A 56,555-nucleotide genomic window follows, 5' to 3' on the forward strand; every position below is an offset into this window, starting at 1 on the left:
GCCGTCGAGGCCGTAGCGGCGGCTGTACTCGCGCTCGGTGGGGAAGAAGGCGGCGTTCATCCGCTCGCGCTGCACCCGGAGCATCATCAGCGCGTCCGTCTTGGGGAGCACGCTGTCCAGGTCGTAGCTGACCTCGCAGGGCCACCCGGCTGCGCCGGAATCAGGATTGGGTTCGATGCCGATCGGCAGCAGCGTCGGCGGGGCGACGAAGGTGACCTCGGCGCCGAGGGTGGTGAGCAGGTGCACGTTGGAGCGGGCGACCCGGCTGTGCAGGATGTCGCCGACGATGGTCACCCGGCGGCCCGCGAGGTCGTGCCCGGCGCCGGGGTTGAGGTGGCGGCGCATGGTGAAGGCGTCGAGCAGGGCCTGGGTGGGGTGCTCGTGGGTGCCGTCACCGGCGTTGATGACGCTGCCGTGCAGCCAGTCGGACTGGGCGAGCCGGGCCGGCGCGCCGGAGGCGTGGTGCCGGATGACGACCGCGTCGGCGCCCATCGCCTGCAGGGTGAGCGCGGTGTCCTTGAGGCTCTCGCCCTTGGAGACCGAGGAGCCCTTGGCGGAGAAGTTGATGACGTCGGCGGACAGCCGCTTCTCGGCGACCTCGAAGGAGGTCTTGGTCCGGGTGGAGTCCTCGAAGAAGAGGTTGACGACGGTTCGACCACGCAGCGTGGGCAGCTTCTTGACGGCGCGTCCGGAGAGCTGGGCCAGCTCCTCGGCGGTGTCCAGGATCAGCAGCGCGTCGTCGCGGCTGAGGTCGGCGGCGGAGACGAGGTGGCGCTTCACGCGGGTTACTCCGGGAGGTGCGGTTCGGACGGCTGGGAGGCCAGGGCCTGCGAGGAGCGGCTGGCGTAGTCGCGGTCGCCGACCAGGACGGCGTCCACGCCGTCGGTGTCGGAGAGCCGGACCTGCACGGCCTCGCGCAGCGAGGTGGGGAGGTTCTTGCCCACGTAGTCGGCGCGGATGGGCAGCTCGCGGTGGCCGCGGTCGACCAGGACGGCGAGCTGCACGGCGCGCGGGCGGCCGATGTCGCTGAGCGCGTCCAGCGCGGCGCGGATGGTGCGGCCGGAGAAGAGCACGTCGTCGACGAGGATCACCAGCCGGCCGTCGATGCCGTCGGCCGGGATCTCGGTGTGCTCCAGCGCGCGGGCGGGCTTCAGCCGCAGGTCGTCCCGGTACATGGTGATGTCCAGGGTGCCGAGCGGGATCTCACGGCCGGTGATCTGGGCCAGCCTGGTGTGCAGGCGGCGGGCGAGGTGAACGCCCCTGGTGTGGATGCCGAGAAGCACGACGTCCTCCGCGCCCTTGGCGCGCTCGACGATCTCGTGCGCGATCCGGGTGATCACCCGGGCGATGTCCGTGCCGTCCAGCACTTGGTGCGGCGGCCGCGGCGTGGTTTCGTGGTGTGCGGTCATGCCGAAGCGGACCTCCTTCCCCGCCTCACGGGACGGGCCTTAAAGGATGTCTGGGACGCCCCCGCCGACGCGGCGCGGGCTCCGGCCATCCTACCAGCGCGGCCGCCGGCAAACGGACCTCCACCATTCCGCTTCGCCGGGTTAACGCCCCGGACGCGCCGCCGATGGGAGCCATTCGCACGACTGCCCCATTCGGCTTGACGCAACTACCTCACTCTACGTAACCTCACAGTGAGTTACGAGACGGACGTCGAACCCACCGGTAACGACGTCGGCAATCGCCCGTGACCCACCACTGAACGCGAAGCAATCTCGTCCGGGGAGATCAATGTCCAGCGACTACGCGAAGCAACTCGGAGGCAAGCTCCGAGCGATCCGCACTCAGCAGGGGCTCTCCCTGCACGGTGTCGAGGAGAAGTCCCAGGGGCGCTGGAAGGCAGTCGTCGTCGGCTCGTACGAGCGCGGCGACCGTGCGGTCACCGTGCAGCGACTGGCCGAGCTGGCCGAGTTCTACGGCGTCCCCGTGCAGGAGCTGCTGCCCGGCGGCACTCCCGGCGGTGCGGCCGAGCCGCCGCCGCGCCTGGTCCTCGACCTGGAGAGACTGACCCAGGTCCCGTCCGAGAAGGCCGGCCCGCTGCAGCGCTACGCGGCCACCATCCAGAGCCAGCGCGGCGACTACAACGGCAAGGTGCTCTCGATCCGCCAGGACGACCTGCGCACGCTGGCCGTGATCTACGACCAGTCGCCGTCGATCCTCACCGAGCAGCTGATCTCCTGGGGTGTGCTGAACCCCGACGCGCGCCGTGCGGTGCGCGAGGAGGAGGCGAGCTGACCGCTCGCCCACCGGCCACCACCTGCAGAAACAGGTTCACGCCAGCAGAAACGTCACGGCGCGGCACCCGACCGGGGGCCGCGCCGTCGCGCGTTCGCGCGGCCGCCGCCGTCCGGGCCGCTGGCCCCTTCCGCCGCCCCGGGCCGGGGCCTCGGGGCATATTTGGCTCGCGGCGGCGGCACCTCGTGGCCCAGCAGCCCCGGGGCCCAGCAGTCTCGTGCCCCAGCAGTCTCGGGCCTCCCCCGGCCTCAGCAGACCGTGCCCAGCGCGTAGCCGGGCTCCGCCGCCACGTCGTCCAGCCGCACCGGGCCCGCCGCGGGCGCCCAGTCCTGCCCGCCGCTGGCCCACGCCCACGCCGTCTGCCGGTACTCCCCGCAGGCCGCCGCCGAACCCTGGGCGCCGTGCAGCACCGCCAGCCCGGGCAGCTCCCGGGCCAGCCCGGCGCAGAGCACCGCGCAGACCAGTTCGAGGTCCTCGTCGTTGATCCGGACCACGCCGTCCTCCCACTGCAGCACCCGCGCCGACGCCGACAGCCGGGCGCCGGGCGCGTCCACCGCAAGCCGCAGCTCGTACACCCCGGCGCCGGCCCCGACCAGCATCCGGCGGAACACCTCGGCGCCGCGCCGGTAGGCCTCGCGGACCGCCCGGCCGCCCTCCTCGTAGAGACCGCCGTCCAGCAGCAGGTCGGCGTGGCGCAGCGTCAGCCCGTTCTCCCGGGCGCGGACCAGCCGGGGCAGGAAGTCACCGGCCAGCTCCTCGCCCTGGTAGGCGAGCAGCTGGGTCTGCAGCGGCGGGTTCACCAGGTAGCGGTCGCGGGCGGCCGGCTCGGCCGGATCGAGGGCGTGCAGCAGGCAGAACTCCTCGAAGTCCTGCGGGTGGAACATCCGGGCCCGGACGGTCTCGAAGCCGCGCCGGGCCTCGGCCAGCAGCTCGGCGGTGTCCCGCAGGTAGGCGGCGTAGTCGGGGGCGTCGGACAGGCGCCAGGCCCGGGCGCGCTCGAAGTCGGCCTCGCTGGTCAGCACACCGATCACGAAGGCCTGCTCACCACCGGCCGCGCGCCGCTCGTGCCGTTCGTAGCGCTCGTGCCGGGAGCGCGCGCGGGGCCGCTGGCCGGCGGCGGTGCAGTCGGGGGTGCGGCGGGCGCGGCCGTTGCGGCTCATGCCGCCACCTCGCTTCGCGCGGCGGGGGCATGCACCCACGCGCACCTTCCGATCGATCGTTCGCTGCGCTCACTCATCGGTGGCTCCTGAGGGGGGCGGACGGGCGGGTGACGGTCAGCGGCGGGGGGTGCCGCTGACCGTTGTCCTCCCCAGCCCCACGCATTGCACACGTACGGCGTGTCACAGGAATGTAACCGACCGTGAGGCCGCGTTTCGCGGCGTTCCGCGGGCCCGCCGCCGCTCCGCCGCGGGTGCCGTCAGGCCGGGCGCGGCACCCGGGCCAGCTGGCGGGACTGCGCCACCAGCCGGCCGGACTCGTCCCAGACCTCGGCGTCCTCCTCGAAGTAGCCGCCGGCCACGTTGCGGGTGGCGTGGGTGACGCGCAGCCAGCCGGGCACCGGCCGGGCCCGCAGGTGGACGGTCAGCTCGACGGTGGGCGCCCAGCCCGGCAGGCCGAGGTCGAAGGTGACCGGCGGGAGCGCGTCGGCGACCAGCAGGAGCAGCAGCGGGTCGGGCTCGCGGCCGTCGGCGAGCCGGAACCAGCCCTGGATCCGCCCCTCGCCGGAGGGCTGCCCGAGCGCCCAGCCGATGGTGGCGGGGTCGAGCCGCAGGTCGAACCGCTCCAGCAGGGCCGCCTGCGAGATCAGCTCCTTGGGGGCGTGCTCGACGCCGACGCACTGGTCCGGCGGCGGCAGCTGCGGCGGCTGCGCGGTGGTGCGCACGTCGCCGTCGGCGGTGGCGAGGTCGCCGTGGCTGGCGACCACCCGGAGCCGCTCGACGCCGCCCTGGCTGAGCGAGGCGGTGCCGGTGGAGAGCGAGCGGCCGGAGCGCAGCACCTCGGTGCGGACGGTGGCCGGGCCGGGGGTGGAGGCGGAGAGGTAGTAACCGCTGATGGAGACCGGGTCGGCGTGCCCGCCCTGCTGCGCGGCGCCGTGCTCCAGGGAGAGCGCGTGGCCGGCCATCGCGAGCAGCAGTCCGCCGTTGACGCCGCCGCCGATCTGCCAGCCGGCACCCAGTTCGCCGTCGTAGCGGCCGGGCTCGTCCGGGTGGCGGATCAGGGCGATGCCCTGGTCGAACTCGCTGCGGATCGCCGTGGTCATGGGGGTGGCCTGCCCTTCGCTGCGGGGTCGCCGGCGAGCGGGGTCACCGGCGCCCAGGTTACTGGCGAGTAGGGTCCCAACATACGCCACCCGGGGGAAACGCACGACGGCCGCCGGACCCCTGTGCGGGATCCGACGGCCGTACGTCGGGTGCTGCTACCGGCGGATGCTCGGCTTCAGCTCCAGGAAGCGGGCGAGCAGACCGTTCACGAAGGCCGGGGAGTCGTCCGTGGAGAACTCCTTGGCGATCTCGACGGCCTCGTCCAGGACGACCGCGTCCGGGACGCCGTCCTCCCAGATCAGCTCGTACGCCCCGAGCCGCAGGACGTTGCGGTCCACGATCGGCATCCGGTCGAGCGTCCAGCCCACCGCGTACTCCGAGATCAGGTCGTCGATCCGGCGGGCGTGCTGGACATACCCCTCGACCAGCTCCATCGTGTACTCGCCGACCTGCGGGGTGCCCTCGTCCGGCTTGGGCTCCCGGGCACGGGCCACCCAGTCCGCGAGGACGGTCAGCGGGTCGACGTTGCGGTGGTCGGCCTCGAAGAGGATCTGGAAGGCCCGGGTACGGGCCTTGCTGCGTGCGGCCGACACGGACTTACTTCACCCGGCCGAGGTAGCTGCCGTCGCGGGTGTCGACCTTGACCTTCTCGCCGGTGGTGACGAAGAGCGGCACCTGGATCTCGGCACCGGTCTCCAGCGTGGCCGGCTTGGTGCCACCGGTGGAGCGGTCGCCCTGGACGCCCGGCTCGGTGTGCTCGATGGTCAGCTCGACCGCGGCCGGGAGCTCGACGTACAGGACGGAGCCCTCGTTCTGCGCGACCAGGGCCTCGAAGCCCTCCAGCAGGTACTTGGCGGCGTCGCCGACGGCGGACGGCTCGACGGTCAGCTGGTCGTAGGTGTCCATGTCCATGAACACGAAGTTCTCGCCGTCCTTGTACGAGAACTGCATGGTGCGCTTGTCGACGTTGGCGGTCTCCACCTTCACGCCGGCGTTGAAGGTCTTGTCGACGACCTTGCCGGTGAGGACCTCCTTCAGCTTGGTGCGCACGAAGGCCGGGCCCTTGCCGGGCTTGACGTGCTGGAACTCGACGACGGACCAGAGCTTGCCGCCCTCCAGCTTGAGGACCATGCCGTTCTTGAGATCGTTCGTGGAAGCCACGGGCGCACTTACTCCTGGATATAGCTGTCAAGGAACCAAGGGGTGCGTCCTGCCGCCCGCGACAGCCTCCCGGCCGGCCGCGGGTCTACAGGGCGAGGAGCTCCTTGGTGGTGATGGTGAGCAGCTCGGGCCCGCCCTCTTCGAGGGGGCGTACGACGAGCGTGTCCTCGATCCGGACGCCGCCCCTGCCCGGGAGGTGAACCCCCGGACCGACGGTGACCGGTACGCGGCTGTCCAGTTTACCCATGTCCGACGGACCGAGGCGCGGCGCCTCCCGGATCTCCAGCCCGACTCCGTGCCCGAGCGGGTGCGGGGAGCTCTCGGTGTGCCCGGCCGCCTGGAGGATCTCCCGGGCGGCCTGGTCGGGTACGTACTGCTCGACCCCGGGCCCGAGCGCCTCCCGCCCGGCCCGCTGGGCCCGGAAGACCAGCCGGTGCAGCTCCACCTGCCAGGGCGCGGGGGCGGCGCCGATCACGAAGGTCCGCGCGGTGGACACGCCGTAGCCCCGGTACTGCGCGCCGAGCACCACGGTCAGGAAGTCGCCCTCCTCCACCCGCCGGTCGGTGGGCTGGTGGGCCCGCTGTCCTGAGTGGCTGCCGGTGCCGACCGACACCGGGAACGCCGCCCGGTCCGCGCCGTGGTCGATCATCCGGCGCTCCAGCTCCATCGCCAGGTGCCGCTCGGTCCGGCCCACCAGGATCGACTCCAGCAGCTCGCCGAGCGCCTGGTCGGCGATCTCGGCCGCGATCCGCAGGTCCGCGATCTCGTGCTCGTCCTTCACCACCCGCAGCCGCTCGACCGCCCGCGCCAGGTCCGCCAGCCGGACCCCCTCGGCCAGCCCCGCCACCGCCCGGTGTCGGGCCACGGTCAGGTCGTGCTCCTCCACCGCGAGGTCCGACACCCGCAGCCGCACCGCCGCCGCGGCGGCCGCCAGCGCGGTGTCCGCCCCCGACGCCACCGGCACCTGGGTCACGTCCTCCGCGATCAGGTGCTCCCCGGTGTCGTCCGGCGGCAGGTCGTCGGGCAGCGCCAGCAGCACCCGCTCCCGGGTCAGCAGCAACGTCGCCCCGCACGGCGGGCACCCGGTCAGGTACCGCACGTTCGCCGCCCGGGTGATCAGCGCCGCATCGGCCCCGGACGCACTGCAGTGCTCCCGCAACCGCTCCCGCCGGCCCGCGTACGCATCAGACATGCGTCGAGCCTACGAACCCCCACCCCGATCCGCCCGCCGAGCACCCCCACCCGAGCACCGCGCCGCCCCCTCCGCAGGACGGCGGGCGGGTCGTCCTCCCGTGCGGCGGTGCGGGGCGGGCCGGGTGGGGGATTACTTGGCCGGCTCGGGGGTGGCGGGGTCGGGGGTGGGGGCCGGGGTGGGCTGGAGCGGTTGCGGGGTCCAGCGCTGTTCGACGCCGGCCAGCTTCCAGTAGGCGATGGCCGCCGCCCAGACCACCACGAACAGCCCGACGAGGGCGTAGCCGACGTTGTCCAGCGAGATGTCCGCGATCCAGCCGCTGACCGGGTCGGTCAGGTCCAGCTTCTCGTGCAGCACGCCGACCAGCTCGATGGTGCCGATGATGAACGCCACGGCGATCGACAGCCCGGTGATGGTCAGGTTGTAGTACACCTTGCGGACCGGGTTGGAGAAGGCCCACTGGTACGCGAAGTTCATGAACGTCCCGTCCAGCGTGTCGAACAGGCTCATCCCGGCCGCGAACAGCAGCGGCAGGCAGGCGATCGCGTACCAGGGCAGCCCGGAGGCCGCGCCGGAGCCGGCCATCACCATCAGGGTCACCTCGGTCGCGGTGTCGAAGCCGAGGCCGAGCACCATGCCGACCGGGAACATCTGGCCGGGCCGGGTGATCGAGCGGGTCGCCCGGTTCAGCACGCGGGCGAGGAAGCCGCGCGAGTTGAGGTGCTCCTCCAGCGCCGCCTCGTCGTACTGGCCGGCCCGCATCGAGCGGAACACCTTGAGGATGCCGACCAGCGCGGCCAGGTTGAGCGCGCCGATCAGGTAGAGGAAGGCGCCGGAGGTGGAGGTGCCGATCATGCCGAGCCACTGGTGGGTGGTGGACTCGTCGTCCATCAGCGTGTTGGCCAGCTGCGCGCCCCCCGCCACCAGCGCGGCCATGATGACCACCATCGAGGAGTGCCCGAGGGCGAACCAGAAGCCCACCGAGACCGGGCGCTTGCCGTCCGCCATCAGCTTGCGGGTGGTGTTGTCGATCACCGCGATGTGGTCGGCGTCGAAGGCGTGCCGCATGCCGAGGGTGTACGCGGTGATGCCCAGGCCCACCCCGAAGACCTGGGTGCCCACCTCGTACTTCTCGGGGGCGACCAGGAAGACGAGCGTCCCGAACGCCACCACGTGCATGGCCAGGATCACCCCCATCAACCCGGCCGTGCGGACGGTGTCCTCGCGCCGCCAACGGAAGGTCGGCAGGACGGACGGCGCCGCCGGAGCAGCGGCTGTTTCGGGCAGGGTCATCCTCGGATCACGCTCCAGCACCTCGTGGAAAGTCGTACGTGAGATGCCGTGGCCGGTCTCCTGGCTTACGGGGCTTCCGCACCCGCCTTCCCAGGCGCACGAGGCGCCCAGTGGCGTCATGGGTACGGACGACTCCCCCGATCACAGTGGCGAGGGCCGCTCCGGACTCCGGACCTTGATGGTCCGTCACCGGTCTTCCCGAGCACCACGGCGGGCAACACCGTAGGTGCCCGCACACCACCCTTGCAAGGCTGCGCACCTGCGCAGGTGTTCAGGATCACAGGCCGTGTCCTGCGAGAATGTCCGCATGCATCTCGTACCGGCCGACCGCACGGGCCACCGCACCATCGACGGCCACCGGGTCTGCGAGGCCATCGCCGCGATCGGCGACACCGGGCACGTCCGGTCCTGGGCCGAGCGTTTCTCGCTGCTCGCCGACCCGGGGCGGCTCTCCCTGCTACTCGCCCTGCACCGCGCCGGGCCGCTCGCCGTCACCGACCTGGCGGTCGCCACGGGCATGCGCGACCCCGCCGTCTCGCAGGCACTGCGGCTGCTCCGCACGGCCGGCGTGGTCACCGGCGACAAGGACGGACGCGTGGTGCGCTACCGGCTCGTGGACGAGGCCCTGCGCCCCCTGCTGGACGAATGCGCCGCCGCCGAACACCACGAACCGCTCGGGGCCGAGCCTGACGAACCACTCGGCGCGGACCACCACGAGCCCACCGCCGCGGTCGGCTGACCGACCGTCCGAACCGGTGAGCGGCGGGCCCCGGCCCCGGTACCGGGGCCGGATCCCGAGCCGGCGCCATCCCTCCGGCCCCGGACCCCCGGCCCCGGACCTCGCGTGCCGTCGCCACCGCGCCGCCGCCCGCGTCGGCCCTCCCCGTCAGCCCTCCCGCACCAGCCGCTCGAAGCGCTCCAACGAGCGCCGGGCGAGCGGGTCGGTGGCGGGCCGCAGGGCGCGGGCGAGCAGGCCGGCGGCCGGGAGGCGGAAGGCGCCGAGGAAGGCGAAGCGGGTGCCGTCCGGCTCCGGGGTGGCGGCCATGCCGCCGAGCAGGAACCGGCTGCGCATCAGGCACCAGCCGGGCGCCAGCTCGACGTCGAAGCGGGCCCGCAGCCGGGTGCGGCCGACCACCAGGGCCTCGGCCCGCCCGTCCTCCCCGCCCGCGGCGACGCGGACCGACCGGATGTCCGGCAGCCAGCGCGGCAGCCCGCCCTCCAGGTCCGCCGCGGCCGCCCAGACCCGGTCGAACGGCAGGTCGAGCACCGTCTCGCGGACGCTGGCGCCGGGGGTGACGGCGGCGATCACGCGCAGGCGGCGCACCGGGTCGAAGGCCGCCACCGGCCAGGGGGTCTGCGCACTCACTGCTGCCACGCCCTTCGGAAGCTGAGTCGGGCCCGGGACAGCCGGGACTTCACGGTGCCGGCCGCCACGCCCAGCAGGTCGGCGGTGGAGCGCTCGTCCAGGCCCTCCAGGTCACGCAGCACCAGGACGGCGCGGTGCTCGGGCGTCAGCCGGGCGAGGACGTCCTCGATGTCGGTGGCCAGCTGCGGGTCGCCGGGGCGGGGCAGCTCGGAGAGGTCGGCGGGGACGCAGCGGGCGACCCGCCGGACGTGCCGGACGGCCTCCCGGACGGCGATCGAGCGGACCCAGCCGAACAGCGCGGCCGGTTCCTGGAGCTGGCCCAGCTTGCGGAAGACGGCGATCAGCGCCTCCTGCGTCGCGTCCGGGCCGTCGTCCAGCGCGATCGGGCCGCAGAGCCGGCGCACGTAGGGCGCGACCAGCTCCAGCAGCTCGCTGACGGCCAGTTGGTCGCCGCGCTGGGCGGCGCGGACCAGGCCGGCGAGCTCCTCGGCGGTTCGGGTTTCGGGACCATCCACGTCCGCCTCAGAGGCGCCGGACGGGCCGGACGTTCCCCCGCCGCCGCGGATTTCCGCTGTGACGCTCGTCACGGGAACGTCCGGCCGGGCCTGCGGCTCCTGCGGGCTGACGAACCGTCGACTCCCCTGGAGGACCACCGTGAACCGTCGCCGCACCGCCGCCCTCGCCGTCGCCACCGTGCTCGCCGCCGACGGCCTGCTGCACGTGTACTGGGCCACCGGCAGCACCTGGCCGGCGGCCGACGCCTCGTCACTCTCCTGGGCGGTGCTCAACGCCGAGGTGCCGTTCACCCCGCCGGTGGTGCTCCCGCTGGCGGCGGTGCTGTTCTCGGGCGCGGCCCTCGTGCTGGCCCGCGGCGGCCTGCTCGACGGCGTGGCCCGCAGGCTGCCCGGCGTGGCGCTGCGCTGGGGTCCGCGCGCGGTGGCCGGCGGGCTGCTCGCCCGCGGGCTGGCCGGGCTGGTCTGGGCCGCCGGCATCGGCGTCGACACCGGCTCGGCCTTCTACCCGCTCAACCTGGCCCTCTACACCCCGCTCTGCCTGGCCGGCGCGGCCGCCGCCCGGACGGTCGCCCGCGCCGGCCGTCCGGGCCCCGGGCCGGCCGGTAGCTGATCAGGCCTGCTGGCAGCCCGGGCACCAGAAGAGGTTGCGGGAGGCGTGCTCCTCCGTTCGCACCTCGGTGCCGCAGACCAGGCAGGGCATGGCGGCCCGGCGGTAGACGTAGACCTCGCCGCCGTGGTCGTCCACCCGCGGGGGCCGGCCCATCGCCTCGGGGGTGTGCTCGGGGCGGACGGTGTCGATCCGGCCCGCGCCGACGCCCTCGTGCATCAGGGCGACCAGGTCGGCCCAGATGGCGTCCCACTCGGCGCGGGTGAGGTCGCGCCCGGCCCGGTGCGGGTTGATGCCGTGCCGGAACAGCACCTCCGCGCGGTAGACGTTGCCCACGCCGGCCAGCACCTTCTGGTCCATCAGCAGCGCCGCGACCGTCGTCCGGCTGCCGGATATCCGCCGCCAGGCCGGCTCCGGGTCGGCGTCGGCGCGCAGCGGATCCGGCCCGAGGCGCGCGGCGACGGCGGCCTTCTCCGCGTCGGTGATCAGCGCGCAGGTGTTGGGACCGCGCAGGTCGGCGAAGGCGTCGTCGTTCTCCAGGCGCAGCCGGACCAGGCCGACCGGCTCGGGCGCGGGGCCCGCGCCGAACGTGAAGCCGCCGTAGAGGCCGAGGTGCACGTGCACCCAGGAGCCGCCCTCGAAGCCGAGGAAGAGGTGCTTGCCGGTGGCCTCCGCCCCGGTGAGCACCCGGCCGTCGATCAGCCTCGCGCTGTCGGCGAACCGGCCCTGCGGGCTGCTCGCCCGGACCGGGCGGCCGCCGAAGGTCCTGGCGTTCTCGGCGGCGAGGCGGTGGATGATGTGGCCTTCCGGCACGGGCGTCAGCTCCCCCGGGTGGTTCGACAGGACCCGTCCATCATCGCAGCCGGCACCGACACTCCCGGGCGAGCGGATCGGCGCCCCGGCCGGGCGCGGGCCCGGGGCCGCGAGCCCGGGGCACCGGCCGCACGGGAGCGCGGCTCAGCGGACGGGGATGCCCATCAGCCGGGCCAGGATCACCCGGTCCAGCTCGGCCGCGGTGGCGGCGACGTCCAGGTGCGAGTTGTCGATGATCGGCAGCCCGGAGTTGTACCACCCGGCCATCCGCCCGTGGATCCGGGCGACCTCCTCGTCGCTGAGCCGCCGGTTGCCGCTGCGCCGGGCGTTGCGGCTGAGCACCGAGTCCAGGCTGGGCAGCAGCACGACGGGGATCATGCCGGGCCCGATGTGGCGCTTCCAGCCGCCGAGGCCGATCGCCGGGCGGTCCGGGAAGACGGCGTCGTCGATGATGCAGGAGATGCCGTTGGCCAGGTAGTTGCGGCAGGCGAAGCCGCAGGTGCGGCGGGCCAGCCGGTACTGCGCCTCGGAGGCGTTGTTCCAGCCGGACTGCGGGTTGGCGAAGCCGGACTGCACCCACTCGCGGACGTCGTCCAGGCTGATGTGCGCGGTCGGCGTGGGCCGGCGCTCGGCCCAGTGCCGGGCGACGGTGGTCTTGCCGGCGCCGGCCGGGCCGATCAGCAGCACGGCGAGCGGCCCGGCCGGCTGGTGCTGCTGCGGGTGGGCGGGGAGCTGGACGGGGGCGCCGGAGGGCAGCAGGAAGTGCCCGGTGGCCCCGGCGGGCTCGGGGGCGGGCGCCGGCGCGGCGGCCCGGGCGGGCGCCGCGGGTGCGGGTGCGGGCGCCGCGGGGGCGGGCGCCACGGGTGCGGGCGCGGGTGCCGAAGGCGCGGCGGGCGCGGGCGGCGCGGAAGCGGGCGGTACGGACGCGGGCCCGGCCGGGGAGCCGTACGGCGGCCGTCCGGTCACCTGCGGCACGGGCTGCGTCGCCGCGTGCGGGGTCGGCTGCGGGGCCGGCGGGGGCGCCGCGTGCGCGGCCGGCGGCGGGGGCACCGGGTGCGGTCCCGGCGGCGGCCCGGCCGGGTGCGGGGCCTGCGGCGCCGTGCCCGCGGTCGCGGTGCCGGGGTACGGCGGGGCCGGCGGAGCGACGGGACGTGGGGGGACCTGTCCACCCCCGGCGTACTGCGTCACGGTCACCTCCCGACTTCGTTCAGCGGGGACACTACACGTCGGCCCGGCGGCGGGCACAGTCCGCCGCCGGGCCTCCGTCGAGGTCAGCCCGCCCCTCAGCGGGTGGTGAGCTGCTCGGCGAGTGCGCGCAGGGCCAGCTCGTACGAGCCGAGTCCGAACCCGGCGATCGTGCCGGAGGCGACCGCGGCGATCACCGAGGTGTGCCGGAAGGTCTCCCGGGCGTACGGGTTGGAGATGTGCACCTCGATCAGCGGCGCGGTCCGCTGGGCGGCGGCGTCGCGCATCGCGTACGAGTAGTGGGTGAAGGCGCCCGGGTTGATCACCACGGGCACCCGGCCGTCGGCCGCCTCGTGCAGCCACTCCACCATCCGCTGCTCGGAGTTGGTCTCGTGCACCTCCACCTCGAAGCCGAACTCCTTGCCGAGCGCGGTGCAGCGCTCGACCAGCCCGGCGTACGAGGTGGCGCCGTAGACGTCCGGCTCGCGGCTGCCGAGCCGGCCCAGGTTGGGGCCGTTGAGCACCATCACCCTGGTCACGAGGAGACCTCCGCGTAGGCGGCGACCAGCAGCGACGGGTCAGGGCCCTCCAGCACCGAGGTCTTGGCCAGGCCGTCCAGGACGATGAAGCGGATCAGGTCGCCGCGCGACTTCTTGTCGATCTTCATGGCGTCCAGCAGCTTCGGCCAGGCGTCCGCGCGGTAGGTCAGCGGCAGGCCGACCGAGGCCAGCACGCTGCGGTGCCGGTCGGCCGTCTCGTCGTCCAGCCGGCCGGCCAGCCGGCCGAGTTCGGCGGCGAACACCATGCCGATGGAGATCGCGGCGCCGTGCCGCCACTTGTAGCGCTCGTTGCGCTCGATGGCGTGGCCGAGCGTGTGACCGTAGTTGAGGATCTCGCGGCGGCCGGACTCCTTGAGGTCCCCGGAGACCACGTCGGCCTTGACCTGGATGGCCCGCCGGATCAGCTCGACGGTGTGCGGCCCGGCGGGCGTCTTGGCGCCCTCCGGGTCGGCCTCGATCAGGTCGAGGATGACCGGGTCGGCGATGAAGCCGCACTTGATCACCTCGGCGAGGCCGGAGACGTAGTCGTGCTTCGGGACGGTCTCCAGCGTGCCGAGGTCGGCCAGGACGCCCACCGGCGGGTGGAAGGCGCCGACCATGTTCTTGCCCTCGGCGATGTTGATGCCGGTCTTGCCGCCGACCGCCGCGTCGACCATGCCGAGCAGCGTGGTGGGCATCGAGATCCAGCGGACCCCGCGCAGCCAGGTGGCGGCGACGAAGCCGGCCAGGTCGGTGGTGGCGCCGCCGCCGAGGCCGACGACGACGTCGCTGCGGGTGAAGCCGGTCTGGCCGAGCACCGACCAGCAGTAGGCGGCGACCTCGGCGCTCTTCGCGTCCTCGGCGTTGGGCACCTGGAGGACGATCGCCTCGTAGCCCTCGCCGAGCAGGTCCTCGCGGATCGCGTCGGCGGTGGCGGCCAGCGCCTCGGGGTGGATGAGCGCGACCCGCTTGGCCCGGGTGCCGATCAGCGGCGCCAGCTCGCCGAGCAGCTGGTGCCCGACCAGCACGTCGTACGGGTCGTGGCCGGCGCTGCCGCCGACGTGAATCCTGACGATGTCAGTCATGGGGGGTTTTCAGCTCCAGTGCTTCCAGTACGGCGTCCGCGACCTGCTCGGGCGTGCGGCCGGCGGTGTCGACGACGGCGGTCGCCACCTCCAGGTAGAGGGGGCGGCGGGCCTCCATCAGCTCGCGCCAGCGGGCCCGCGGGTTGACGGCCAGCAGCGGGCGGGGGGCGTCCAGGCCGACCCGCTTGACCGCGTCGGCGAGCGGGACCTCCAGGAACACCACCGGCAGCTCGTGCAGCAGCGCCCGGGTGGCCCCGGCCATCACCGCGCCGCCGCCGAGCGCGAGCACGCCGCCGTGGGTCCCGGCGGCGGTACGGACGGCGGCCGTCTCCAGCTCGCGGAAGTGCGGCTCGCCCTCGTCGATGAAGATCTCCGGGATCGGCTTGCCGGCCAGCCGCTCGATGTCCGCGTCGGTGTCCCGGAACCCGACGCCCAGGCGCTCGGCGAGCACCCGCCCGACGGTGGACTTGCCACTGCCGGGCGGCCCGACCAGCACCACCAGGGGGCTGGTCATCGGACGATCAGGTTGTCCAGGTAGCCCTGGACGTTGCGGCGGGTCTCGGAGACGTGGTCGCCACCGAACTTCTCGTTCACCGCGTCGGCCAGCACCAGGGCGACCATCGCCTCGGCGACGATGCCCGCGGCCGGCACGGCGCAGACGTCCGAGCGCTGGTGGTGGGCCTTGGCCGGCTCACCGGTGCGCACGTCCAGGGTCTGCAGGGCGCGCGGGACGGTCGCGATCGGCTTCATGGCGGCGCGCACGCGCAGCAGCTCACCGGTGGAGAGGCCGCCCTCGGTGCCGCCGGAGCGGCCGGAGGTGCGCTTGACGCCCTCGGGGGTCGGCACGATCTCGTCGTGCGCCTTGGAGCCGGGGACGCGGGCCAGCTCGAAGCCGTCGCCGACCTCGACGCCCTTGATCGCCTGGATGCCCATCAGCGCGGCGGCCAGCCGGGCGTCCAGCCGGCGGTCCCAGTGCACGTGCGAGCCGAGGCCCACCGGCACGTGGTAGGCGAGCACCTCGACCACACCGCCGAGCGTGTCGCCGTCCTTGTGGGCCTGGTCGATCTCGGCGACCATCGCCTTCGACGCGTCGGCGTCCAGGCAGCGCACCGGGTCGGCGTCCAGCCGGGCCTCGTCGGAGGGCAGCGGCAGCACGCCGGCCGGGGCCTTGGCCGCGGCCAGCTCGACCACGTGGCTGACGATCTCGATCCCGCAGGTCTCCTTGAGGTACGCGCGGGCGACGGCGCCGAGCGCGACCCGGGCGGCCGTCTCGCGGGCGCTGGCGCGCTCCAGGATCGGGCGGGCCTCCTCGATCGAGTACTTCTGCATGCCGGCCAGGTCGGCGTGGCCGGGGCGAGGGCGGGTCAGCGCCTCGTTGCGGGCCAGACCGGCCAGCACCTCCGGATCGACCGGGTCGGCCGACATGACCTGCTCCCACTTCGGCCACTCGGTGTTGCCGACCATGATCGCCACGGGGCTGCCCATGGTCTCGCCGTGCCGGACACCGCCGAGGAAGGTGACCTCGTCCTGCTCGAACTTCATCCGTGCGCCGCGACCGTAACCGAGCCGGCGGCGCGCCAGCGCGTCGGCCACCACGGCGGTGGTGACCGGTACACCGGCGGGCAGGCCCTCCAGCGTCGCGACGAGTGCGGGGCCGTGCGACTCCCCCGCCGTCAGCCAGCGCAACGTACCCAACGGAGCTCCTTCATCAGCGGACCGGCCAGTGCAGCCACGACCGGCCCGGACGTGCCTTGTCCCTGAATCCTTTCATGACCAGGGCGCACCCGGGGGCACCGTCCGGGTGACGGACGGCAACCGGCCGACGGGCGGACGCGGAGCCCGCCCGCCCCTGCCGCCGGGGCTCAGTGCCCGGCCAGCGCCTTCTCGCCCGCCTCGCGCATCGCGGCCAGCGGCCCGGGGGACCGCCCGGTGAACGCCTCGCTCTGCAGCACCGCCTGGTGGACCAGCAGGTCCAGCCCGCCCAGCACGGTCGCGCCGCGCTCCGCGCAGGCGGCGGCCAGCGCGGTCGGCCACGGGTGGTACAGCACGTCGAACAGCGCGCCGGGCGCGGCCGGCAGCCCCGCCGCGAAGGCGTCGGTCGCCCCGACCGGGGTGGTGGAGACGGTCAGCGGCTGCGCGAGCGCCTCGGCGCCGCGCTCCCAGTCGGCGGTCCGCACGGCGACGCCCAGCCGCTCGCCCAGTTCGGCCATCTCGCGCGCCCGCTCGGGGCCGCGGACGTACACCGTCACCTCGCCGGTGCAGATCTGGGCCAGCGCCGCCAGCGCCGAGGAGGCGGTGGCCCCCGCGCCGAGCACCGCCGCGCCCGGCACCTCGCCGATGCCGCGCTCGCGCAGCGCGTTGACCAGGCCGGGGACGTCGGTGTTGTCCCCGGTGCGCCGCCCGTCGGCGGTGAACACCACCGTGTTCACCGCCTCGACCGAGCGCGCGGTCGGGCTCACCTCGTCGAGCAGCGGGATGACCGCCCGCTTCAGCGGCATGGTCAGCGACAGGCCCGCCCACTCCGCCTCGTCCAGCCCGGCGAGGAAGCCCGGCAGCGCGGCCTCGTCCACCTCGAACCGGTCGTAGCGCCAGCCGTCCAGCCCCAGCGCCGCGAAGGCGGCCCGGTGCAGGTCCGGCGAGAGCGAGTGGGCGATCGGCGAGCCGAGGACGGCGGCCCGGTGCTTGCTGGTCACGTTGGTTCTCCCGTACGGCCGGCTACTTCGTCGTGCAGTGGCCGCGCGCCTTGTCGTACGCCTGGCCGGCCGCCTTGCAGTACTCCTCGACGTTGGCCGCGTGCTCCTTGTCCGTCTCCGCGAAGCGGGTCTCGGTCGGGGACATCGCGATGAAGTACAGCCACTTGCCGTCCGCGGGGTGGAGCACCGCCTTGAGCGCGTCGTCGCCCGGGTTGGAGATCGGCCCCGGCGGCAGGCCCGGGTTGATGTAGGTGTTGTACTTGTTCGACCCGTCGTCGATGTCCTTCTTGTCCAGCTGCTTGCGGCCGAGCGAGTACTGCAGCGTGGTGTCCATGCCGAGCCGGTGCTTGACGATGCCGTCGTCGGCGAGCCGGTTCTGGATGGTCTTGGCCATCTTGGCGAAGTCCGCCGGGTTGTTGCCCTCGGCCTGCAGGATGCTCGCCTCGATGACCACCTCGTAGCCGTTCTTGAGGCCGATCTTCGACGCCTCCGCGTCCAGCCCCGCGTAGCGCTCGGTGGCGTTCTTGACCATGTCCTTGAGCAGGTCCTCCGGCTTCATGCCGTCGGCGATCGAGTAACGGGTCGGCCAGAGGAAGCCCTCGATGTTGCCGTTGGCGTACGCCGGCAGGCCGAGGTTGGCGATCTGCGCCTTGGCGACGCCCGCCGTGGTGCCCTTGGGCAGCTGCAGCTTCTCGTCGATCTTGGCGTAGGTCGCGGCGGAGGTCAGGCCCTCCTGCAGGATCAGCTTGTTGCCGCCGTTCGCGTCCACCAGGTTCTGCACCGCGGCCTCGGCGGACATCTCCTTGGGCATGCTGTACGTGCCCCACTGGATCGTGGTGGACTTCGGGTTCTTGTCGAACGCCTTGGTGAAGGCCTCGACGCTCTTCACCACGCCGGCCTCCTTCAGCGCCAGGCCCATCTGGCCGCCGCTGGAGCCCTGCTTGATCTGCACCTGGACGCTGCCGGTGCCCGCGCCGACGTAGTCCGGCGGCGGGCCGAAGTGGTCCTGGTAGAAGCCGTAGCCCCACCAGCCGGCGCCGGCCACCCCGCTCATCAGGACCAGCGCGACCAGCAGGCAGGCACCGCCGTTGCGGCGGCCGGCCTTCTTGCCCTTCTCCTTGCGCTTCTTCTTGCCCTCGCGGGAGTTGTCCTCCTCGCCGAGGAAGCCGCCCTGCTCGTCCTCGCCGTCCGCGGCGTAGTCGTCCTGGTGGTCGTCCCACTCGTCCTCGGCCGGCACCGGCTCCGCCTCGGCCGGGTTCCCGCCGGCCTCCAGCGCGGCGGCCTCCGCCTCCCAGTCGATGCCGTCCGGGCCCGGCCCGGCCGCGTCCGCTGCCTGCTGCTGCCGCCGCGCGGCCCGACCGCCCGGCTGCTGCGGGGCCGACTGCTGCGCGCCCCCGCCCTGCGGACCCACGCCCTGCTGCTGAGGCATCCCCTGCTGGGGCATGCCCTGCTGAGGCATCCCCTGCTGAGGCATCCCCTGCTGAGGCATCCCCTGCTGCGGCTGCTGCTGGAAGCCCTGCTGCTGGCCCTGGAATCCCTGGCCGCCCTGCTGCTGGAAACCCTGCTGACCGCCGAAGGTCTGGCCGCCCTGCTGCTGGTAGCCCTGCTGGCCGCCGAAGGTCTGGCCACCCTGCTGCGGGTACCCCTGCTGCTGGTAGCCCTGCTGGCCACCGCCGAACTGCTGCTGACCCTGCTGGAACTGCTGACCGCCGTACTGCTGCGGCTGCTGCACCTGCTGATCCTGGGGGAACCCGCCGGGGTAGCCCTGCTGCTGGTAGCCCTGCTGGCCGCCGAAGGTCTGGCCACCCTGCTGCGGGTAGCCCTGCTGGCCACCGCCGAACTGCTGCTGACCCTGCTGGAACTGCTGCGGCTGCTGCTGCCACTGGCCGTCCTGCTGGCCGGGGACCGGCTGCTGGCCGCCGTACCCGGGGTCACCGGGATGCCACGGCTCGGAGCCCTGGGGGCCGTAGCCCCGACCCAGATCGGTCATTGATCCCCTTACACCGACGGAGACGGCCGGAGGATCGGACCGACCGTCCCGGGACGGCGTCCCGGTTTTTTCTCGAACCGGCGTGCTACCGCATCGCCTGGAGGGAGACGTTACCGTACCGCAGACCGGCCTCCCGAAGGGCCGAGCCCCGGTCAGTGCCCGGACGGCCCGGTCTCCGCCCCCGCCGGAGCATCCGCCGGACTCCCCGCCGGAGCACCCGCCGGAGCACCCGCGGGAGCACCCGCGGGAGCCTCGGCCGACGCGCTCCCGGAGGCGCTTCCCGAGGCGCTGCCGGAGGCGCTGGCGGACGCGCTGCCCGGGGAACCGGCCGACCCGCTCGGCTGGGCCGCCCGGCCGGCGTTGAACTCCGCGACGTTGCGTTGGTGCACGTCGAAGCTGTCGGTGAACCGGGTGTCCCCCGGCTTCACGGTGACGAAGTAGAGCCAGTCCCCCTGCGCCGGGTCGACGGCCGCCATGATCGCCTGCCGCCCCGGATTGCCGATCGGAGACGGCGGCAGACCCGGGTGCAGATAGGTGTTGTACGGCGAGTCCAGTTTGGTGTCCGTCACCGTCGTGTTCAGGGTCGAGCGCCCGAGCGCGTAGTTGATCGTGGAGTCCAGCTGCAGCGGCATGCCCTTGGCCAGCCGGTTGTAGATCACCCGGGCCACCTTGGCCATGTCCTCGGTGGTGTCCGCCTCCCCCTGGACCATGCTGGCGATGGTGATCAGCCCGTACAGGCTCTGCCCGAGGGTCTGCGCGACGCCCTCCGCGTCGTCCCGGGCGAACTCCTTCCCCGCCCGCTCGACCATCTGCTTCAGCAGGTCCACCGCCGTGGTGCCGTCGGTCACGCTGTACGTCGCGGGGAAGAGGTACCCCTCCGGGCTCCCCTTGGCGAACTCCGGCAGGCCGAGCTCGCCCGCCTGCTCCTGGGCGGCCTTCTGGGTGGTGCCCTCGGGCAGGTTCAGCTTCTTGTCGATCGCCGCGTAGATCTGGTTGCCGCGCCACCCCTCGGGGATGGTCAGGCCGTTGGCGTTGGCCGGGTCGATCAGGATCGCCAGCGCGGCCGCCGCCGACATCTTCTGCCTCAGCGTGTAGGTGCCCGGCTGGATCCGCCCGGCGGCGGCCGCGCTCCCCTTGGCCGCCCGGGTGAAGGCCAGCGAGCTGGCCACCACGCCGTTGCGGACCAGCGCGGAGGCGATCTGGGTGAGCCCGGCGCCCTCGGGCACCGAGACCTGCACCGAGCCGCTGCCCGCGCCCGCGTAGTCGGCGGCGGCGGGCGGCTTCCGCTGGCCCTGCAGCCAGCTGTAGCCGGTGACGCCGATCCCGCCGAAGACGGCGATCAGGGCGAGCGCGGTCAGCCCGCAGGCCAGACCGGTGCGCCGGCGGTGCGGATCGGGCGCATCGGGGCGCGGCCGGGGCGCGCCCGGCGGGCGGCCCTCCGGCTCCATGACCGGCGCACCGAGGTGGCCGGGCGTGAGCCCCGGGGTGGAGTCCAGGTCGGTCATGGCGCCCCCTCGGCGGTCCCGGAAACGGAGCGAGGGGCCCGTGCGGCCGCGTCCGCACGGGCCCCTCACCGGGACGTTAGACCAGACCGATCAGCTGACCGGCTCGACGCTCTCGCCGGGCGGCCGTCCGCTCACCCGTTCGGACTCAAGGGCGGTCTGCAGGATCACCACCGCGGCGGCCTGGTCGACCACCGAGCGGCCCTTCTTCGCCTTGACCCCGGAGGCCCGCAGGCCGTGGGTCGCGGTGACGGTGGACATCCGCTCGTCCACCAGCCGGACCGGCACCGGGTAGAGCCGGTTGGCCAGCCGGGCGGCGTACGCGCGGACCTTCTCGGCGGCCGGGCCCTCCTTGCCGCTGAGCGAGCGCGGGAGGCCGACGATCACCTCGATCGCGGCGTACTCGTCCACGATCGCGGCGATCCTGGCCTGTGACTTCACCCCGGCGGGGACGGTCTCCACCGGCGTGGCGAGCACCCCGTCGGGGTCGCAGGACGCGACCCCGATCCGGGCGTCGCCGACGTCGACGGCGATCCGCCGCCCCCGCCGGAAAGGCCGTTCCACGGCCTGCGGCTCGTCCATCAGCTGGCGCGCTCCGCGACCAGGCCGCGCACCGCGGCGATGGCCTCGCCGACCGCGGCCGGGTTGGAGCCGCCGCCCTGGGCGACGTCGTCCTTGCCACCGCCGCCGCCGCCGAGGGTCTTGGCGGCGACCCGGACCAGCTCGCCGGCCTTGATGCCACGCCCACGGGCGTCCTCGTTGGTGGCGATCACGGTCAGCGGGCGGTCGTTGGCCACGGTGAAGGCCGCGACCACGGCCGGGCGCGAGCCCAGGCGGCCGCGCACGTCCAGGACCAGCTTGCGCAGCTCGTCGGCGCCGGTGCCGTCGGCGACCCGGGCGGCGACCACGGCGATGCCGTGCACGTCCTCGGCCGAGTCCGCCAGGCCCGCGGCGGCGGCCAGCACCTTCTCGGCGCGGAAGCGCTCGATCTCCTTCTCGGCGTCCTTGAGCTTGGCGAGCATGCCCGAGATCTTCTCCGGCAGCTCCTCCGGGCGGCCCTTGACCAGCTCGGTGAGCTGGGAGACCACGGTGTGCTCGCGGGCCAGGAACTTGTACGCGTCCACGCCGACCAGGGCCTCGACGCGGCGCACGCCGGAGCCGATCGAGGACTCGCCGAGCAGCTTCACCAGGCCGAGCTGGGCGGTGTTGCCGACGTGCGTGCCACCGCAGAGCTCCTTGGAGAAGTCGCCGATGGTGACGACCCGGACCTCGTCGCCGTACTTCTCGCCGAACATGGCGATGGCGCCGGCCTTGCGGGCCTGGTCCATCGTCATGACCTCGGCGGTGACGTCCAGCTCGCGGGTCAGCACGTCGTTGATCTTCTGCTCGACGTCGACCAGCACGCTGCCGGGCACGGCGGACGGCGAGCCGAAGTCGAAGCGGAAGCGGCCGGGGGCGTTCTCGGAGCCGGCCTGGGCGGCCGTCGGGCCGAGCGCGTCCCGCAGCGCCTGGTGGGTCAGGTGGGTGGCCGAGTGGGCGCGGGCGATCGCCCGGCGGCGGTCCACGTCGATGGTGGCGTACGCCGCGGAGCCGAGCACGACCTCGCCGAACAGCACCCCGCCGGAGTGCACGACGACGCCGGGGACGGGCTGCTGCACGTCGCGGATCTCGACGACCGCGCCGGAGTCCAGCCGGATCCGGCCGTGGTCGGCGAGCTGGCCGCCGCCCTCGGCGTAGAACGGGGTGCGGTCGAGGATGATCTCGACCTCGTCGCCCTCGGTGGCGGCCGGCGCCGGGACGCCGTCCACCAGCAGGCCGACGACGGTGGCCTCGCCCTCGGTGAGGGTGTAGCCGGTGAAGACGCTGGCACCGGACTTGTCGGCGACCTCGCGGTAGGCGGCGACGTCGGCGTGGCCCATCTTCTTGGCCTTGGCGTCCGCCTTCGCGCGGTCCCGCTGCTCCTGCATCAGGCGGCGGAAGCCGGCCTCGTCCACCTGGAGGCCCTGCTCCTCGGCCATCTCCAGGGTGAGGTCGATCGGGAAGCCGTAGGTGTCGTGCAGCTTGAACGCCTGCTCGCCGGAGAGCACCGCGCTGCCGGCCTGCTTGGTCTCGGTGACCGCGGTGTCCAGCAGGTTGGTGCCGGCCTTCAGGGTCTGCAGGAAGGCCGCCTCCTCGGCGGTGACGACCGTCTCGATGCGCTTGCGCTCGGTCTCCAGCTCCGGGTACTGCGGGGCCATCGCCTTGATGGTGATGTCCGTGAGCTCCTTGGCCACCGGCTCGGTGGCGCCCAGCAGCCGCATGTTGCGGATGGCACGGCGCAGGATGCGGCGCAGCACGTAGCCGCGGCCCTCGTTGCCGGGGGTGACGCCGTCGCCGACCAGCATGATCGCGGTGCGGATGTGGTCGGTGACCACGCGCAGCGAGACGTCCGACTTGTGGTCGGCGCCGTAGGTGTGGCCGGTCAGCTCGGCGGCGCGGTCGAGGATCAGCCGGCTGGTGTCGATCTCGAAGAGGTTGTCGACGCCCTGCAGGATGGCGGCGAGGCGCTCCAGGCCGAGGCCGGTGTCGATGTTCTTGCTCGGCAGGTCGCCGAGGATCTCGAAACCGTCCTTGCCGTCACCGTGGCCGCGCTCGTACTGCATGAAGACCAGGTTCCAGATCTCCAGGTAGCGCTCGCCGTTGACGGCCGGGCCGCCCTCCTCGCCGTACGCGGGGCCGCGGTCGTAGTTGATCTCCGAGCACGGGCCGCACGGACCGGGGACGCCCATCGACCAGAAGTTGTCCTTCATGCCGAGGCGCTGGATGCGCTCGGACGGCACGCCGATGACGTCCCGCCAGATCTGCTCGGCCTCGTCGTCGTCCTGGTAGACGGTGATCCAGAGCTTCTCCTTCTCCAGGCCGTAGCCGCCGTCCGCGACGGGAGTGGTGAGCAGCTCCCACGCGAACTTGATGGCCCCTTCCTTGAAGTAGTCGCCGAAGGAGAAGTTGCCGCACATCTGGAAGAAGGAGCCGTGCCGGGTGGTCTTCCCGACCTCCTCGATGTCCAGCGTGCGCACGCACTTCTGGACGCTGGTGGCGCGCGAGAACTGCGGCTTGACCTCGCCCAGGAAGTACGGCTTGAAGGGCACCATGCCGGCGTTGACGAGCAGCAGGGTGGGGTCGTCGGCGACCAGGGACGCCGACGGAACGACGGTGTGGCCGCGCTCCTCGAAGAAGCGCAGCCAGCGGCGGCGGATCTCTGCCGACTCCATTAGTGGTCCTTCCGGTTCGGTGTACCGCCCGGCTGCGGCAGCGCGCGGCGGGGCGTCTTTTCGATGGCTGGGGTGGTGCGGGCACCGTCGGACGATGCGCGGGCACTGCGGGACGGGGGCAGGGCGGCGGCCGGGCTGCCGGGCGCCGCCGAGATAGCTCGGTACTGCGGCTCGCCGCGCGGGACCCGGCGGCGGCGCGGTTCGACGACGGCGGTGCCGTCCAGCCCGAGGTCCTCGCGCAGCTGCTCCTCGCGCTCGGCCATGCCGGCCTTCACGTCCTGGGCGAACCGCTTGGCCACGTCGCCCAGGTGCAGCGCACCGCGCGCGGCGGTGCCGGAGAGGCTGTCCGGGGTGAGCCGGTGGACGGCCTCGTTGGCCTTGTTCATGGCCCAGACGGTGGCGCCGGCGCCGACCGCCATCCAGAAGATGCGTCGCACCATGCCGTCAGCCCCTCACCGCACGCCGGACCCGGGCCAGCAGACCGCTCTTCGGCGCGGTCGCCGCGCGCACCTCGGCCCGGATCAGCCGGGCCAGCTCCTCGCGCTCACCCGGCTGGGCGGGCAGCGTCAGGGTGCCGTTCTGCTTGGCGACGGCCTTGCGGACGCCGTAGCTGAAGGCCGCGACCTTGACCAGCGGCCCGCCCAGGGTGGCCGCGACGGTCGAGGAGAGCGCGTTGGCGTTGGCGGCGGCGTCCTGCACGTTGGCGGTGATCTCGTCCACCCGCTCCAGCTGCTCGTTGGCACTGCGCACGGCGGCGCCGGCCTCGGTCAGCAGCGGCACGGCCTGCTCGGTGACGGCGGAGACCAGGACGGTGGCCTCCTTGAGCACCTGCGAGAGCCGGACCAGCACGACGGCGAGCAGGGTGACCAGGACCGCCCAGAACACGGCGACGAGCAACCCGGCCAGCTCTCCCACGGACACCTTGCGCGCTCCCTCGCCTTGCTGTTCTCCGGAAGAACCCTATCGCGACCATGGCCGGTTTCCGGACCGGGTTGTTCGCCCGGGACGTCCGGACGGTCGCGGTGCGGATCCGGTCGGGTGTGCGACCGGCCCGCGTAACCTACCGGCCGGTCACCTCGTTTTTCCCGGCGGACCGTCGCCGGGACGGTCCCAGCACGTCCGGGCCGCGAGGGCCCGGGCCCGGACCCGGGAGCAGCGCTTGGCCGGCGACTCGACAGCGGAGCGGAGAGGGACGGCGGCGCGGCGCTCGCCCGCGCCCGGCCGGCTGCCCGCGGAGGTGACCAGCTTCGTCGGGCGTCACGAGGAGCTGACCGCGCTCGCCGGGCTGTTGGCCGCCTCCCGGCTGGTGACGGTGACCGGGCCGGGCGGGGTGGGCAAGAGCCGGCTGGCGCTGCGCGCGGCGGCCCGGGCGGCCGGCGCCTTCCCGGACGGCACCTGGCTGGTCGAGGTCGCACCGGTGCGGGACCCGCTGCTGGTCGGCCACGCCGTACTGGAGGCGCTGCGGCTGACCGACGGCACCGCCCGCCCGCCGCTGGACGTGCTGACCGAGCAGCTCGCCGGGCGCCGGCCGCTGATCGTGCTGGACGGCTGCGAGCACCTGGTGGAGGCCTGCGCGGAGCTGGCCGACGCCCTGCTGCGGGCGCTGCCGGGCCTGCGGGTGCTGGCCACCAGCCGGGCGGCCCTGCGCGCCCGCGGCGAGCACCTGTTCACCCTGGCCCCGTTGCCGGTCGGGCCGCTGACGGGCGGCCGGGTGGACCCCGGAGCGGTGCCGGACGCGGTGCGGCTGTTCAGCGACCGGGCCCGGGCGGTGCTGCCGTCCTTCGAGGTCACCCCGGCCAACGCCGAGGCGATCACCCAGCTCTGCCGCCGCCTGGACGGCATCCCGCTGGCCGTGGAGCTGGCTGCCGGGCGGCTGCGCGCGCTCTCGGTCGAGCAGATCACCGCCCGGCTGGACGACCGCTTCCGGCTGCTCACCGGCGGGGACCGGACGGCCCTGCCGCGCCACCAGACACTGCGCACGACGATCGGCTGGAGTCACGAGCTCTGCACGGTGCAGGAACGTTTACTCTGGGCCCGCCTCTCCGTCTTCGCCGGCACCTTCGACCTGGAGGCCGCCGAGTACGTCTGCGCCGGCGCGGGCCTCGAAGCGGACGAACTGCTCGACCTGGTGTCCGAGCTGATCAACAAGTCCGTGGTGATGCGCGCGGGGGCACCACCCGGCCGCCCGGCCGGGGAGGACTGCGCCTTCGGCGTCCGGTTCCGGCTGCTCGACACGCTGCGCGAGTACGGCCTGCAGTGGCTGCGCGCCGCCGGCGAGGAGCAGCGGCTGCTGCGCCGCCACCGCGACTGGTACCTGGGCGTGGCCACCTGGGGCGAGGTGGAGTGGTTCGGGCCCCGGCAGTTCGAGACCGCCGAGCGGACCGGGCTCGCCCACGCCAACCTCCGGGCGGCGCTGGAGTTCTGCCTCGCCGAGCCGGGCGAGGAGCAGCTCGCCCTGCGGCTGGCCGGCACCCTCTGGTTCTACTGGGTCGGCTGCGGCCACCTCGGCGAGGGCCGGCACTGGCTGGACCGGGCGCTCGCCCTCGACCCGGAGCCGACCGAGGCCCGCGCCAAGGCGCTCTGGGTCACCGGCTACATGGCCACCCTCCAGGGCGACCTGGTGACCGCCCGCCCCGCGCTGGAGGAGTGCCGCCGCCAGGCGCTGGCCACCGGCGACGACCGGGCGCTCGCCTACGCCGTCCACCGACAGGGCTGCGCGGCCCTGATCGGCGACGAGCCGGCCCGCGCGGCCGAGCTCTTCGAGGAGGCGATCTGGCACTACCGGGCGATCGGCGAGCTCAACAGCAACGTCCTGATGGCCATGTTCGAGCTGGGCATCGCCTACCTGTTCCAGGGCGACCGGGAGGGCGGCGAGGCCTGGCTCGGCCAGGTCCGCGAGGTCTGCGAGGAGCACGGCGAGCAGTGGGCGTACGCGTACGGGCTCTACGCGCTGGCGTACTCGCACTGGCTGAACGGGGACGTCCGGCTGGCCCGCGCGCAGGCCCGGGAGAGCGTCCGGCTCAACCACCTCTTCCACGACCTGCTCGGCATCGTGCTGGCGATCGACCTGCTGGCGCTGCTGCAGACCGAGCCGGCCGGGCCGGGCGAGCCGGGCGACCTGCGCGAGGCCCGGGTGCTGCAGGGCGCCGCGCACCGGATCTGGCAGGCCGTGGGCAAGCCGTTCTTCGGCTCCCGCACCTTCAACGGCCCGCACCGGGCCTGCGAGGAACGGGCCCGGGCGGGGCTGACCGAGCAGGAGTTCGCCGACTGGTTCGACCGCGGCGCCCGGCTGGACCTGGCGGCCGCCGTCCGGCGCGCGCTCGGCGGCGACGGCCGGTCCGACGGGCCCGGGCCGCTGCCGGGGCCCCGCCCGGTGCCCCCGGCGCCGCAACCGGCCCCGGTCGGGAATAGTTGAATCTTGTCCATTGCTTCCGGGGGCAGCACACCACTCGGCACCGCGCCCGGCGCGGGCGCCGGGCGAACCCGGAAGGAGCAGCCGTGGCGATCAACACCGCCGCCGACGAGTACCGCCTCGCGACGTTCTACTTCGAGTCCAAGGCCTACTCCGACGCCGCCCGCATGCTGGAGGGCGTCCTCGCCGAGGAGCCGGCCAACCTGTCGGTCCGGCTGCTGCTGGCCCGCAGCTACTACCACTCGGCCCAGCTGTCCCGGGCCGAGGCCGAGCTGCGCCGGATCCTGGACGCCGCCCCGGCCGAGGACTACGCCCGGCTGATGCTGGGCCGCACGCTGGAGCGCCAGGGCCGCGCCGAGGAGGCCCGCCCGCACCTGAAGCTGGCCGCCGCGATGGCCGGCGAGGAGTTCTGAGGCGTGTCCGAAAGGGGCGAGCCCCCGCCGCCCGGAAGGGCGACGGGGGCTCGCTGGGTACGGCAGGCGTACCGCTCGCGGGTCAGCGCGAGTAGTACTCGACGACGAGCTGCTCGTCGCAGATCACCGGGACCTCCTTGCGCTGCGGCGCACGGTCCAGGCGGAAGGCCAGGGCCTTCAGGTTGACCTCGAGGTACTTCGGGGTCTGGCCCTCACCCGCGTAGCCACCCTCACGGGCGACCTGGAACGGGACCTTCTCCTTGCTGCGCTCGCGAACGGTCACGACGTAGCCCGGCTTCATCTGGAACGACGGCTTGTTGACCTTGCCACCGTTGACCTCGATGTGGCCGTGGACGACCATCTGGCGGGCCTGGTAGATGGTGCGGGCGATGCCCGAACGCAGCACCAGCGAGTCCAGACGGGTCTCCAGCTCGGCGACGAGCGCCTCACCGGTCTTGCCCTCGGCCTTCTTCGCGCGGTCGAACGCACGCGACAGCTGCTTCTCGCTCAGGTCGTACTGGGCGCGAAGACGCTGCTTCTCGAGCAGACGGACCTTGTAGTCCGAGTTCTGCTTGCGGCCACGGCCGTGCTGGCCGGGCGGGTACGGGCGGGCCTCGAAGTACTTGACGGACTTCGGGGTCAGCGGCACGCCGAGCGCACGAGCGATCTTGACCTTGGGACGCTTCTGGTTCGCCATGAACCAAACCTTCCTTGCTTACGAATACGGCTTCACCAGGTGTTGACGGAGGTCGCTCGTCGCGGTCCGGAGAAAAACCCCACCGCCCACGGGCAGTGTGGTCAGCCGCTCTCCGAGGCCGGGCACGGAAGTGCAAGCACACGAGTGGCCCACCGAACCGGAGTTGGTGGGCTGCACGCGACACCGAAACGGTGCGCGACGCTCCTGCAGACCCTGCGAGGGGCCTGTGGCCGGTGTCCCGCTGGTGCGGCCGGTCGGCTGGGTCTCCCCTGCCGCCGTCCCGGGATACGGCACTCCGACCGAGTATACCGGCAGCGCCGCCACGGGTTCACCGGCGGCCCACCCGTGCTCACTCGCCCCTGAGCCGGCCCCTGGTCCACTCGACGATGTCCGCGTACCGGGCCTCCCCGCCGTGCCGGGTCGGCCGGTAGTACTCCTTGCCGTGCACCGCGTCCGGCGCGTACTGCTGGGCCGCGATCCCCTCGGGCAGGTCGTGCGGGTACTGGTAGCCCCGGCCGTGCCCGAGCTTGCCGGCGCCGCCGTAGTGGGCGTCCCGCAGGTGTGGCGGCACCGCGCCCGCCAGGCCCTGCCGGACGTCCGCCAGCGCCGCGTCGATCGCCAGGTAGGCGGCGTTGGACTTGGGTGCCAGGGCCAGCGCGATGGCCGCCTGGGAGAGGATGATCCGCGCCTCCGGGAAGCCGATCAGCGCCACCGCCTGGGCCGCCGCCACCGCCGTCGGCAGGGCCGTCGGGTCGGCCAGGCCGACGTCCTCGCTGGCCGAGATCATCAGCCGCCGGGCGATGAAGCGGGGGTCCTCCCCCGCCTCGATCATCCGGGCCAGGTAGTGCAGGGTGGCGTCGACGTCACTGCCCCGGATCGACTTGATCAGCGCGCTCGCCACGTCGTAGTGCTGGTCGCCGTCCTTGTCGTAGCGGACCGCCGCGTGGTTCACCGCCGTCTCGGTGGTGGCCAGCGTGATGACCGCCTCGCCCTTCTCCAGGGCCGCCCCGGCCGCCGCCTCCAGCGTGGTGAGCGCCCGCCGGGCGTCCCCGCCGGCCAGCCGGACCAGGTGGTCCTCGGCCTCCTCGGACAGCTCCAGCGCGCCCTCCAGCCCGCGCTCGTCGACGACCGCGCGGCGCAGCAGGGCGCGGATGTCCTCGTCGGTCAGCGACTCCAGGGTGAGCAGCAGCGAACGCGACAGCAGCGGCGAGATCACCGAGAAGTACGGGTTCTCCGTGGTCGCCGCGATCAGCGTCACCCAGCGGTTCTCGACCGCGGGCAGCAGGGAGTCCTGCTGGGCCTTGGAGAAGCGGTGGATCTCGTCCAGGAAGAGCACCGTCTCCTTGCCGCTCATGCCGACCGCCCGGCGGGCGCCGTCGATCACCGCGCGGACCTCCTTGACCCCCGCGGTGATCGCCGACAGCTCGACGAACCGGCCCTCGACGGCCTGGCTGATCACGTGCGCGAGGGTGGTCTTCCCGGTGCCGGGCGGGCCCCAGAGGATCACCGAACTGGTCGCGGCCGGCCCGCGCGCGCCCGAGACGAGCCGGCGCAGCGGCGAGCCGGGCTTCAGCAGCTGCCGCTGCCCGGCCACCTCGTCCAGGGTGCGCGGGCGCATCCGCACGGCGAGCGGGGCCCGGCCGGGCTCCTTGGCCTGGCGTTCCTCGGCGGCGGCGGTGAAGAGGTCCGGTTCGTCCACACCGGAAGCCTATGCGAGCCGGCCGACAGGCCCTCCCGGCACCGGAACTACGACTTGGCCGGGAGGTCGAGCAGGACGGCCTCGAACTCCTCCAGCGAGCGCAACGTCACCCCGCCGGCGGCCGCCGCCTTCGCGCGGGCCTCGGCGACCGGGCCGCGGGAGGCGTCGAACGTGGCCCGGTCGGCGAAGAGGCCGCCCACCGCGCCGCGTTCGTCCTCCAGGTTCAGCAGCATCGAGCCGCCGAGGAACCCGTCGAGCTGCCGCAGCGCGGGCAGCGCCACGGTGCGGAAGGCGTCGGCCAGCTTGCCGGCGTTCGCCCGGTCGAAGTCGAACTTGGTCAGCCGGAACCACGCGCCCGGACCGGCCTGGGCGGGCCGCTCGGCGACCACCGCCTCCCAGGTGTCCGTGGCCACCGTCCCCGCGAACGGCGCCAGCAGCTCGGCGCGCCGCTGCTTCAGCTGCGCGTCGCTGTCCTGTTCGGCCTGGCGGCTCTCCCACCAGGAGCCCATGGTGATGATGCCGAGCTCCCGGTTGGCGAACAGTCCGAAGCCCCGGTAGCCGGGCTGCGCGGAGAGCAGCCCGACCGCCTCGGCCCGGAAGCCGTCCAGGGCCTGGTCGAGCTTGGCCGGGTCCCCGGTGGCGTAGACGGTGCGAACGAACATGGGCGGGTCTCCTGACGTCCGGCGGGCGCCGTGCCGCGCGCCCGCGCCTTGGTGAGCACGTCCATCGGACGCCGCCGCACCGGACCGGGCAACGCCGCAGAGCCGTTCGGAGGACCGGGCCACCCGGCCCACGCCGCGGGGCCCGGCCCCTGCTTCCGCAGGCCACGCCGGAGGGCCGCCGGCGGCCGCGGGGCGCCGGGCGGGGCGGCTCGGATCCGGGCGGGCCACCGCACGGGACGGGACGGCGGACATCGGGTGGGCGATCACGCGGCGGGCCCCGGGCCCGTCGTCCGGGAGCGCTGACGGCCAGTCATCATGGGTGCCGCACACGGTTCCCGCAGGTCCGTCGGCCGGCCGGGCAGCGGCGGCCCCCTGAACCGCCGCTACCCGGGCTCCCCCGTGGCCCGGCCCGCGGGCCGAGTGATCAACCTTGGCGCAGACCTGCCCGACCGGTCCAATATCCCGTTCCATAACCTTGCGGCATGGATGTGGACACCCGACTGCTGCGCAGCTTCGCCGCGGTCTGCGAGGAGGGGCAGCTGACCGCCGCCGCGGCCCGGCTGTTCGTCTCCCAGCCGACGCTGACCAAGCAGATCCGCCAGCTGGAGGCGCTGCTCGGGGTGGAGCTGTTCGAGCGCTCGCGCCGGGGCATGGCGCCGACCCGGGCCGGCCGCGCGCTGGCCGTGTACGCCGGCCCGGTGCTGGCCGGCTGGGACGAGGCGCTGCGCGCGACCCGGGCGGCCGCGGCCGAACAGGGCTCGACGCTGCGGGTGGGCTTCGAGGGCGGCACGATCAACGTGATGACCCAGCGCACGGTGGCGGACTTCAACCGGCGGATGCCCGGCTGGCAGGTGGAGCTGCGCCAGAACAACTGGTTCGACCCCACCTCGGGCCTGGGCACCGGCGAGATCGACCTCACGCTGTGGCACGCCCCGCCGTCGCTGTCCGAGCGGTACAACGTCGCGGTGCTGGGCGAGGAGCCGCGCTGCGCGGCGCTGCCGGCCGGGCACCCACTGGCCGGGCGGGCGGTGATCGACTTCGAGGAGCTGCTGGACGAGCCCTTCGTGGCGATCCCGCACGAGGCCGGGTTCTGGCGCGACTACTGGCTGGCGGTGCGGGAGCGGGGCGGGCGTCCGGTGCGGATCGGCGCGGTGGCGCACAACGCCGACGAGTGGCTGGCCGCGGTGGTGTGCGGCCAGGGCATCGGCTTCGCCCCGGAGACGATGAGCAGGCTGGCACCGCGCGAGGACGTCGCGTACCGGCCGGTGCGGGGGCTGAGCCCGAGCCAGGTCGGGCTGTACTGGCCGAAGGGGCGGGAGCTGACGCCGGCGATGGCCGCGTTCGTGCGCAGCTGCCGGGCGACGGTCGGGACCACGGCCGGATCGGCCGCCGGTACCGCGGCCGGGTCGTCGGCCGACACCGCGGCCGGACCGGAGGCCCGCCCGTAGCCGTGCTCCGGCCGGGCGGGGATCAGGCCTCGTCGAACGGCTCGGGGTAGCGGCAGAGCCCGCGCGGCCCGCCGTCGTACGCGGGCAGGGCGAGCGCCTGGAAGTACGCGTCCGGCACCTCGAACGGACCGGTGACCTCGTGCCGCTGCGCCGGGAGGAAGCCGAACCGGCCGTAGTAGCCCGGGTCGCCGAGCACCACGACGAGCTTCTCGCCGGCCTCCTCGGCGGCCGTCAGCGCGGCCCGGACCACCAGCTCGCCGACGCCCTTGCGCTGCCACTCGGGGGCGACCGCGACCGGCGCGAGCGCCAGGCCCTGGCCGTCGCCGACCCGCAGCCGGGTGAGCAGGGCGTGGCCGACCACCAGGCCGGACTCGTCCACCGCCACCAGCGAGAGCCCGGGCAGCCAGGCGGGGTCGCGGCGCAGCGCGTCCACCAGGTCGGCCTCGTCGGGGCCGGGGAACGCGGCCATGTGGACCCGTCTGGTGGCGGGCGCGTCGTCCGGACACTCGACTCTGGTGCTGACCGTCATGGGGGGAGCCTCTCTCCGTCGCACACCGTTGTGGACCGGCCCCGGACGGCTGTTGAGCCGTCCGGGGCCGTGAAAGGTTAGCCGAGGGAACGTCAGGCCTTGGGCTGGCCCTCGGACTTGACGTCCTCGCGGACCTTCGGCTGGGCGTCGACGCCGGCCTCGCGACGCTGCGCCGGGGTGATCGGGGTGGGGGCACCGGTCAGCGGGTCGCCGCCGGTGGACGTCTTCGGGAACGCGATGACGTCCCGGATGGTGTCGTACCCGCCCAGCAGCGTGACGATCCGGTCGAGGCCGAAGGCGACACCACCGTGCGGCGGCGGGCCGTAGTTGAAGGCGTCGAGCAGGAAGCCGAACTGCGAGGCCGCCTCCTCCTCGGAGAGGCCGATCGCGTCGAACGCCCGCTTCTGCACGTCCCGCTGGTGGATACGGATCGAACCGCCGCCCAGCTCGGAGCCGTTGAGTACCAGGTCGTAGGCGTTGGACAGGGCCGTGCCCGGGTCGGTGTCGAAGGTGGCCAGCGACTCGGCGGTCGGCGCGGTGAACGGGTGGTGCACCGCGTGCCAGCCCTGGAACTCGCCCTTGTCGTCCTCGATCGGCTCGAACATCGGGAAGTCGACGACCCAGAGGAAGGCCCACTGCGACTCGTCGATCAGCTCGCAGCGGCGGCCGATCTCCAGGCGGGCGGCGCCGAGCAGCTCCTGCGAGGGGCGCTGCTTGCCGGCCGCGAAGAAGATCGCGTCGCCGTTCTTGGCGCCGGCCGCGGCGGCCAGGCCGGCCAGGTGCTCCTCGGAGAGGTTCTTGGCGACGGGGCCGCGCAGCTCGCCGGTCTCGGCGTCGATGACGACGTAGGCCAGGCCGCGGGCGCCGCGCGCCTTGGCCCAGTCCTGCCAGGCGTCGAGCGCCTTGCGCGGCTGCGAGGCGCCGCCGGGCATGACCACGGCGCCGACGTACGGGGCCTGGAAGACGCGGAACTCGGTGCCCTTGAAGTACTCGGTGAGGTCGGTGAGTTCCTGGCCGAAGCGGACGTCCGGCTTGTCGGAGCCGTAGCGGGCCATGGCGTCCGCGTAGGTCATCCGGGGCAGCGGGTTCGGGATCTCGTACCCGTGCACGTCGCGCCAGATCGAGCCGATGATCTTCTCACCGAGGGCCAGGACGTCCTCCTGGTCGACGAACGAGGCCTCGATGTCCAGCTGGGTGAACTCCGGCTGGCGGTCGGCGCGGAAGTCCTCGTCGCGGAAGCAGCGGGCGATCTGGTAGTAGCGCTCCATGCCGGCCACCATCAGCAGCTGCTTGAACAGCTGGGGCGACTGCGGCAGCGCGTACCAGTGGCCGGGCTGCAGGCGGACCGGGACGAGGAAGTCGCGGGCGCCCTCGGGGGTGGAACGGGTGAGGTACGGCGTCTCGATGTCGAGGTAGTCGTTCTCCTCCATCACCCGGCGGATGATGTTGTTGACCTTGGAGCGCAGCCGCAGTCCCTTGGCCGGGCCCTCGCGGCGGAGGTCCAGGTAGCGGTAGCGCAGCCGGACCTCCTCGTTGACCGTGCCGGGCTCGTACTCGGCGACCGGGAAGGGCAGCGGGGCGGCCTCGGAGAGCACCTCGATCTCGCTGACGACGACCTCGACGGCGCCGGTCGGGATGTCCGGGTTCTCGTTGCCCTCGGGGCGCACCCGGACGTCGCCGACGACCTTGACGCAGTACTCGGCGCGCAGGCCGTGCACCGAGTCCAGGTCGCGGACCACGATCTGCACGGTGCCGGAGGCGTCGCGCAGGTCGATGAAGGCCACGCCGCCGTGGTCGCGGCGGCGGGCGACCCAGCCGGCCAGGGTGACGGTGGTGCCTGCGTGCTCCGGGCGGAGCGTGCCCGCGTCGTGCGTGCGGATCACAGCTGCTTCTCCTTCAGGGTGGTGACGAGTGCGTCGAGGGCGACGGGGTTCTGCTCGCCGGTGGTCATGTCCTTGAGCTGGACGACGCCCTCGGCGAGGTCCCGGTCCCCGGCGATCAGGGCGAAGCGGGCGCCGGACCGGTCGGCGGACTTCATGGCGTTCTTGATGCTCTTGACGCCGAAGGCGAGGTCGGTGGCCACGCCGGCCCGGCGCAGCTCGACCACCTTGGCGAACAGGACGTTCTTGGCCTCCTCGCCGAGCGCGACGGCGTACACCGAGGTCGCTGCCGGCAGGTCGAGGACGACGCCCTCGGCCTCCAGCGCCAGGTAGGTGCGGTCCACGCCGAGGGCCCAGCCGACGGACGGCAGCGCCGGGCCGCCGATCATCTCGGACAGGCCGTCGTAGCGGCCGCCGCCGCCGATCGCGGACTGCGCGCCGAGGCCGTTGTGCACGAACTCGAAGGTGGTGCGGGTGTAGTAGTCCAGGCCGCGGACCAGCTTCGGGTCGTCGGTGAAGGCCACGCCGTTGGCGGTGAGCAGCTCGCGGACCTTCTCGTCGTACGCCTTGCAGTCCTCGCACAGGTAGTCACGCAGCATCGGGGCGCCGCCGAGCTGGGCCTGCACCGACTCGCGCTTGTCGTCCAGGACGCGCAGCGGGTTGATCTCGGCGCGGCGGCGGGTGTCCTCGTCGAGGTCCAGGCCGGCCAGGAACTCGATCAGCGCGGTGCGGTAGACCGGGCGGCAGTTGCGGTCGCCGAGGCTGTTGAGCAGCAGCGTGTAGTCGCTCAGGCCGAGCGAGCGGAAGGCGTCGTCGGCCAGGATGATCAGCTCGGCGTCCAGCGCCGGGTCCTCGGCGCCGATCGCCTCGGCGCCGACCTGGGCGAACTGGCGGTAGCGGCCGGCCTGCGGGCGCTCGTAGCGGTAGTAGGAGCCGGAGTACCAGAGCTTGACCGGCAGGTTGCCCAGCTTGTGCAGGTTGGCCTGGAGGGCGGCGCGCAGCACCGAGGCGGTGCCCTCCGGGCGCAGCGCGAGGTCCTCCTTGCCGCGCTTGGTGAGCGAGAACATCTCCTTGGTGACGATGTCGGTGGACTCGCCGACACCGCGGGAGAACAGCTTGACGTCCTCGAAGACCGGCGTCTCGATGTAGCCGTAGCCGGCCCGGCGGGCGGGCGCGGAGAGGCGCTCGCGGATCGCCAGGAAGGTCGCGGAGCTGGGGGGCAGCAGGTCGTAGGTGCCCTTGGGGGCGGTGAAGGTGCTCAACTTCTCTTCCGTCACATTCCTCGTCGCGGGAAGGCCGGAGCGCCGAGCGCTCCCGCCGCCTGCCTGAGGTAGGGGTTGGTGGCGCGCTCACGGCCGATGGTGGTCTGTCCGCCGTGGCCGGAGAGGACCACGGTCGCGTCGTCGAGGGGCAGGCACACCCGGGCCAGCGACCGCATGATCGCCTCGCTGTCCCCGCCCGGGAGGTCCGTTCGCCCGATGGAGCCGGCGAAGAGCAGGTCGCCCGAGAAGAGCACCGGGGGGAGGTCCTCGGCGCCGGGCGTCCGGAACGTCACCGACCCCTTGGTATGGCCGGGCGCGTGGTCGACGGTGAGCTCCAGGCCCGCCAGGTCCAGCACGCTGCCGTCGGTGAGCTCGCGCACGTCGTCCGGTTCGCCGACGGTGAGCTCACCCATCAGCTGGGTGCCGAGCGAGCGGCCGAGCGCCTTCTCCGGGTCGGCCATCATGTAGCGGTCCTCGGGGTGGATCCAGGCCGGGACGCCCTTGGCGCCGCAGACCGGGACCACCGAGGCGATGTGGTCGATGTGCCCGTGGGTGAGCACGACCGCGACGGGCTTCAGCCGGTGCTCGCGGATCAGCTCGTCGACGCCGCGGGCGGCCTGGTGGCCGGGGTCGACGATGACGCACTCCTCGCCCGGCGCCGGAGCGACCAGGTAGCAGTTGGTGCCCCAGGCTCCAGCGGGGAATCCGGCGATGAACACGCGCGTCCTTCGTGATTCGGTCGGCAGTGGCGGCTTGACGGTCTACGGCTGTACGGGATGGTGTAAGCGCAGCCTACCGGCGCCGCGGGTCCGGTTGCGAACCAGATGGGGGCGACGGGCCCGGTTCGTCCTGACAGGTTCACCGCGTTCTTACAGCCGCGGTACCTACACTTGGCCGCCGATGGATGCGATGATCCGCTTCAGCATCCGTACACGAGTCCAGCACATCCGTAGGAGACACGGCCGGTGGTCAGCAGCGAACAGCGGCGGCGGCAGCTCGCCCGCGAGAAGTACGAGCGGCAGGCGCAGCGCCGGGCCGAGGCCCGGGCCGCGCGCAAGCGCCGCAACACGATCCTCGGCGCCTCGCTCGCCGTGGTCGTGCTCGCGGGCGGCGGCGTGCTGGTCGGCACCGGCGCCTTCGACTCGAAGGACGGGAAGGACGACCGGTCCACCCCGCAGGCCGCGCCGACCGCGGCCGCCGAGCCGACCACCCCGACCCGCAAGCCGGTCGAGGGCTGCGCCGACCCGGCGCCGGGCGCGCCGAACGGCAAGCAGTGGCAGGCCGAGCCGGCCATGACCATCGCCAACGGCGGCAGCTACACCGCGACGCTGGAGACCAACTGCGGCAAGGTGACGATCGCGCTGGACGCGGCCAAGGCGCCGCACACGGTCAACTCCTTCGCCTTCCTGGCCGGCGAGCAGTACTTCGACCACACCAAGTGCCACCGGCTGACCACGGGCGGCATCTACGTCCTGCAGTGCGGCGACCCGACGGCCAGTGCCACCAACCCGGGCGGCACCGGCGGCCCCGGCTACAAGTTCGCCGACGAGAACCTGACCGGCGCGACCTACCCGGCGGGCACCGTGGCGATGGCCAACTCGGGCCCGGGCACCAACGGGAGCCAGTTCTTCCTGGTCTACAAGGACACCAAGCTGGACCCGAGCTACACCCCGTTCGGCAAGATCACCGGCGGCCTGGACGTGCTGCAGAAGATCGCCGCCGCGGGCACCCTGGAGGGCCGCACGGACGGGCACCCGATGGCCGACGTCACCCTCAACGCGGTGACCACCGCGAAGGGTTGACCGGTCCCGGGGCCGTGCCGCGGGCGCCGTCGAGGCGCCCCGGCGCGGTCCCGGCCCGAAATCGCCCGGCCCGGATGCGGACAGCACCGGGCCCGGTCGCCTATGTTGGCGTTGTGTAGGGTGCCCCGATCCGCCTAGCCGTCACCCTCGGCAAGCAACGCCCGGCGGACGGGGACGGCGGACTCATCGGTCCGCCGCACATCAACTGTGGACGACGGACGCGTAACCGCCCCGGCGCGGGCGCGACGTCATGTGGAGGACGCGCTATGAGCAGCGACCCGTGGGGCCGTGTCGACGAGCAGGGCACGGTCTACGTCAGGACGGCCGACGGCGAACGCGTCGTGGGTTCCTGGCAGGCCGGCTCGCCCGAGGAGGCCCTCGCCTACTTCGAGCGCAAGTACCAGGGCATCGAGGTGGAGATCGGCCTGCTGGAGAAGCGGGTGCGCACCACCGACCTGGCCGCCAAGGACGCCCAGACCGCGCTGGAGCACCTGCGCGCGCAGGTGGCCGAGGGGCACGCGGTCGGGGACCTGGACGCGCTGGCCAAGCGGCTGGACACGCTCGCCGGTGAGATCGAGAGCCGTCGCGAGGAGCGCAAGGCGGCCCGCGCCAAGGCCCAGGACGAGACCCGGGCCGCCAAGGAGGCGCTGGTCTCCGAGGCCGAGCGCCTCGCCGAGTCCACCCAGTGGCGGGAGGCCGGCGACCGGCTGCGCGCGCTGGTGGACACCTGGAAGGGCCTGCCGCGGCTGGACCGCAAGAGCGACGACGAGCTGTGGCACCGCTTCTCGCACGCCCGCTCGGTCTTCTCCAAGCACCGCAAGGCGCACTTCGCGACCCTGGACGCCGAGCGCGAGCAGGCCCGGGCCGTCAAGGAGCGGCTGGTCACCGAGGCGGAGGCGCTGTCCTCGTCCACCGAGTGGGGCGAGACGGCGGCCCGCTACCGCGACCTGATGGCGCGCTGGAAGGCCGCCGGGCGCGCCCAGCGGGACGTCGAGGACGAGCTGTGGGCGCGGTTCCGCGGCGCCCAGGACGTCTTCTTCCAGGCCCGGTCCGCCGTGTTCAGCGAGCGCGACGCCGAGCAGGTCGCCAACCAGAAGCTCAAGGAGGCGCTGGCGGCCGAGGCCGAGGCGATCCTGCCGGTCACCGACCTGAAGGCCGCCAAGGCCGCGCTGCGCGACATCAACGAGCGCTGGGAGGCGATCGGGCACGTGCCGCGCGACGCCCGGCCGAAGCTGGACGGCCGGCTGAACGCGGTCGAGCGGGCGATCCGCGAGGCCGAGGACGCCGAGTGGAAGCGCTCCAACCCGGAGGCCAAGGCCCGTGCCGCCGGCATGGTCGGCCTCTTCCAGGCCAAGGCGGACAAGATCCAGGCCGACCTGGACAAGGCCCGGGCGGCCGGCAACGCGAGCAAGGTCGCCAAGCTGGAGTCCGAGCTGGCCGGCGTGCAGACCCTGCTGGAGCAGGCCCACAAGAGCCAGGAGGAGTTCAGCGGCTGATCCGCCGCCGAGCCCGAGCGGAACGGCGAAGGGCCCCGGGGAGCAACCCCGGGGCCCTTCGCCGTCGCCGCTACTTGCGGGCCGAGGTGACCCGGTAGACGTCGTAGACGCCCTCGACGCCGCGGACCGCCTTGAGCACGTGCCCGAGGTGCTTCGGGTCGCCCATCTCGAAGGTGAAGCGGCTCATCGCCACCCGGTCGCGGGAGGTCTGCACCGCCGCCGACAGGATGTTGACGTGCTGGTCGGAGAGGACCCGGGTGACGTCCGAGAGCAGCCGGGAGCGGTCCAGCGCCTCCACCTGGATGGCCACCAGGAAGACGGACGACTGGGTGGCCGCCCACTCGACGTCGATCATCCGCTCGGGCTGCTGGCTGAGCGCCTCCACGTTGACGCAGTCGGCGCGGTGCACCGAGACGCCGTTGCCGCGGGTGACGAAGCCGACGATCGGGTCGCCCGGCACCGGCGTGCAGCAGCGCGAGAGCTTGACCCAGACGTCGTCCACTCCCTTGACGATGACCCCGGGGTCGCCCTTGGCCCGGCGGCGGACCGCCCGGCGGGTGTCGTGGGTCGGGGTGGCGGTCTCGGCGAGGTCCTCGGTGGCGCCCTCCTCGCCGCCGAGCGCCTGCACCAGCTTCTGCACGATGTTCTGCGCCGCGACGTGGCCCTCACCGATCGCCGCGTACAGCGAGGAGATGTCGGGGTAGCGCATCTCGTGGGCCAGGGTGACCAGCGAGTCGCCGGTCAGGATCCGCTGGATCGGCAGGCCCTGCTTGCGCATCGCCCGGGCGATGGCCTCCTTGCCGTGCTCGATCGCCTCCTCGCGGCGCTCCTTGGAGAACCAGGCGCGGATCTTGTTGCGGGCGCGCGGCGACTTGACGAAGCCCAGCCAGTCCCGGGAGGGGCCGGCGTTCTCCGCCTTGGAGGTGAAGACCTCGACGCTGTCGCCGTTCTCCAGGGTCGACTCCAGCGGCACCAGCCGCCCGTTGACCCGGGCCCCTATGCAGCGGTACCCGACCTCGGTGTGGACGGCGAAGGCGAAGTCCACCGGGGTGGCGCCGGCGGGCAGTGCTATGACGTCGCCCTTCGGCGTGAAGACGAAGACCTCGTTGTTGGAGAGGTCGAAGCGCAGCGACTCCAGGAACTCGCTCGGGTCCTCGGTCTCCTTCTGCCAGTCCAGCAGCTGCCGCAGCCAGGCCATCTCGTTGACGGCGCCGGCCTTGTCGTCCTTGCGGGCCTGGGTCGGGGTGTCGGTGCGGACCTTGGAGGCGCCGGCCACCGCGCGCTGCTTGTACTTCCAGTGCGCGGCGATGCCGTACTCGGCGCGGCGGTGCATGTCGAAGGTGCGGATCTGCAGCTCGACCGGCTTGCCGCCGGGACCGATCACCGTGGTGTGCAGCGACTGGTACATGTTGAACTTGGGCATCGCGATGTAGTCCTTGAACCGCCCCGGCACCGGGTTCCACCGCGCGTGGATGGTGCCCAGCGCCGCGTAGCAGTCGCGGACGGTGTCGACCAGGACCCGGATGCCCACCAGGTCGTAGATCTCGGCGAAGTCCCGGCCCCGGACGATCATCTTCTGGTAGACCGAGTAGTAGTGCTTCGGCCGGCCGGTGACGGAGGCGGTGATCCGGGCGCCGCGCAGGTCCCCCTGGACCTGGTCGATGACGGTCGCCAGGTACTCGTCCCGCTTGGGGGCGCGCTCGGCGACCAGCCGGACGATCTCGTCGTACATCTTGGGGTAGAGGATCGCGAACGCGAGGTCCTCCAGCTCCCACTTGATGGTGTTCATGCCCAGCCGGTGCGCCAGCGGGGCGTAGATCTCCAGCGTCTCGCGGGCCTTCTTCTCCTGCTTCTCCCGCTTGAGGTAGCGCATGGTGCGCATGTTGTGCAGGCGGTCGGCCAGCTTGATCACCAGGACGCGCGGGTCCTTGGCCATCGCGACGACCATCTTGCGGACCGTCTCGGCCTGCGCGGCCTCGCCGAACTTGACCCGGTCCAGCTTGGTGACGCCGTCGACCAGCAGGGCCACCGAGTCCCCGAAGTCCTTGCGCAGGGTCTCCAGGCCGTAGTCGGTGTCCTCGACGGTGTCGTGCAGCAGCCCGGCCATCAGGGTCGGGGCGTCCATGCCGAGCTCGGCCAGGATGGTGGCCACCGCCAGCGGGTGGGTGATGTACGGGTCGCCGCTCTTGCGCTTCTGCCCGCGGTGCCACTTCTCGGCGACCGCGTAGGCCCGCTCGATGTCGCGCAGCAGCGCCGGGTCGGCCTTCGGGTCGTTGGCCCGGATGGAGCGGAACAGCGGCTCCAGCACCGGGTTGAGCACGCTGGAGCGCTGGCCGCCGAGGCGGGCCAGCCGGGCGCGCATGCCGCCGGTGGAGGACGGGCGGCTCGCGGGAGCCACCGGACGCGAGGAGGTCGGCGCCGGGCGTGCCGGGGTGGCCCCCGAGGGCGTGGGACGGTTTTCGGGGGCGGCCGCTGCGGCCGTGGGCACAACCTCGTCGGGCAAGGACACTCCTCGGGGCACCGGGCCGACCCCTCGTACGGCTGGAACCTTCACGGACAACCGGGAGGGGATGAATCTTCATGGTACCGAGCCGGGCGCTCCGGTGTTCAGCCGCCCGGGCCCGGACACGCTCCCGGCCCGCCCCCGCGCGCTTCCCGGGCCGCTCCCGGGAACGCGGAGAGCGGCGGCCGGAAGATCCGACCGCCGCTCTCCGTCCGTCCTGCCCGGGGGCTCAGACCGTGACCAGCGTCTCCAGCGGCGCGCCGCCGAGGTGCCCGGCCAGCCGCTCGCGGCCGTCCAGGAAGCCCAGCTCCATCAGCACCACGACGCCCGCCAGCTCGGCGCCGGCCTCCTTCACGAGGTCCAGCGAGGCGCCGATGGTCCCGCCGGTGGCCAGCACGTCGTCCACCACCAGCACCCGCTCACCGGGCGCGAAGGCGTCGCACTGCACCTCCAGCGTCGCCTGGCCGTACTCCAGCTCGTACGAGCGGCGGAACACCTCGCCGGGCAGCTTGCCCTGCTTGCGGATCGGCACGAAGCCGAGCCCGGCCGCGAAGGCCGCCGGGGCCGCCAGCACGAAGCCGCGCGCCTCCAGGCCCACCACCTTGGTCGCCCCGAGCTCCGTCGCCCGCTGGGCCAGCGCCCGGGTGAGGGCGCCGAAGGCCTCGGCGTCGGCGAGCAGCGGTGCGATGTCCTTGAACAGCACACCCGGCTTGGGGTAGTCCGGGACGTCCCGGATCCGGCTGTTCAGCAGCTCGGCCAGTGCGGTGTCGGCGGTGGTCACGGTGTTCCTGTCCTCGGGGTAGGGGCTCAGCGCTTGGTGGACGGACGGCCCTTGGCACGCGAGGTGCCGGCCGACCGGCCGCGCTGACCGACCATACCCGCCGGCAGGTCCTCGTCCGCGATCTCCTCGCCCTCCGGCGTCGCGGCGGCCTTGGCGGCGGCCGCGGCCCGGTGCTGGAGGACGCGCTTGCGCAGCGCCTTCATCTCCGGCTGCTCCTCCTTGAGCTGCGCCAGCAGCGGGGTGGCGACGCAGATCGAGGAGTAGGCGCCGGCGGCGAGGCCGATGAACAGCGCGAGCGAGATGTCGTTCAGCGTGCCGGCACCCAGGAGGCCGCCACCGATGAACAGCAGCGCCGCCACCGGGAGCAGGGCGACCACCGTGGTGTTGAGCGAGCGCACCAGGGTCTGGTTGAGGCCGGCGTTGGCCGCCTCGCTGTAGGTGAGCTTGTTCTGCTTGGTGAGCCCCTTGGTGTTCTCCTTCACGGTGTCGAAGACGACGACCGTGTCGTAGAGCGAGTACCCGAGGATGGTCAGGAAGCCGATCACCGTACCGGGGGTGACCTCGAAGCCCACCAGGGCGTAGACCCCGATGGTGATCAGGAGGTCGTGGATGAGGGCCACCAGCGCGGCCACCGCCATCCGCCACTCGAAGGCGATCGCCAGGTAGGCCGTCACCAGGACCATGAAGATGATCAGGCCGGTGAGGGCCTTCTTGGAGATCTGCTCACCCCAGCTGGGGCCGATCACCTGGGTGTCGATCTCCGCGACCGGGACGCCGATCTCCTTGGAGAGCTTGTCCGTGAAGACCGAGGAGGAGACGTTGTCCTCGGACGACACCTGGATGCGGATCTTCTTGCCGTCGTCCACCGACTGCACCAGCGGGTGCGAGGAGACGATCTTGTCGGCCGCGTCCTGCGCCTGGGAGACGCTCAGCCCCGGCTTGGAGACGGTGTAGACCGACCCGCCCTTGAACTCGATGCCCAGGTGCAGGCCCATGGCCAGGCCGATCGCCGCGACCAGCACGATCACGCCGGAGATGCTGTACCAGAGCTTGCGGCGCCCGACGAAGTCGAAGCTGACCTCGCCCTGGTAGAGCCGGTGGCCCAGATTGGAGAAGCGTGACACGGTGTCAGGCCCCCTTCACGGCGGCGGACGAGGGGGTACGGCGGCGGCTGCTGCGCAGCGGCGGGCGGGCGCCCAGCCGCTTCGGGTCCAGGCCGGACCACGGGTGGCCCTCGGAGAAGAACTTCCGGCGGGCCAGCAGCGTGATCAGCGGCTTGGTGAACAGGAAGATCACCACGACGTCGAGCGCGGTGGTCAGACCCAGCGTGAACGCGAAGCCCTGCACCTTGCCGACCGAGACCAGGTAGAGCACCGCGGCACAGAGGAAGGACACGAAGTCCGATACCAGGATGGTGCGCCGGGCCCGCGGCCAGGCACGCTGGACGGCCGGGCGCAGCGGGGCGCCCTCGCGGACCTCGTCGCGGATGCGCTCGAAGTACACGATGAAGGAGTCCGCGGTGATGCCGATCGCGACGATCGCGCCGCAGACGGCGGGCAGGTTCAGCGCGAAGCCGATCCCGGCGCCGAGCAGGCTCATGATCGAGTAGGTCAGGGCCGCCGAGACGATCAGACCGGCGATCGAGACCAGGCCGAGGCCGCGGTAGTAGACCAGCGAGTAGACGACCACCAGCAGCATGCCGATGGCGCCGGCGATCAGGCCGGCCTCCAGCTGGTCGCCACCGAGCTGCGGGGAGACGGTGGTGACGTCGTCGGTGGTGAACTCGAGCGGCAGGGCGCCGAAGCTCAGCACGTTGGCGAGGTTCTGCGCCTCGGCCTGGGTGAAGCTGCCCGAGATCACGGCGGAGCCGCCGGGGATGGCGCTGCGCACGTACGGGTGGGAGACGACCTGGCCGTCCAGCACGATGGCGAACTGGTTGGCCGGGTCGGGCTGGGTGGCCAGCTTGCCGGTGACGGCGGTGAAGGCGTCGGTGCCCTTGCCGTTGAACTGCAGCTGGACCTGCCAGCCGGCGCCCTGCTGGGTGTCGATGCTGGCCTGCGCCTTGGAGACGTCCGAGCCGTTGACCGCGACCGGGCCGAGGGCGAGCTTGTAGTAGACGCCGCGCTCGTCCTTCTGGGTGCAGGCGACGGTCGGGCGGCCCTCGTCGGTCTGGTAGTTCTTGTTGCGCTGCTCGGGCTTGGAGCAGTCCAGGCCGGCGAACTGGGCGGCCAGCTCCGGCGGCACGGTGCCCGTGGTCATCGCGGCCGAGAGGTCCGGCGTGGTCGGGGCGGTGGCGGCGGCGCTCGGAGTGGCGGCGGCCGAGCCCGAGGCGGTGGCGGCCGGGGTCGCGGCGGCGGAGCCCGGGGCGGTGGCGCTCGGGGTGGGGACGGCGCTGCCGGTCGGGGACGGGCTGGCGGCGAGCGCCTCGCCGACCGGGCGGCCCTGCTTGGTCGGGCTGGCGGTGCCGGTGGCGCTGGGCGCGGCGGCGGTGCTGCCGGTCGAGGGCGAGGCCGAGGGGCTCGTGCTCGGGGCGGCGCTGCCGCTCGCCGAGGGGGCCGGGCTCGGGGTCTGCGCCTGGACGCCGCTCGGGGCCAGGGCGAGGACCGGGCGGAAGTACAGCTTCGCGGTGGTGCCGACCTGGTCGGCCGCGTTCTGCTTGTCACCGCCCTTGGGGATGTTGACGATGATGTTCCGGTCGCCCTGGGTCTGGACCTCCGCCTCGGAGACACCCATCCCGTTGACCCGCTGCTCGATGATCCCGGTGGCGATGTCCATGTTGGACTTGTTGATCGCCTTGGGGTCGGTCGACTTCGCGCTCAGCGTGATGCTGGTGCCGCCTGCGAGGTCGATCCCGAGGCGGGGCTTGGTGTTGCCCGTCCCGAACATGAGGGCGACCAACCCGACGGTGACCACCAGGATGAGGGCCAGCGCCCGCCCCGGGTAACCGTCGCGCGGGCGCGACTTGGGTGTTGCCACCTTGCTCGTTTCTCCCTGTCCATGCCACCTCTCCTACCGGACCCCCGTCCGGCTCGTGGCTGGACGGGGGCGTGGCGGATCTGCGGCCCTGAGATCCTGTGGGCTCGCGGCACTGTGCCGCGCGGCCGGGCTGGTGCCCGACCGTACTACTTGCTCGCGGGAGCCCCGCCCTCGGCGGCCTCGGCCTTGTCGGCGCCGTCCTTGGTGAGCGTCAGCGGCTTCTCGTCGGCCGGCTCGGCGTCGGCCTCCTCGGCCGCGACCTCGGGCAGCTCGTCCTCGGCCGGGCGGCCGTTGATGATCGCGTCGTACTCCGCCGGCTCCAGGACCGCCGCGATCGCGCTCTTGGTGAAGTGGGTGACCACGCCCGGCGCGATCTCCAGCTCGACGGTCTCGTCGTTGACCGCCTTCACCTGCGCGTACAGGCCGCCAATGGTGCGCACGCCCGCCCCGGGCTCCAGCGACGTCTGCATCTGCTGCATCTGCTGCTGCCGCTTCTTCTGCGACCGGAACATGAGCACGATCGCGACGACGGGGAGGAGAAGGATGATGAAGCTCATACAGCCAGGGTCCTTTACGGGCCGCCGACGGGCGGCCTGTGTGGTATTGGTCGGCCCGTCAGGTGAGAGGGGCGGTCCGGCGGAGTCTAGGCGACCCCGAACTGATCGGACAACGCCAAGCATCGCATCCTGCCGCCGAAAGTGGCGAGCCTCGGCCTGCACAGTTTCCCCGGACTTCTCCCGCGGCTTCTCCCCTGGCCTGCCCGCCGGGCGCGGCGCGCCGCCCGGCCCCGGCCCGGGCCCGCGCCGACGGGCCCGGCGTCACCCGTTCAGCCCTCGTCGGCGGGGAAGAGCTCCGGCTGGGCCGTCACCGCGCCCCCCGCGCCCCGGGTGGTCTGGACCGGCGGGGTCTGCGGCGGCGGGGTCAGCCCGAGGTGCTGCCACGCGGCGGCGGTGGCGATCCGGCCGCGCGGGGTGCGGGCGAGCAGGCCCTCGCGGACCAGGAAGGGCTCGGCCACCTCCTCGACCGTCTCGGCCTCCTCCCCCACCGCGACCGCCAGTGTCGACAAACCGACCGGCCCGCCGCCGAACAGCCGCAGCAGCGCGTCCAGCACCGCGCGGTCCAGCCGGTCCAGCCCGCGGGCGTCCACCTCGTAGACGTCCAGCGCCTGGGCGGCGATCTCCGCGGTGACCACGCCGTCGTGCCGGACCTGCGCGTAGTCGCGGACCCGGCGCAGCAGCCGGTTGGCGATGCGCGGGGTGCCCCGGGAGCGGCCGGCGATCTCGGCCGCCCCGGCCGGGTCTATCTCGACGTCCAGCAGCGACGCCGAGCGGTGCACCACCCGCTGCAGCTCGGCCGGCGCGTAGAACTCCATGTGGCCGGTGAAGCCGAAGCGGTCGCGCAGCGGCGGCGGCAGCAGGCCGGCCCGGGTGGTCGCGCCGACCAGGGTGAACGGCGGCAGCTCCAGCGGGATGGCGGTGGCGCCCGGGCCCTTGCCGACGATCACGTCGACCCGGAAGTCCTCCATCGCCATGTAGAGCATCTCCTCGGCGGGCCGGGACATCCGGTGGATCTCGTCGAGGAAGAGCACCTCGCCCTCGGTGAGCGAGGAGAGGATCGCCGCGAGGTCCCCCGCGTGCTGGATGGCCGGCCCGGAGGTGATCCGGATCGGGGCGCCCAGCTCGGCCGCGATGATCATGGAGAGGGTGGTCTTGCCGAGCCCGGGCGGGCCGCTGAGCAGGACGTGGTCCGGCGCGGTGCCGCGCTTGCGGGCCGCCTGGAGCACCAGGGACAGCTGCTCGCGCACCCGCTCCTGGCCGATGAACTCGTCCAGCTGCTTGGGGCGCAGCGCCGCCTCGACCGCCTGGTCCTCACCGTCGGCGGCGGCCGTCACCAGCCGGTCGGCCGGGTCGGAGTCGTGAAAACTCATCGGCTTGGGCTCCAAAGTCGACAAACGGACAGATCGTCAGATGGCTTCAGCGGGAACGGTTGAGACCGCGGAGGGCGAGCCTGAGCAGGGCGCCGACGTCCGGCGACTGCTGGGCCTCCGCCTCCGGAGTGACGGCCACGACCGCCTCGTCGGCCTCGCGCGGGGCGTACCCCAGGCCGGTCAGGGCCGAGTGCAGCTGCTCGCTCCACGGCGCCGGCCCGGCCGCGATCGGCTTCTGCGCCGGCACCGCGCCGTGCGGGGCGCCCAGCTTGTCCTTGTACTCCAGCAGCAGCTTGGCCGCCTTGGCCTTGCCGATGCCGGGCACGGCCACCAGCGCCTTCTCGTTCCCGGCGGCGACGGCGGCGCGCAGCTCGTCGGGGCTGTGCACGCCGAGGATGGCCTGTGCCAGCTTCGGGCCGACGCCCGGCGCGGCCTGCAGGATCTCGAAGACGGCCCGCTCGTCGTCGTCCGCGAAACCGAAGAGGGTCAGCGAGTCCTCCCGGACCACGAGCGAGGTCGCGAGCCGGACGGGCTCACCCGGTCGCAGACCGGCCAGCGTGTTCGGCGTGCACTGCACGGCCATGCCGACCCCGCCGACCTCGATGACGGCGACACCGGCCGCGATGGCCGCGACCGGACCCTGGACGAAGGCGATCACCGGCTACTTCCTTTCAGGGTGGAGCCTTGGGGAGGGGTGGCGCGGGCAGCCCGGACGGCCGCCTCGATGCGGTTCGTCGCGCCGCCGCGCCAGATGTGGCAGATGGCCAGCGCCAGCGCGTCGGCGGCGTCGGCCGGCTTGGGCGGGGCGTCGAGCCGCAGCAGCCGCTGCACCATGGCGGTGACCTGGGCCTTGTCGGCCCGGCCGGAGCCGGTGACGGCGGCCTTCACCTCGCTGGGGGTGTGCAGCGTGACGGGGATGCCCCGCCTCGTCGCGCAGAGCATCGCGACCGCGCTGGCCTGGGCGGTGCCCATCACCGTCCGGACGTTGTGCTGGGCGAAGACCCGCTCGACGGCGACGAGGTCCGGCCGGTGCTCGTCGAGCCAGCTCTCGATGCCCTGCTCGACCAGGAGCAGCCGCGGCCCGATCTCCGCCTCGGCGGGGGTGCGCACCACGCCGACCCCGACCATCCGCAGCGGCCGGCCGGGCGCACCCTCGACCACGCCGACCCCGCACCTGGTCAGCCCCGGGTCCACACCCAGTACCCGCACGCCACGCCCCGTCCCTGTGATCCGCCGTGATCGGCCGCTCGCCGGCCGCCGTGCCCGGCGACCTGCGAAGGCTACCGCCCGGGTCCGACAACGCCGCAGACGACACCGGCCCGGTGGTCGCGGGACCACCGGGCCGGGGAGTGCGAACGGTCACTCGGCGTCGAGCTGCGCACCGACCTCGTCGCTGATGTCGAAGTTGGCGAAGACGTTCTGCACGTCGTCGCTGTCCTCCAGGGCGTCGATCAGCTTCAGGATCTTGCGGGCGCCGTCGACGTCCAGCTCGACCTGCATGCTCGGGAGGAAGTTGGCCTCGGCCGAGTCGTAGTCGACGCCGGCGTCCACCAGGGCGGTGCGGACGGCGACCATCTTGGACGCCTCGGAGACGATCTCGAAGGAGTCGCCGAGGTCGTTGATCTCCTCGGGCTCCTGGTCGAGGACGACCTCGAACAGCTTGTCCTCGTCCACGCCGTCGGCCTTGGGGACGATGACGACACCCTTGCGGGTGAACAGGTACGACACCGAACCCGGGTCGGCCATCGAGCCGCCGTTGCGGGTCATCGCGACGCGCACGTCGGAGGCGGCACGGTTGCGGTTGTCGGTGAGGCACTCGATGAGCACCGCGACACCGTTCGGGCCGTAGCCCTCGTACATGATGGTCTGGTAGTCGGCGCCGCCGGCCTCCAGGCCGCCACCGCGCTTGACGGCGCGGTTGATGTTGTCGATCGGGACCGAGCTCTTCTTCGCCTTCTGGATGGCGTCGTAGAGGGTCGGGTTGCCGGCCGGGTCGGGACCGCCGGTGCGCGCCGCCACCTCGATGTTCTTGATCATCTTGGCGAAGAGCTTGCCGCGCTTGGCGTCGATCACGGCCTTCTTGTGCTTGGTGGTAGCCCACTTAGAGTGGCCGGACATCGCCAGCTCCTTTACGTCGCCAATGGAAATTGAACAGATGAGATCTTACCGGTGTCGTCACCGGCGGAGCGCACACGGTCAGCACCGCGCCGTTCAGGCGGCCAGGTGCTCCTCGACCATCCGCACGAAGTAGGCGTGCACCCGGTGGTCACCGGTCAGCTCGGGGTGGAACGAGGTCGCCAGAAGGTTGCCCTGGCGGACGGCGACGATCCGACTCTCCGGACCGTCGGCGGCCGGCAGCTCGGCCAGCACCTCGACGCCCGCGCCCACGGCCTCGACCCAGGGGGCGCGGATGAACACGCCGTGCACCGGCGCGTCGTCCAGGCCCTTGAAGGCGATGCCGGACTCGAAGGACTCGTTCTGGCGGCCGAAGGCGTTGCGGCGCACGGTCATGTCGATGCCGCCGACGGTCTCCTGGTCGTCACGGCCGTCCAGGATCTTGTCGGCCAGCATGATCATGCCCGCGCAGGTGCCGTACACCGGCATGCCGGCGCCGACCCGCTCGCGCAGCGGCTCCATGACGCCGAACAGCAGCGCCAGCTTGGACATGGTGGTGGACTCCCCGCCGGGGATCACCAGCGCGTCGACCTCGGCCAGCTCCTCGGCACGGCGTACCGGGCGGGCCAGCGCGTCGGCCTCGGCCAGCGCGACCAGGTGCTCGCGGACGTCACCCTGCAGGGCGAGGACGCCGATGACTGGAGTGGACACTCTGCTACCTCTTCAGACTCTCGTACGGACGACGCGCAGCGGCCCGCCGCGCTGATGATCACACCGCGCAGCGGGCCGCCGGGCGGGGACTACCAGCCGCGGTTGGCGTAACGCTCGGCCTCGGGCAGGGTGTCGCAGTTGATGCCGACCATGGCCTCGCCCAGGTTGCGGGAGGCGTCCGCGATGATCTTCGGGTCGTCGAAGAAGGTGGTGGCCTTCACGATCGCGGCGGCACGCTTGGCCGGGTCGCCCGACTTGAAGATGCCGGAGCCGACGAAGACGCCCTCGGCGCCCAGCTGGCGCATCAGCGCGGCGTCGGCCGGGGTGGCCACACCACCGGCGGAGAACAGCACGACCGGCAGCTTGCCGAGCTCGGCGACCTCCTTGACCAGCTCGTACGGGGCGCGCAGCTCCTTGGCGGCGGCGTACAGCTCGTTGTGGTCCAGGGCGCGCAGGTGGCCGATCTCGTTCTTGATCTGGCGCAGGTGGCGGACGGCCTCGACGACGTTGCCGGTGCCGGCCTCACCCTTGGAGCGGATCATGGCCGCACCCTCGGCGATGCGGCGCAGGGCCTCGCCCAGGTTGGTGGCGCCACAGACGAAGGGGGTGGTGAACGCCCACTTGTCGGAGTGGTTGACCTCGTCGGCCGGGGTCAGCACCTCGGACTCGTCGATGTAGTCGACGCCGAGCGACTGCAGGACCTGGGCCTCGACGAAGTGGCCGATCCGGGACTTGGCCATGACCGGGATCGAGACCGCGTCGATGATCTCCTCGATCATGTTCGGGTCCGACATGCGGGCGACGCCGCCGTCCTTGCGGATGTCGGCCGGGACCCGCTCGAGCGCCATGACGGCGACAGCGCCGGCGTCCTCGGCGATCTTGGCCTGCTCGGCGTTGACCACGTCCATGATCACACCGCCCTTGAGCTGCTCGGCCATGCCGCGCTTCACCCGGGCGGTACCGATCTGCGGCTGGTCTGCGGTGGTGGGGCTGGTGGACACGTGAGACCTCACTCGAAGATGAACCAGTGCTATCGCCCTATGTTAGGCAGAAAAACGGGCCACTTCATGCTCCATCAAGTCCAGACCGATCGCCGGGATACGACAAAGGGGCCGTATCCGGACCATCGTTCGTCTACGCCGGAGCGCCCTCCGGGGTGAGCGCCGGCGGCGGCGCGTCATCCATCTCGAACGCCATCGGGAACGGCGCCTTGCCCGCCAGCCGGAAGTAGCGCACCAGCCGGTGCTCCCGCACCGCCCGGGCCGCCCGCACCGCGTCGTTGTGGAACCGCCGGGCCATCGGCACCCGGCGCACCGCCGCGGTGAGGTCCCGCACCGCCTCCTCGCCCCCCGGCTCGGCCACCAGCACGGCCACCTGCTCCGGCTCGGCCAGCACCGCCCGCAGCGCCATGCTGAGCCGGCTCTCCGCGACCTCGCGCTCCTCGTCCTCGGCCTGCCGGGCCGCGTGCGCGGCGTCCAGCAGCAGCAGCGAGGCCGCCGGGTCCAGCAGCGAGGAGGTGGCCAGCTCGATCGCCACCGACGCCCGGCGGACCAGCTGCGCGTCCAGCGCCGCGCGGGCGGCGTCGATCCGGGCGTGCAACCGGTCCAGCCGCCCGGCCGTCCAACTCAGGTACATGCCGAACAGCACCACGGCCACGCCGGCCCAGATCCAGGTAGTCACGGGGCGCTACGCTACCGGGTGCCCGCGGTTCAGCCGCCGATGGTCGCGCTGCGGTAGCTGCCGCGGTCGATGTCCGAGATGTTCACCGCCGTGAACAGCCGGGTGCCCGGCACCGGGGTCACCTTCTCCGCCAGCAGCGCCTGCACGGCGTCGCTCAGCGCCGCCTTGGCCTCCGGGGTGCGGCCCGGGAAGATCTGGAACTCCACGTACACCTGGGTGTCCGGGCCCTCGCTGTCGCCCACCACGAGGCCCCGCACCTCGCGGAAGATCGTCTTGCAGGCCTCGGGCTTCGCGTCGATGGTCTCCACGGCGAGCCGGTTGATGGCCAGGCCCAGCTCACGGCGGTCGAACGCGCCGGCCAGCTCGGGCGAGTAGTCGACGGAGATCTGCGGCATCGGTGCCTCCAGGGGTCAGGGTGATCGGTACGGTCCGGGACACCCCCAACCCCGCGCGGCCGCCGGGGATTCCCGCCCGGCCGCGCCCGGCGGCGGACGTCAGTCCCGGGCCAGCCCGAACCGGCCGCGCCGCCCGCCCCGCTCGTCCTCCCCGACCACCGCCGCCGCGCCCGCCGTCACCGTCTCGTACACCGCCAGGATGTCCGCGCCGACCGTCGACCAGTCGAAGCGCCGGACGTGCCGGGACGCGGCCTTGCGCAGCTCCTCCAGCCGGCCCGGGTCGCCCAGCAGCCGCAGCGCCGCCCCGGCCAGCGCGTCCGCGTCCTCCACCGGGAACAGCTCGCCCGCGTCACCGCCGTCCAGCACCTGCTTGAACGCGTCCAGATCGCTGGCCAGCACCGGCGCGCCCGCCGACATCGCCTCGACCAGGATGATCCCGAAGCTCTCGCCGCCGGTGTTCGGCGCCACGTACAGGTCGACGCTGCGCAGCAGCCGGGCCTTGTCCCGGTCGCTGACCATGCCGAGGAACTCCACCTGCCGGCGGACCTCCGGCGCCAGCCCGGCGACCGCCTCCTCCTCGTCCCCCTTGCCGGCCACCAGCAGCCGCACGCCGGGCCGCTCCGCCAGGATCGCCGGCAGCGCCGCCAGCAGCGTCGGCAGGCCCTTGCGCGGCTCGTTGATCCGGCCGATGAAGCCGATCGTGCCGGGTTCGCCCGCGGCCGCGCCGCCGGTCCACCGCGGGTCCGGCTCGGCCTCGGCGAAGAAGCCGACGTCCACCCCGTTGGGGATCACCACCGCGTCCCCGCCGAGGTGCTCGACCAGGGTCCGCCGGGCGTACTCGCTCACCGCGATCCGCGCCCGCATCTTCTCCAGCCCCGGCTGGAGGATCGGCGAGGCCGCGATCATCGCCCGCGAGCGCGGGTTCGAGGTGTGGAAGGTGCCGACCATCGGCCCGGACGCCGACCAGGCGGCCAGCATCGACAGGCTCGGCGAGGCCGGCTCGTGCACGTGCAGGATGTCGAAGCGGCCCTCGTTCAGCCACCGCCGCACCCGCGCCGCGGACAGGATGCCGAAGCTCAGCCGCGCCACGGACCCGTTGTACGGGACCGCCACCGCCCGCCCGGCCGAGACCACGTACGGCGGCAGCGCGTCGTCGTCCTCCGCCGGCGCCAGCACCGACACCTCGTGGCCCAGGCCGATCAGGTGCTCGGCCAGGTCCCGGATGTGGAACTGCACCCCGCCGGGGACGTCCCAGTCGTACGGGCAGACGATGCCGATCTTCACTGGTTCCTCACGTTTTCTCGGGACGGGCGCCTCGACCTCTCGGGACGGGCGCCTCGACGGGCGGCGGGATCAGGACCCGGAGGCCTCGGCGGCGGGCTCGCCGGCCGGCTCCGCGGCCCCGGCCGGGCGGGCCGCCCGCCGCGCGGCCGGCGCCTCCACCGTCGCACGGACCGGCAGGTCGGCGAGCCAGAACCGCTGCAGCATGTGCCAGTCCTCCGGGTGCTCCCGGATCCCCAGCTCCCAGACCCCCGCCATCTCCTGCACCATCGCCCGGGTCCGCTCCTCCCGGTCCCCCTCGGCCGGCACCGGGACCTCCGGGTGGATCCGCGCCCGCATCACCGGACCGTCGTACCAGAGCGTCACCGGCAGCAGCGCCGCCCCGGTCCGCTGGCACAGCGCCGCCGGGCCGGCCGGCATCCTCGTCGCCTCGCCGAAGAAGGACACCTCGATCCCGGCCTCCGAGAGGTCCCGGTCACCCACCAGGCAGACCAGCCGCCCCTCACGGAGCCGCCGCGCCAGCGTGCCGACCACGCTGACCCCGCCGCCCGTCAGCGCCAGCACCTCCATGCCGAGGCCCTCACGGAACGCCACGAACCGGTCGAACAGCTCCTCCGGCTTCAGCCGCTCGGCGACCGTCGTGAACGGGTACCCCTCCAGCGCCACCCAGGCCCCCGCGAGGTCCCAGTTGCCCATGTGCGGCAGCGCTATCACCGCACCGCGACCGGACTCCATCGCCGCCCGAAGGTGCTCGAAGCCCTCCACCCGGACATCCCGGGCCACCCGCTCCCGGCTCCACACCGGCAGCCGGAACGACTCCATCCAGTACCTCAGGTACGAGCGCATCCCGGCCCGCGACAGCTCCCGCAGCCCGGCCTCGTCCACCCCCGGGCGCACCCGCAGCAGATTCGCCTCCAGCTGCAGCACCCGCTTGCCGCGCTTGCGCCACGCGAAGTCGGCGAGCCCGTCGAACAGACCGCGCGCGACCGGCTCGGGCAGGTGCTTCAACGCCGCCCAGCCCAGCGCGTACGCCGAGTACACCAGTCGGTCCTTCACCGCAGGCCCGCCCCCCTTCAGCTCCCGGCCGCCACTCGGTCGGCCTCGAACGCCTCCCGGCGCACCGTCAGCATCCGCTGGAACACCGTCACCAGACTGCCCGCCGCGACCAGCCACAGCGCCACCGGCAGCAGCCACTCCACGTACGGCACGCCGAACGCGTGCAGACCGGCCACCCCGGCCGCCACCAGGCTGATCACCAGCCGCTCGGCCCGCTCCACCAGCCCCGACACGTCACACGGCAGGCCCTGGCTCTCCGCCCGCGCCTTGGTGTACGACACCACCAGACCACTCGCCAGGCAGAAGATCGCCACCGCGCAGAGCAGGTTGTTGTCGCCCTCCCCCGCGTACCACATCGCCAGACCGCCGAAGATCGCCGCGTCCGCCACCCGGTCCAGCGTGGAGTCCAGGAACGCACCCCACTTGGTGGACCGGCCCAGCTGCCGGGCCATGTTCCCGTCCACCAGGTCCGAGAAGATGAACAGCGTGATCGTGATGGTGCCCCAGAAGAACTCCCCGCGCGGGAAGAACACCAGCGCACCCGCCACCGAACCGGCGGTACCGATCAGGGTCACGGCGTCCGGGCTCACACCCAGCCGGATCAGGAACGCGGCGAACGGGGTCAGGACACGTGTGAAGAAGGCACGCGCGTATTTGTTGAGCATGGCCTTCCCGACCGCTCCGATCTCCCTGGTACCCGCCTGCGGCGGGTAGCGCGGCAGACGGCCGACTGGATCAGCCCAACCGGCGCACCCATCGTAGCCACGCCGACGACACCCTCCGCCGCACCGCACCGCCCACCGCCCCCGGCACCCCGCCCACCCGGCACCCTCGGCGCACGGACGCACACGCACGGTCACCGGGGCCGCCCTCCCGCGCGCCGCGACCCGGCGCCCCGCCGACACCGCACCTAGACTTTTCACGACACCCCCGGCGCGACGGGAGGAGACCCCGATGCCCGACCGCAGCACCGCACGAGCCGGCCAGGCGCCCACCGTCACCGGCCCAGGCCAACTGCGCAACGTCGTCCTCATCGGCTGCAGCGGCGTGGGCAAGACCACCCTCGCCGAATCCCTCGCCCTCGCCGCCGGGGCCATCGGCCGCGCCGGCCGCGTCACCGACGGCAACACCGTCTCCGACCACGAGGAGATCGAGCACCAGCAGCAACGCTCCGTCCAGCTCTCGCTGCTCCCCCTCGAATGGAACGGCATCAAGGTCAACCTGCTCGACCCGCCCGGCCACCCCGACTTCACCGCCGACCTCCGGGCCGCCCTGCACGCCGCCGACGGCGCCGTCTTCGTCGTCTCCGCCACCGACCCGGTCACCGCTCCGACCCGCGCCCTCTGGCGCGAGTGCGCCGCCGAAGGCATCCCGCGCGCCATCGCCGTCGCCAAACTCGACATCGCCCGCGGCAGCTTCGACGACATCCTCACCGCCTGCCACGACGCCTTCGGCCTCGGACCGGACACCCTGCGCCCGCTCTTCCTCCCCATCCGCCACGACGGCCACCCCGACGGCAGCGTCGACCTCCTCACCGGCCACACCTACGGCCAGGCCGACCCGCTCCCCGACACCGGTCCCGCCCGGGAAAGCCTCGTCGAAGCCATCTCCGGCCAGGACGACGCCCTCATGGAGCGCTACCTCGCCGGCGAGCCCCTCGACACCGACGCCCTCGAAGCCGGCATGCGCCGCGAAGTCCTCGCCTGCGCCCTCCACCCCGCCGTCCCCACCAGCGAGAGCGGCCTCGGCGCCACCGAACTCCTCGACCTCATCACCACCACGTTCCCCGACCCCACCGAACGCACCCGCCCCGCCCCCGAGTGCGACCCCGACGCCCCGCTCGCCGCCCAGGTCATCCGCGTCACCGGCGACGCCTACGTCGGCCGGATCAGCCTGCTGCGCGTCTACGCCGGCACCCTGCGCCCCGACACCCGGATCCACCTCACCGGCCCCGAGCACCCCACCGACCAGGACGGCGACGAACGCGTCACCGGCCTCACCAGCCCCTTCGGCAAGCTCCAGCGCACCGTCCCGCACGCCGTCGCCGGCGACCTCGTCTGCGCCGCCAAGCTCACCTCCGCCCGCGCCGGCGACACCGTCCACGAACCCGGCCACCCGGTGAAGCTCGAGGCCTGG

The 56,555-nt window shown here is 73.2% G+C and carries 56 protein-coding genes and 1 riboswitch (2 of these 57 cut by a window edge); of the genes, 10 read left to right on the forward strand and 46 right to left on the reverse strand.

What is annotated here, in order from left to right:
- Both ACFVHB_RS12705 and pyrR read right to left on the reverse strand, forming a co-directional pair.
- A protein-coding gene (locus ACFVHB_RS12705) for an aspartate carbamoyltransferase catalytic subunit (RefSeq protein WP_380319487.1) crosses the window boundary here: on the reverse strand, positions 1-780 show its 5' portion. The gene continues 222 nt to the left of window position 1, outside the view; the window shows 780 of its 1,002 coding nt (coding positions 1-780); its start codon is at positions 778-780; its stop codon lies off the left edge, out of view.
- A 5-nt stretch (positions 781-785) separates the two neighbouring features.
- Positions 786-1,409, reverse strand: a complete 624-nt coding sequence (gene pyrR / locus ACFVHB_RS12710; RefSeq protein ID WP_380319490.1) for a bifunctional pyr operon transcriptional regulator/uracil phosphoribosyltransferase PyrR — start codon at positions 1,407-1,409, stop codon at positions 786-788.
- A 328-nt stretch (positions 1,410-1,737) separates the two neighbouring features.
- On the opposite strand from pyrR, the gene ACFVHB_RS12715 reads away from it, so the two are divergent.
- Positions 1,738-2,241 carry a transcriptional regulator gene (locus ACFVHB_RS12715; protein ID WP_031072501.1) on the forward strand — a complete coding sequence of 168 codons (504 nt, stop codon included), beginning with the start codon at positions 1,738-1,740 and terminating at the stop codon, positions 2,239-2,241.
- 248 nt (positions 2,242-2,489) lie between these two features.
- On the opposite strand, the gene ACFVHB_RS12720 is transcribed toward ACFVHB_RS12715, so the two are convergent.
- From ACFVHB_RS12720 to ACFVHB_RS12745, 6 genes are all read right to left on the reverse strand, one after another.
- A complete protein-coding gene (locus ACFVHB_RS12720; RefSeq protein WP_380319493.1) occupies positions 2,490-3,401 on the reverse strand; it encodes a hypothetical protein in 912 nt (303 codons plus the stop codon).
- A gap of 257 nt (positions 3,402-3,658) precedes the next feature.
- A complete protein-coding gene (locus ACFVHB_RS12725; RefSeq protein ID WP_380319496.1) occupies positions 3,659-4,501 on the reverse strand; it encodes a thioesterase family protein in 843 nt (280 codons plus the stop codon).
- Positions 4,502-4,657: 156 nt separating this feature from the next.
- Complete coding sequence (gene nusB, locus ACFVHB_RS12730) at positions 4,658-5,095, reverse strand: transcription antitermination factor NusB (RefSeq protein WP_148647555.1); 438 nt, start codon at positions 5,093-5,095, stop codon at positions 4,658-4,660.
- A 4-nt stretch (positions 5,096-5,099) separates the two neighbouring features.
- Positions 5,100-5,663: an elongation factor P gene (efp, locus tag ACFVHB_RS12735; protein ID WP_380319499.1), complete on the reverse strand. Its 564-nt coding sequence runs from the start codon at positions 5,661-5,663 to the stop codon at positions 5,100-5,102.
- A gap of 85 nt (positions 5,664-5,748) precedes the next feature.
- Entirely contained in the window at positions 5,749-6,855 is a 1,107-nt protein-coding gene (locus tag ACFVHB_RS12740; protein ID WP_380319502.1) for a M24 family metallopeptidase, read from the reverse strand.
- A gap of 132 nt (positions 6,856-6,987) precedes the next feature.
- On the reverse strand, positions 6,988-8,148 hold the full coding sequence (locus ACFVHB_RS12745; RefSeq protein ID WP_380319505.1) for a HoxN/HupN/NixA family nickel/cobalt transporter: 1,161 nt from the start codon (positions 8,146-8,148) through the stop codon (positions 6,988-6,990).
- Between the two features lie 32 nt (positions 8,149-8,180).
- A riboswitch (cobalamin riboswitch) is annotated at positions 8,181-8,373 on the reverse strand.
- An 82-nt stretch (positions 8,374-8,455) separates the two neighbouring features.
- Between ACFVHB_RS12745 and ACFVHB_RS12750 the strand changes: the two genes are divergently transcribed.
- The gene (locus tag ACFVHB_RS12750) at positions 8,456-8,887 is read left to right on the forward strand and encodes an ArsR/SmtB family transcription factor (RefSeq protein WP_380319508.1); all 432 of its coding nucleotides are present in this window, start codon (positions 8,456-8,458) and stop codon (positions 8,885-8,887) included.
- Positions 8,888-9,034: 147 nt separating this feature from the next.
- Here ACFVHB_RS12750 and ACFVHB_RS12755 read toward each other — a convergent pair whose 3' ends face one another.
- Positions 9,035-9,514: an SRPBCC family protein gene (locus tag ACFVHB_RS12755; RefSeq protein ID WP_380319511.1), complete on the reverse strand. Its 480-nt coding sequence runs from the start codon at positions 9,512-9,514 to the stop codon at positions 9,035-9,037.
- A complete protein-coding gene (locus ACFVHB_RS12760; RefSeq protein WP_380319514.1) occupies positions 9,511-10,029 on the reverse strand; it encodes an RNA polymerase sigma factor in 519 nt (172 codons plus the stop codon). Before ACFVHB_RS12760 ends, ACFVHB_RS12755 begins: the two co-directional genes overlap by 4 nt.
- A gap of 139 nt (positions 10,030-10,168) precedes the next feature.
- Here ACFVHB_RS12760 and ACFVHB_RS12765 point away from each other — a divergent pair, with 139 nt between their 5' ends.
- Positions 10,169-10,639, forward strand: a complete 471-nt coding sequence (locus tag ACFVHB_RS12765) for a DUF3995 domain-containing protein (protein WP_380319517.1) — start codon at positions 10,169-10,171, stop codon at positions 10,637-10,639.
- Here ACFVHB_RS12765 and ACFVHB_RS12770 read toward each other — a convergent pair whose 3' ends face one another.
- The 8 genes from ACFVHB_RS12770 to mltG (ACFVHB_RS12805) all read right to left on the reverse strand — a co-directional run bounded on the left by ACFVHB_RS12770 (position 10,640) and on the right by mltG (ACFVHB_RS12805) (position 18,188).
- Positions 10,640-11,449, reverse strand: a complete 810-nt coding sequence (locus tag ACFVHB_RS12770) for an Fpg/Nei family DNA glycosylase (protein ID WP_380319520.1) — start codon at positions 11,447-11,449, stop codon at positions 10,640-10,642.
- A gap of 144 nt (positions 11,450-11,593) precedes the next feature.
- Positions 11,594-12,637, reverse strand: a complete 1,044-nt coding sequence (locus ACFVHB_RS12775) for an AAA family ATPase (protein WP_380319684.1) — start codon at positions 12,635-12,637, stop codon at positions 11,594-11,596.
- Positions 12,638-12,732: 95 nt separating this feature from the next.
- Positions 12,733-13,161, reverse strand: a complete 429-nt coding sequence (gene aroQ / locus ACFVHB_RS12780) for a type II 3-dehydroquinate dehydratase (RefSeq protein WP_380319687.1) — start codon at positions 13,159-13,161, stop codon at positions 12,733-12,735.
- 8 nt (positions 13,162-13,169) lie between these two features.
- Positions 13,170-14,258 (reverse strand): 3-dehydroquinate synthase, encoded by a 1,089-nt coding sequence (aroB, locus tag ACFVHB_RS12785; RefSeq protein WP_380319523.1) that lies wholly within the window; start codon positions 14,256-14,258, stop codon positions 13,170-13,172.
- Positions 14,251-14,772 (reverse strand): shikimate kinase, encoded by a 522-nt coding sequence (locus ACFVHB_RS12790; protein WP_380319526.1) that lies wholly within the window; start codon positions 14,770-14,772, stop codon positions 14,251-14,253. The genes aroB and ACFVHB_RS12790 overlap by 8 nt, the downstream gene beginning before the upstream one ends.
- Complete coding sequence (aroC, locus tag ACFVHB_RS12795; RefSeq protein WP_380319528.1) at positions 14,769-15,953, reverse strand: chorismate synthase; 1,185 nt, start codon at positions 15,951-15,953, stop codon at positions 14,769-14,771. The genes ACFVHB_RS12790 and aroC overlap by 4 nt, the downstream gene beginning before the upstream one ends.
- 167 nt (positions 15,954-16,120) lie before the next feature.
- Positions 16,121-16,951, reverse strand: coding sequence for a shikimate dehydrogenase (locus ACFVHB_RS12800; RefSeq protein ID WP_380319531.1), 831 nt, complete (start codon positions 16,949-16,951; stop codon positions 16,121-16,123).
- A gap of 22 nt (positions 16,952-16,973) precedes the next feature.
- Positions 16,974-18,188, reverse strand: coding sequence for an endolytic transglycosylase MltG (gene mltG / locus ACFVHB_RS12805; RefSeq protein WP_380319534.1), 1,215 nt, complete (start codon positions 18,186-18,188; stop codon positions 16,974-16,976).
- On the opposite strand from mltG (ACFVHB_RS12805), the gene ACFVHB_RS12810 reads away from it, so the two are divergent.
- Positions 18,159-18,944: a hypothetical protein gene (locus ACFVHB_RS12810; RefSeq protein WP_380319537.1), complete on the forward strand. Its 786-nt coding sequence runs from the start codon at positions 18,159-18,161 to the stop codon at positions 18,942-18,944. The two genes, mltG (ACFVHB_RS12805) and ACFVHB_RS12810, sit on opposite strands and share 30 nt — an antisense overlap.
- A 149-nt stretch (positions 18,945-19,093) precedes the next feature.
- Here the strand turns inward: ACFVHB_RS12810 and mltG (ACFVHB_RS12815) are convergent, their stop codons facing one another.
- The 5 genes from mltG (ACFVHB_RS12815) to ACFVHB_RS12835 all read right to left on the reverse strand — a co-directional run bounded on the left by mltG (ACFVHB_RS12815) (position 19,094) and on the right by ACFVHB_RS12835 (position 24,615).
- Entirely contained in the window at positions 19,094-20,446 is a 1,353-nt protein-coding gene (gene mltG / locus ACFVHB_RS12815) for an endolytic transglycosylase MltG (protein ID WP_380319540.1), read from the reverse strand.
- Positions 20,447-20,536: 90 nt separating this feature from the next.
- Positions 20,537-21,025 carry a Holliday junction resolvase RuvX gene (ruvX, locus tag ACFVHB_RS12820; protein WP_380319543.1) on the reverse strand — a complete coding sequence of 163 codons (489 nt, stop codon included), beginning with the start codon at positions 21,023-21,025 and terminating at the stop codon, positions 20,537-20,539.
- A complete protein-coding gene (gene alaS, locus ACFVHB_RS12825; protein ID WP_380319546.1) occupies positions 21,025-23,694 on the reverse strand; it encodes an alanine--tRNA ligase in 2,670 nt (889 codons plus the stop codon). Before alaS ends, ruvX begins: the two co-directional genes overlap by 1 nt.
- A complete protein-coding gene (locus tag ACFVHB_RS12830; RefSeq protein ID WP_380319549.1) occupies positions 23,694-24,134 on the reverse strand; it encodes a DUF6167 family protein in 441 nt (146 codons plus the stop codon). The genes alaS and ACFVHB_RS12830 overlap by 1 nt, the downstream gene beginning before the upstream one ends.
- Positions 24,135-24,138: 4 nt before the next feature.
- The gene (locus tag ACFVHB_RS12835) at positions 24,139-24,615 is read right to left on the reverse strand and encodes a DUF948 domain-containing protein (RefSeq protein ID WP_380319552.1); all 477 of its coding nucleotides are present in this window, start codon (positions 24,613-24,615) and stop codon (positions 24,139-24,141) included.
- Between the two features lie 316 nt (positions 24,616-24,931).
- On the opposite strand from ACFVHB_RS12835, the gene ACFVHB_RS12840 reads away from it, so the two are divergent.
- Positions 24,932-27,109, forward strand: a complete 2,178-nt coding sequence (locus tag ACFVHB_RS12840) for an ATP-binding protein (protein WP_380319555.1) — start codon at positions 24,932-24,934, stop codon at positions 27,107-27,109.
- Positions 27,110-27,192: 83 nt separating this feature from the next.
- Complete coding sequence (locus ACFVHB_RS12845; protein ID WP_380319558.1) at positions 27,193-27,519, forward strand: tetratricopeptide repeat protein; 327 nt, start codon at positions 27,193-27,195, stop codon at positions 27,517-27,519.
- 82 nt (positions 27,520-27,601) lie between these two features.
- Here ACFVHB_RS12845 and rpsD read toward each other — a convergent pair whose 3' ends face one another.
- The 3 genes from rpsD to ACFVHB_RS12860 all read right to left on the reverse strand — a co-directional run bounded on the left by rpsD (position 27,602) and on the right by ACFVHB_RS12860 (position 30,577).
- A complete protein-coding gene (gene rpsD, locus ACFVHB_RS12850; protein WP_270148363.1) occupies positions 27,602-28,216 on the reverse strand; it encodes a 30S ribosomal protein S4 in 615 nt (204 codons plus the stop codon).
- A gap of 349 nt (positions 28,217-28,565) precedes the next feature.
- On the reverse strand, positions 28,566-29,915 hold the full coding sequence (locus ACFVHB_RS12855) for a replication-associated recombination protein A (RefSeq protein WP_380319560.1): 1,350 nt from the start codon (positions 29,913-29,915) through the stop codon (positions 28,566-28,568).
- 47 nt (positions 29,916-29,962) lie between these two features.
- A complete protein-coding gene (locus ACFVHB_RS12860; RefSeq protein WP_380319563.1) occupies positions 29,963-30,577 on the reverse strand; it encodes an antibiotic biosynthesis monooxygenase in 615 nt (204 codons plus the stop codon).
- Between the two features lie 482 nt (positions 30,578-31,059).
- Here ACFVHB_RS12860 and ACFVHB_RS12865 point away from each other — a divergent pair, with 482 nt between their 5' ends.
- Positions 31,060-32,025: a LysR family transcriptional regulator gene (locus ACFVHB_RS12865; RefSeq protein ID WP_380319566.1), complete on the forward strand. Its 966-nt coding sequence runs from the start codon at positions 31,060-31,062 to the stop codon at positions 32,023-32,025.
- Positions 32,026-32,047: 22 nt separating this feature from the next.
- Here the strand turns inward: ACFVHB_RS12865 and ACFVHB_RS12870 are convergent, their stop codons facing one another.
- From ACFVHB_RS12870 to ACFVHB_RS12885, 4 genes are all read right to left on the reverse strand, one after another.
- Entirely contained in the window at positions 32,048-32,554 is a 507-nt protein-coding gene (locus ACFVHB_RS12870) for a GNAT family N-acetyltransferase (protein ID WP_380319569.1), read from the reverse strand.
- A 92-nt stretch (positions 32,555-32,646) separates the two neighbouring features.
- Positions 32,647-34,437: an aspartate--tRNA ligase gene (gene aspS, locus ACFVHB_RS12875; RefSeq protein ID WP_380319572.1), complete on the reverse strand. Its 1,791-nt coding sequence runs from the start codon at positions 34,435-34,437 to the stop codon at positions 32,647-32,649.
- Entirely contained in the window at positions 34,434-35,696 is a 1,263-nt protein-coding gene (gene hisS, locus ACFVHB_RS12880) for a histidine--tRNA ligase (RefSeq protein WP_380319575.1), read from the reverse strand. Before hisS ends, aspS begins: the two co-directional genes overlap by 4 nt.
- Before the next feature lie 11 nt (positions 35,697-35,707).
- A complete protein-coding gene (locus tag ACFVHB_RS12885) occupies positions 35,708-36,415 on the reverse strand; it encodes an MBL fold metallo-hydrolase (protein ID WP_380319578.1) in 708 nt (235 codons plus the stop codon).
- 246 nt (positions 36,416-36,661) lie between these two features.
- Here ACFVHB_RS12885 and ACFVHB_RS12890 point away from each other — a divergent pair, with 246 nt between their 5' ends.
- Entirely contained in the window at positions 36,662-37,498 is an 837-nt protein-coding gene (locus ACFVHB_RS12890; RefSeq protein WP_380319581.1) for a peptidylprolyl isomerase, read from the forward strand.
- A 266-nt stretch (positions 37,499-37,764) separates the two neighbouring features.
- Positions 37,765-38,994: a DUF349 domain-containing protein gene (locus ACFVHB_RS12895; RefSeq protein WP_380319583.1), complete on the forward strand. Its 1,230-nt coding sequence runs from the start codon at positions 37,765-37,767 to the stop codon at positions 38,992-38,994.
- Between the two features lie 70 nt (positions 38,995-39,064).
- Here ACFVHB_RS12895 and ACFVHB_RS12900 read toward each other — a convergent pair whose 3' ends face one another.
- The 16 genes from ACFVHB_RS12900 to pgsA form a co-directional block, all read right to left on the reverse strand.
- The gene (locus tag ACFVHB_RS12900; RefSeq protein WP_380319586.1) at positions 39,065-41,503 is read right to left on the reverse strand and encodes a RelA/SpoT family protein; all 2,439 of its coding nucleotides are present in this window, start codon (positions 41,501-41,503) and stop codon (positions 39,065-39,067) included.
- Between the two features lie 223 nt (positions 41,504-41,726).
- Positions 41,727-42,278, reverse strand: coding sequence for an adenine phosphoribosyltransferase (locus ACFVHB_RS12905; protein WP_380319589.1), 552 nt, complete (start codon positions 42,276-42,278; stop codon positions 41,727-41,729).
- A gap of 26 nt (positions 42,279-42,304) precedes the next feature.
- Positions 42,305-43,402 carry a protein translocase subunit SecF gene (secF, locus tag ACFVHB_RS12910; protein WP_380319592.1) on the reverse strand — a complete coding sequence of 366 codons (1,098 nt, stop codon included), beginning with the start codon at positions 43,400-43,402 and terminating at the stop codon, positions 42,305-42,307.
- Between the two features lie 4 nt (positions 43,403-43,406).
- The gene (gene secD / locus ACFVHB_RS12915) at positions 43,407-45,254 is read right to left on the reverse strand and encodes a protein translocase subunit SecD (RefSeq protein WP_380319595.1); all 1,848 of its coding nucleotides are present in this window, start codon (positions 45,252-45,254) and stop codon (positions 43,407-43,409) included.
- Positions 45,255-45,400: 146 nt separating this feature from the next.
- Positions 45,401-45,811: a preprotein translocase subunit YajC gene (gene yajC, locus ACFVHB_RS12920; RefSeq protein ID WP_380319598.1), complete on the reverse strand. Its 411-nt coding sequence runs from the start codon at positions 45,809-45,811 to the stop codon at positions 45,401-45,403.
- A 269-nt stretch (positions 45,812-46,080) separates the two neighbouring features.
- Complete coding sequence (gene ruvB, locus ACFVHB_RS12925) at positions 46,081-47,181, reverse strand: Holliday junction branch migration DNA helicase RuvB (RefSeq protein ID WP_380319601.1); 1,101 nt, start codon at positions 47,179-47,181, stop codon at positions 46,081-46,083.
- A 46-nt stretch (positions 47,182-47,227) separates the two neighbouring features.
- Positions 47,228-47,839: a Holliday junction branch migration protein RuvA gene (ruvA, locus tag ACFVHB_RS12930; protein WP_380319604.1), complete on the reverse strand. Its 612-nt coding sequence runs from the start codon at positions 47,837-47,839 to the stop codon at positions 47,228-47,230.
- On the reverse strand, positions 47,836-48,390 hold the full coding sequence (gene ruvC, locus ACFVHB_RS12935; RefSeq protein WP_380319607.1) for a crossover junction endodeoxyribonuclease RuvC: 555 nt from the start codon (positions 48,388-48,390) through the stop codon (positions 47,836-47,838). Before ruvC ends, ruvA begins: the two co-directional genes overlap by 4 nt.
- A gap of 150 nt (positions 48,391-48,540) precedes the next feature.
- Positions 48,541-49,299 carry a YebC/PmpR family DNA-binding transcriptional regulator gene (locus tag ACFVHB_RS12940; protein ID WP_049651428.1) on the reverse strand — a complete coding sequence of 253 codons (759 nt, stop codon included), beginning with the start codon at positions 49,297-49,299 and terminating at the stop codon, positions 48,541-48,543.
- Positions 49,300-49,392: 93 nt separating this feature from the next.
- Entirely contained in the window at positions 49,393-50,007 is a 615-nt protein-coding gene (pdxT, locus tag ACFVHB_RS12945; protein ID WP_380319610.1) for a pyridoxal 5'-phosphate synthase glutaminase subunit PdxT, read from the reverse strand.
- Between the two features lie 89 nt (positions 50,008-50,096).
- The gene (gene pdxS, locus ACFVHB_RS12950) at positions 50,097-51,008 is read right to left on the reverse strand and encodes a pyridoxal 5'-phosphate synthase lyase subunit PdxS (protein WP_380319613.1); all 912 of its coding nucleotides are present in this window, start codon (positions 51,006-51,008) and stop codon (positions 50,097-50,099) included.
- Between the two features lie 133 nt (positions 51,009-51,141).
- Positions 51,142-51,642, reverse strand: a complete 501-nt coding sequence (locus ACFVHB_RS12955; RefSeq protein WP_380319689.1) for a hypothetical protein — start codon at positions 51,640-51,642, stop codon at positions 51,142-51,144.
- Positions 51,643-51,716: 74 nt separating this feature from the next.
- Positions 51,717-52,082 (reverse strand): 5-carboxymethyl-2-hydroxymuconate Delta-isomerase, encoded by a 366-nt coding sequence (locus ACFVHB_RS12960; RefSeq protein ID WP_380319615.1) that lies wholly within the window; start codon positions 52,080-52,082, stop codon positions 51,717-51,719.
- Between the two features lie 99 nt (positions 52,083-52,181).
- Complete coding sequence (locus ACFVHB_RS12965) at positions 52,182-53,366, reverse strand: glycosyltransferase family 4 protein (RefSeq protein WP_380319618.1); 1,185 nt, start codon at positions 53,364-53,366, stop codon at positions 52,182-52,184.
- A 69-nt stretch (positions 53,367-53,435) separates the two neighbouring features.
- Positions 53,436-54,419 (reverse strand): phosphatidylinositol mannoside acyltransferase, encoded by a 984-nt coding sequence (locus ACFVHB_RS12970; RefSeq protein ID WP_380319621.1) that lies wholly within the window; start codon positions 54,417-54,419, stop codon positions 53,436-53,438.
- Between the two features lie 17 nt (positions 54,420-54,436).
- Positions 54,437-55,084, reverse strand: a complete 648-nt coding sequence (pgsA, locus tag ACFVHB_RS12975; RefSeq protein ID WP_380319624.1) for a phosphatidylinositol phosphate synthase — start codon at positions 55,082-55,084, stop codon at positions 54,437-54,439.
- A gap of 289 nt (positions 55,085-55,373) precedes the next feature.
- Here pgsA and ACFVHB_RS12980 point away from each other — a divergent pair, with 289 nt between their 5' ends.
- Positions 55,374-56,555, forward strand: the 5' portion of a protein-coding gene (locus ACFVHB_RS12980) for an elongation factor G-like protein EF-G2 (protein WP_380319627.1). Its footprint extends 873 nt past the window's final position; the window shows 1,182 of its 2,055 coding nt (coding positions 1-1,182); it begins with the start codon at positions 55,374-55,376; its stop codon lies beyond the right edge, outside the window.

Source organism: Kitasatospora sp. NPDC127111 (assembly GCF_042677465.1).
GTDB lineage: Bacteria > Actinomycetota > Actinomycetes > Streptomycetales > Streptomycetaceae > Kitasatospora.

Bases quoted from the DNA above. Each gene is read 5' to 3' on its own strand.
- ACFVHB_RS12895 (WP_380319583.1), top strand. From the start codon at position 37,765: ATGAGCAGCGACCCGTGGGGCCGTGTCGACGAGCAGGGCACGGTCTAC.
- ACFVHB_RS12720 (WP_380319493.1), bottom strand. From the start codon at position 3,401: ATGAGCCGCAACGGCCGCGCCCGCCGCACCCCCGACTGCACCGCCGCC.
- ACFVHB_RS12740 (WP_380319502.1), bottom strand. From the start codon at position 6,855: ATGTCTGATGCGTACGCGGGCCGGCGGGAGCGGTTGCGGGAGCACTGC.
- aroQ (WP_380319687.1), bottom strand. From the start codon at position 13,161: ATGGTGCTCAACGGCCCCAACCTGGGCCGGCTCGGCAGCCGCGAGCCG.
- pyrR (WP_380319490.1), bottom strand. From the start codon at position 1,409: ATGACCGCACACCACGAAACCACGCCGCGGCCGCCGCACCAAGTGCTG.
- ACFVHB_RS12960 (WP_380319615.1), bottom strand. From the start codon at position 52,082: ATGCCGCAGATCTCCGTCGACTACTCGCCCGAGCTGGCCGGCGCGTTC.
- ACFVHB_RS12865 (WP_380319566.1), top strand. From the start codon at position 31,060: ATGGATGTGGACACCCGACTGCTGCGCAGCTTCGCCGCGGTCTGCGAG.
- ACFVHB_RS12870 (WP_380319569.1), bottom strand. From the start codon at position 32,554: ATGACGGTCAGCACCAGAGTCGAGTGTCCGGACGACGCGCCCGCCACC.
- ACFVHB_RS12940 (WP_049651428.1), bottom strand. From the start codon at position 49,299: ATGTCCGGCCACTCTAAGTGGGCTACCACCAAGCACAAGAAGGCCGTG.
- alaS (WP_380319546.1), bottom strand. From the start codon at position 23,694: ATGGAGTCGGCAGAGATCCGCCGCCGCTGGCTGCGCTTCTTCGAGGAG.
- ruvB (WP_380319601.1), bottom strand. From the start codon at position 47,181: ATGAGTTTTCACGACTCCGACCCGGCCGACCGGCTGGTGACGGCCGCC.
- mltG (WP_380319540.1), bottom strand. From the start codon at position 20,446: ATGACCGACCTGGACTCCACCCCGGGGCTCACGCCCGGCCACCTCGGT.
- ACFVHB_RS12745 (WP_380319505.1), bottom strand. From the start codon at position 8,148: ATGACCCTGCCCGAAACAGCCGCTGCTCCGGCGGCGCCGTCCGTCCTG.
- ruvX (WP_380319543.1), bottom strand. From the start codon at position 21,025: ATGGACGAGCCGCAGGCCGTGGAACGGCCTTTCCGGCGGGGGCGGCGG.
- ACFVHB_RS12860 (WP_380319563.1), bottom strand. From the start codon at position 30,577: ATGTTCGTTCGCACCGTCTACGCCACCGGGGACCCGGCCAAGCTCGAC.
- ACFVHB_RS12790 (WP_380319526.1), bottom strand. From the start codon at position 14,772: ATGACCAGCCCCCTGGTGGTGCTGGTCGGGCCGCCCGGCAGTGGCAAG.
- ACFVHB_RS12750 (WP_380319508.1), top strand. From the start codon at position 8,456: ATGCATCTCGTACCGGCCGACCGCACGGGCCACCGCACCATCGACGGC.
- rpsD (WP_270148363.1), bottom strand. From the start codon at position 28,216: ATGGCGAACCAGAAGCGTCCCAAGGTCAAGATCGCTCGTGCGCTCGGC.
- yajC (WP_380319598.1), bottom strand. From the start codon at position 45,811: ATGAGCTTCATCATCCTTCTCCTCCCCGTCGTCGCGATCGTGCTCATG.
- ACFVHB_RS12725 (WP_380319496.1), bottom strand. From the start codon at position 4,501: ATGACCACGGCGATCCGCAGCGAGTTCGACCAGGGCATCGCCCTGATC.
- ACFVHB_RS12955 (WP_380319689.1), bottom strand. From the start codon at position 51,642: ATGTACCTGAGTTGGACGGCCGGGCGGCTGGACCGGTTGCACGCCCGG.
- ACFVHB_RS12830 (WP_380319549.1), bottom strand. From the start codon at position 24,134: ATGGTGCGACGCATCTTCTGGATGGCGGTCGGCGCCGGCGCCACCGTC.
- pgsA (WP_380319624.1), bottom strand. From the start codon at position 55,084: ATGCTCAACAAATACGCGCGTGCCTTCTTCACACGTGTCCTGACCCCG.
- ACFVHB_RS12715 (WP_031072501.1), top strand. From the start codon at position 1,738: ATGTCCAGCGACTACGCGAAGCAACTCGGAGGCAAGCTCCGAGCGATC.
- aroB (WP_380319523.1), bottom strand. From the start codon at position 14,258: ATGACTGACATCGTCAGGATTCACGTCGGCGGCAGCGCCGGCCACGAC.